Origin of the sequence: Limosilactobacillus mucosae, from assembly GCF_013423865.1 — a bacterium.
Taxonomy (GTDB): domain Bacteria; phylum Bacillota; class Bacilli; order Lactobacillales; family Lactobacillaceae; genus Limosilactobacillus; species Limosilactobacillus mucosae.
The window spans coordinates 57,672-115,342 of the sequence record NZ_CP058954.1 but is presented as its reverse complement, the minus strand read 5'-3'; the positions used below and the strand labels follow the sequence as shown (position 1 = coordinate 115,342).

Sequence of the window (57,671 nt, the reverse complement as noted above, 5' to 3'; positions counted from 1 at the left end):
TTTTAAGACCTTGTTGCGGTACTTTGTGCCCCAAATAATATGATAGTTTAAATTATAGACGGAAGTTCGCCCATATGTAAGTCGATTAGTATCTTTCATATCAACCATTATAACACATTTATATGTCTCCATATGCCCTAAAGGGCGAAAAAAATAGGCAATTCATCACGTCCTTAAAAGAATGTGTTTCCTTGCCATTTCTCAAAAAGCGCCATTTTCAAATCGAACCAGGCAATCACGCAACTATTTGGCTAACCAGTGACGGATTAAATTGACCGAATTGACTAAAAGATGGCAAATTAACTGGTGCGGACATTCTGACAGCCACCAATGGAATACTATCGGCAGTCCAAATAGCAGGCAATCACCAATGAGATCTTACCCGCAGCCGAGCAGTCACCGATGCATTGCTCATAGCACTCGCTTTGCCCAAAACTGAAATTCGAACACGTCAATTTGGCAAAACCATTATGATGCACCACAACGACTCAATGATCAAACCGCAATGAAATTTAAAAAGCGCCATTTTCAGCCAGCGCGGACAATTCCGACGCAAGGCAGCCCATGATGATCATGCCAGGCTCAGAACCCAGCCATCATGTTTTTGAAAATGACGCTTCAATTATTTGCAATTGTTTTAAATTACCAAAGAAATCAGCCATACCGCGGCCAGCCCGCCGATTACCGAAACGGCCATGGAACGCGTAAAATAGGCAACGATCATTACGATAACAGCTGCCAGAATTTGACTGACATGACTAAATGGCACAAAGGCGTAGGTCTTGCTCATAAAAATCGACTTAACGACCAATGCCGTAAACAGACTGACCGGCACGTACTTCATCCATTCGTTAAACCACAGCGGAATCTTCCGGTTGGTAAAGAAACGCATTGGAAAGTAGCGCGGGATGAATGCCGCAATGGCCGCGATCACGATGACGATCAAATGATAGGTCAGGTTGTGATGACTGGGCACCAACGACAGCACCGGCATACCAGTTAATAAATCACTCATGTCTATTTATCTCCACTCGATTTCTTGCTCTCCTGCTTGACCGCTGCCGAATCACTGGCTGCTTCATCGGTTTTGGCATCATTTTGCAGTTTTTCTTTCAACTCGGCTTTCAGCTCGGCCTCAACCTCAGCTTCCCGATCCTTTTCCTGCCGGTCGCTGATCGTATCACGCGATAAAGCCGGTCGGAAAAGTTTGCGCATGATCCAGGCATTGTCGGGATGATCAGAACGTTGGCGAACCGTATTTTCGATCATAAAACCGATAAACGAGGCAATCAAAGTAGCAATGATGATTCCCAGCGTACTCTTGGTCAGACTCAAGAAGATGACTGCCAGCACCGCTGAAACCAGACTGATCAACAGTGACAAGTGATTGCGCACCTGCATCACGATCATGTACAAGAACAGCGCCGTCAAGGCAAAGTCAACGATTTCCAGATCGATGTGCACGGCACTGCCGATCAGGCCGCCGACCATATTGCCCCCCGCCCATGATAAAAGCGAATAGTGCTCTACCAACAAGGCATCTTTAGGCGTCCAGTTTTTGTCGGTCGCAAATTTCAGATAGTTGACGGCATAGTTTTCGTCGTTCATTGAAACGGAAAACAGCCAAACGAAGCGCTGCGACTCATTTTGCATATACTTGGAAAGACTGGATCCCAGCAATGCATAGCGCAGTTCCAAGAAAAACAGCGTCATAAAAATTGAGGAGATGGGTGCATCAAGCATCAACAGCGAAGCCAAGATGAATTGAGCCCCGCCGGAGAAAACCATCACCGAAACAAGAAACGTCAGCAGGAAGTTCATCCCCGCGGCGTGTAACAAAATCCCACAGGCAACGCCAATTGGCACGTAACTCAGGCAAAGCGGCATCGAAACGCCCAAGACCTGCAGCCATCTGGCACCTTCTGGATTGATTTGCTGTGCTTTAGCCAAAAAGTATATCCCCCAGCATTTAAATGTTTTTCATCTTTTATCTCGTATTCCTTTGAACACGATGCAATTCCAGTCTAACATATTTAAATTTTAAAGAATACCAGAATAGCCCGATTTAGTTCGGTTTTTGCTGAGCGTTAAGCAAAACTGATTTTCCGACTGCCTAAATCATTGCCCGAACGTCAACTCAACGATTCAACTGCTACGCTTTGATAGATATAATTACTCAGCTGGCTGTGCTTTGGCTGCGTCTCCATTGACTGCTGCTTCAGATGGCGCGGTTTGACTGGCTGGCAGCACCACGGTAAAGGCAGTTTCCTTTTCATCAGAAGCTACCGAGACCTGACCATGATGCCGATCCACGACGCCCTTGACGATTGCCAGACCCAGCCCAGTCCCGCCAGTCTCCTTGGAACGCGATGACTCAACGCGATAGAAACGGTCAAAGACGTGCTTGAGCGACTTTTGCGGAATCGGTTCCCCATTATTGGCGACTTTGACGATAATCATTTCCTGGTAGCGCGAGGCCGAAAGCTTGATCCAGGTTGCTCCATGACCATACTTCAAGGCATTTGACACCAGATTGCTGAAAACCCGGCCCAGTTTTTCCGGATCGGCTTCAATCATCAGCGGTTTGGAATCAACATGCGTGGAAATCTCAATTCCTTTTTTCTCGGCTTCTAGCTCAAAACTGGCGCTGACCTGTTCCAACAGCGGATCCAGATCAACCTTCATTAAGTTAAGCGGGGCGCCATGCTGCTGCACCTTGGTAAATTCAAACAGATCATCGACCATGCCTTTCATCTGCACGGCTTTTTCATAGGCAATGTGGGTATATTGCAAGATGTCCTGCTCGTTATGATACTGTTTGTTTTCGATTAACCCCAGATAGCCGATAATGCTGGTCAGCGGCGTGCGCAGGTCATGGCTGACGTTGGTGATCAGTTCATCTTTAGACTTTTCCACCTGCCGCTCATCATCCATTGACTGAACGACGCTATCGACCAGCGTATTGACACTGGTGATGACGTCTTGCAATGAACCGTTGAGCTTAAATGGAATGCGGTGATCCAAATGTCCCTGCGCGATGTAATGCAGTTCTCTGATAATGTGATCCTGCTGGTATTGCCGGTAGCGCCGCATCAATCGCCACCAGAGGACCCAGACATCGATCACCAGCATGATGCCGGTCACGATACGCTGGTAGCTCCAAATGCGAATCTCCATCGGGCCAAACGCCAAGGACTGCTTAATGATGAAAATCCCGCTGTTGACGCCAGGATTATGCCGCACGATCCATTGCAGAATCACGACGATGGCCAGATTGATCATGGCCAGCAAGATCACCGTTGAGACGCCCTCGAAAAACAGCGAGCTCTTTTCACGCGTAGTTAATTTCAAACTTTACCCCCCTAACCGCCCACGGAAATGCCGCGAGCCTGCCGATCAAACATGATAAAAGGCCCAATGCCCATTCATCTGAGCGCCGGACCTCATCTATCAAATCAAAACTAGTGGCTTTCAACCTTGTAGCCAACGCCCCATACCGTTTCGATGACCTTTTCGCCACCGGTAGCGGCTTCGATCTTATCGCGCAGGTGGCTGACGTGAACCATGACCGTCTTAGCCGAAACCACGGATTCCTGCTGCCAAACCCGTTCAAAAATATCATCCGCACTGAAAACACGGTTGGGATGGCTAGCCAGCAGGTACAAAATCCCAAATTCCAGCGCCGTCAGCTGAATCGTATCACCCTTGAGCGTCTTGACCTCGTGCGAATCTTTGTTGATCACCAACGGGCCAACGTTCAAGACATCTGGCTCATCATTGGTCAGATCGCCTTTACTCCGCCGCAGCAGGGATTTGACACGGGCCATGACCTCCAGCGGATTGAACGGCTTGGTGACATAATCGTCAGCCCCCGTAATCAAGCCTTGAATCTTGTCCATGTCCGTTGTCTTGGCCGAAACCACCAAAATTGGAATGGATGAATCCTTGCGCACCTGCTTGATAACTTCCATCCCGTCCATTTCTGGCATCATGATGTCTAGGATTACCAAGCCAATGTCCGGATTGGTGTTTAACTTGGTCAGGGCTTCTTTGCCGTTGTAGGCCGTGATTGGCTCATAGCCTTCATTGCGGACATAGATTTCTAATAATTGAACGATGTCTTTATCGTCATCAACAATCAAAATTTTCATAAGCCGTACTCCTCATTTTTTCGTAATTTAACTTCTTTCATTATAACGATCCTAAAAGAAAAAAGCTCGCATCAGGCGCGGGCTTTAGAAATGTTTAAATTACAGTCGTTCCAGCGCGTGATACTTCAAAATATCATCATCGCTCAACAAGGTGTTTTGCCCTTTTGCATGTGCGATGCTCCAAGGGGTTCCCGGCCGATGCGTCAGATTGTCTGCCTCGTGGTTCCAGGCATCGTGTTGCTGATAGTATTGACCGTATTTTTGCGCCGTTTCGTTAACGATGTCAATAATTCGTTGAGCATCATCAAGCGCGACGACCTTTGGCATGAAGTCATAGTTATCAGCCAACTTATCGGTATATTTGTTGTCACGGTAAACCGGGTACTATACCCTGTCAAGGTAACACTTAAAAAAATAAAAAATTAGTCTATACGGCCTCATTGCGGAAGTCCTCCGCGGTGAGGTTGTTTCGTTTGCTGGAAATCTCGACTGTGTTGAAGTATTCAACACCCTGCTTAACCAAATCTTTCAGTTCTGCCAAAGTTTGCAGATGTGAATGATGCGCCATCCATATGTACTTAAAATCGCCCCAATAGTGCTCAATTACTGCGTTATCAGCCGGAGTGCCAGGCGCAGAGAGACTGTGCTTACTATTATTGCTGGTTAAATAGTTATAGGTATAGGCAGCGCCACGATCGGTATGAATCATTGGTGCGAAGGTCCCAGCTTGCTTAGCGGCGCGTTTAAAGGCTTCAATTGCGGCTTCTGCCGTCTCAGTTGGTGAAATATGATAACTGAGCGCATAACGACCAAAGCACCCCATACACCATAGCAAATATCTAAATATTATTTGCACGTTTAAGGCTAATAGAGAAGACCGCATCATTTTTTAAATAGTTATAAGGTAATTTTAATTGTCAATGGTTAAACTCAGTTAAATAATCTCCTATACTTATAAGCTATACCTACTCTGTAAATAGTCATAAATAGTTCAGTCAAAGTTCTTACTAACAAAAGGTAGCTAAAAGTGAAATTATGACTAAATATCAACAAAGCTATACCTACTACTTGTAATATGCCAGTTGCGACTGTTGTAGATGTAACTTCCTTTGCTTTATTAATTGCACCTAAAAGGGGCCATCCAAAAAGAATACTAAAGAAACTAATGATTATTAAAGGAACTGCTTCTCTAAGATACTTTGCAACCACTGTATACTTATTTCCAGCTATGATGGCTATTATCAACTTTGATTCCCCAAAAAGGATAGCAGACCCTATAAGAAGAATAGGTACAAAAAAGCAGATAATTTTTAGGAATAGTTTTATATTCTTCTCTTTAATCATACGCGGATATATACCGTTAGAGATAGGATTATACATGGACTGTATTGCACCCACTATTGACATCAGAATTCCCCAATAAGCAACATCGGACGCCGACAAATAAATACCAACAAAGAAGGTATTGAGGGCTCCAAAAGTTGTGCTAGCCGCATCAGACAAGAAGTAGACAAAAGAATTTTTTATAGCCTTTACTACATTTAAGAAACCATCAAATTTTATTCTGTAGCCCATGTCTTTCACTTCTTTATTAACCCAAATAACAGCAAAAATTGTACCAATAATATCAAGAATAGGTATCAAATCTAAATCATTTTCGTTTTTAATAAAAACAAAGGTTAGTAAGGTTGATATTCCCTTCATAATTAGAAAACGTATTGTAACTATTTGCATTTGCTCAAGGCCACGAAAAAGATAATCGTATAAAAAAATAGAAAGGAAAGGTGTTAAAAATGACAACAACACAAAACGGGGATGCCTATTCAAAATAGGAATCCTCGCTATCATTACAAGTAGGACAACAAAAGCTATAAAGCTCAAAAATAATTTTGAAATGGTTACCGTTCCTAAAACTTTATTAATTGTGTCTTTTTTTCCTCTTGATAATACAATATCCCTCGTCCCAGATAACAGGAATCCAAACTCAATAATCAACGTAGTATAAACCATTATCGACTTAACATAGCTTACAACTCCATAACCATCTACTGATAATACTCGTGTTAAATAAGGTAAAGTTAAAAGCGGTAGCAATAATTGCGAAAAATTCATTAAATATAACATGAAAATGTTTACTACTACCGTTTTTTTCTTATTCAAACTGGTTTCACCTCTTAACCGTCTACCAAAAATATATTCTACTAAAGATCTCAATCAAAAAACAAAATTACCTTAATGCTTTCGGGTATTTAAGATAAATGTAAGATATTAATAAAATCGTTGTAAAAATCTTCTAATTTCCAACCACTCTCATACGATTTAATAGTATATGTACCATTCAAAAAGCTAGAAATACACCTTACTAAATTATCCACAACTCTCTTTTTATGGTCGATTACTATATTCTCCCTTTTTACATATTCTGGGATACCACCAGAATTTGTGGTAATCAGAGGTCTTCCTGCCGTAATTGTCTCAATTACTGTTAAAGGTGCAGCATCTGGGCCTGTAGAAGGAAGTACAACTAAATCAGCTAAAGTATAGACAACAGGCATCTCTGAATAATTAATAAATCCCGTAAATTTCACACTGTTTTTCAATGATTCAACAAGATTAAATAGTTCCATTTCAAAATCAGATTTAATATCACTCTTATAGTAGGCACCACCAACAATAAGTAGAATTGCATCCTTTGGATTAATTTTCTTCCATGCTAATAGCAATTCTTTGATACCTTTATCTTTATATAATCTGCCACTAAATAATACAATTTTTTTGTCACCTAAGCCGTATTTTTGCCTATAAGTCCTAAGCTGTTTATCATTAAGAGTAATATGAAACTTCTTTTCGTCCACTTTGTTTTTAAGCACCACCATATGACTCTGTTTTTGAATATCATCTGGTAAAGTAGACAGAACATACGAACTAACTCCAATTATTGCAGCTGAGTTAACTAAAATATTCTCGCATCCATAAAAACTAGGGGTTATGTTATGAATATGATAATAATACCGTCCTTTATATTTTTCATTATTATGAAAAAGCCTCATACAATACAATAGTGACCCATGGTTTTCTAGAACAACCCTATCGTAATTAACCCTTCTTAAATTCTGGGCAACCTTATATATAAAAAAGATTCTTTGTAAAATATATCTATAAGAGGTAATTTTCTTCTTTTTAAAGAATTTCTTTACAAAAAAATAAATTAATTTATCAGTAGCTTTGATAATTGCGGGAATCTTAATAAAGACATAATTAGAATTTTTTGTTTGTTTTGCAGCTTCATATGCCGCCTTATCAAATATCGAAAAAAAGGTAAACTTAACATTTAATGATCCTTCATTGCATTTCCTTAGTGATTCCACCAAATTTTCTACAGCCCCACCCTTAACTGGTGGAAAAGGAAGAGCTCCGGGAATAACAAATGCTATCTCATGTATTTTAGACATTATGAACTCCTTTTATATAAAAGTAAGAAAGGTACAATGATTTGGCTATGATAGACTTAACAAAATAATGAATACTACCACTTTTTAATGGCTTACAATAACTTAAAATCTTCTTCATTGTTTCCGATTTAAAATGAGTTCTATAGAATCGTAAGTCTCTTTTTTTGTTCAAAATATTTATTTCTACACCAATTGCTGAATCTGTTGCAATCCTTGATTTAACTGAAGTGCTCATATAATTTGTATTCTCTGAGAAATCATTTAATGCTGCTAACATTTTAAGAACTACTATCTCTTTATCTGGATACCACTTCCATTTAGTAGAAGTATCACTATATATGTAATACAAATATAAAGCCTTATTTAAGGTTTCAATTGTTTTAACACATGGAATATATTTGCAATTAAACAATATATCTTCAACAGATGAAACATCATCAAATCTTAGATTAAAATCAGTAATTATGCTTCTCTTATAAAGTTTATTACATGCACTATTAATTGTATTGTCTTTAAAAATAGACACTAAACTTTTCACATTGTCTTCTTTATGGTAAATTTTATCTTCACTATTAATAATGACACTTCTTTTACTACCATTAATCTTCATTAATCCAAATATATACAGATCCGTTTGAGTAACAGCTATCTTATCAAGTAGAGATGGTATTTCATCTCCGCTTAATTCATCATCTGCATCAATAAACCATATATATTGACCTGTTGCATGAGCAATACCACAATTTCTACTTGGTCCGAGTCCGTGTCCCTCAAGATTAAAAACACTTATCTTACTATATTCGTTTGCTATTTTAATACTATTATCTGTTGAATGGTCATCGATACAGATTATTTCGACAGGTTGGTTTTCTACAAATTTATAGAAAGAATCTATACATTTTTTTAACGTTAATGCATTATTATGCATAGCAATTATAATTGATAACAATGGTTGATCCATCTTTATCTCCTTCACACTTTTAATTTAATTAAAATCAAATACCCAACTGGACATATATTAGACTAGCTCTCAAATTATCAACAAGTATAAGAACTGAAAGTGCAAATATTAAAGTAAACAGTAATATTTGAATAAGTCTTGTTTCTCTCGAAAGAGTGTACTTTGAATCTTTCCAATTTGATATTTGACAAAAATACGGAATAGAAGCAAATAAAAGCACAGTCGTATATCTCCCAAACGCCAAGGGATTAAACAATGAACCCAAAGTAAAACAAATAATAAGAAGCACAAATTCATTGTATTTTTTATCTGTATCAGTCCATAGATTTGAACAAATAAATACCAGCATTATAATAAAAAACAATAATAATGATCTAATAAATTCAATCTGAGAAAACGAACTCTGATCTTGATACTGATTACTCTTTATAAAAATAGAAGAGAAGAAAGGAATAAAAACTAGATTGGAAATGATATATACAATAAAATCCTGAGCGAATTTAGTAAATAATAGCGCTACGTCTAACATTCTCATTATCGGTTTTCTATCGACAAAAAGATTGGTTAAAATAAATAGAAGCACAGGTATAGCAATTAATGGGTGAATCAACATCAATAAAAGATAAATCCCCCAAAAAGCAAAATTTCTTTTTTTACAAACGAGTTTTAACCATACACAGTAACTAAATACTGATGCAACTATATATGTTCTAAACCCAGACACTACTCTCATAAAAGGTAATAAAGCAAAAAAAAGAAAGCCTGTCATTACAAGCGTTTTTCGGGAATTTATGTACTTCTCTGATACACCCCCCATTAACCTAATTGAACAATAAATTACAATAAATGCTACGAACGCTAACAAAAACTTATTAGGTACATATGAAAAAACAAACATTAATAATAACGTGCCTGGAATTCCACCGTATGTTGATTGCTCGCTTATTTCAATACCACTGTTTCCACCTATAGGATAGGAATACATATAATTTAAAGTATTCTTTATACCTGATAATTCTCGATACGTTCTAAATGTATTTAAGTCATTAAAATATCTGACAAAATCTAGATTATTTCCCATGATAGTTGGAGTAATAAAAAAAGCAAAAATAGCAAAAAAGCAAGCAATTATTAGGCTTTTATACTTAGACTTTATATTATCTAGGCTCAAAATAATTAGAGATACGGTCGAAATACAAAGATAGGCTACAGCAAACATTCTCTATCTCCTAATTTAATAATGTTTTATATTGTCTATGGATGTTATTCAGATTTTTACTTAAAGTAAAATCTCTTAAATAGATTTTTTGGCTTTTTTTACCCATTCTAATTATTTCTTTTTTGTTATCTATAAAGTATTTTAATGCTCTTACCAACTCTTTTTCATTATTTACTAGAAAGCCATTCTTTTTATTGAAAACCAGCTCTTTATTCCCACCAACATTACTAGCTATTATTGGCATTCCCACACTCATTGATTCGATAATGCTAATTGGGAGTCCTTCATAATGAGTTGATAGTACAAAAACATCATTTTTTTTAAGATATGTATTTACATTTCTCTTAAATCCCAAAAATTGAATAGAATTTCCTAATCCCATTTTCTGTACTAGAGCTTTACATTTTTCTAAATTAGGACCACTACCTACAAAAGTAAGTCTAAATTTATCTTCAGAGGATAATAAACCACAAGCTTTTATTAAACCTATTTGATCCTTTTGATTTGAAAATCTAGCTACCATTATAAATTTCGTAATTTTAGATATATTGTTAGTACTAAAAGAAGCACAGTCTTTATTAAGTGGAGCACCATTATGTACTACAACTACTTTATTTTTGTTCGGATTAAGTACTTTTTCTCTATAAGCTATTTGTTTATCGTAATTAGATACACAAATATACAAATCTGCTAAAGGCGCTACTATTTTTTCAATATATTTAAACACTTTTTTACGAAATCTAGAGGAAATTCCATCCGTAAAAGACCAACCATGAACAGTAAAAATCACCTTACAATCAAGTCCAATTGCTGCTAATCTTCCAAGTATACCAGCCTTAGATGAATGCAAATGGATAATATCAGGATTGATTTTTTTTATAAGTTTTCTTAATACTAAAACAGACCTAATATCATTTAATGGGCTTATTTTCCTTTTAACGGAATCAATCACCCTAGTAGAAACATTTGGAATTGTTTCAATACGATTCAGTAATTCTCCCTTTGATCCAGTAACAAACGTAACGCTATTACCTAATTTTTCTTCATACTTGCATAACTCAAAAACATGCTCAGAAGCTCCCCCCCAGTTTGAAGTCGTAATAAAATATAATATTTTCATACTATCTTGCCCCACTTCCAGTAATAATAATTTTAAATGTTTCAAAGGCAATTTTAAAATCAAATTTTAATGAGTAGTGTTTGATATAATAGTTATCCAATTTACATTTCTCGTTTGGTTTTAAATCGTAACCGCCATGAATTTGCGCATACCCAGTTAGGCCCGGGATAGTCCTTAAACGTTTAGGAAAATTAGGCCATTGCTTTGAAAATCTCTCTGTTAGCGAAAATCGTTCAGGACGCGGACCAACAAGACTCATATCACCTTTAATAATGCTCCAAAATTGCGGCAACTCATCAACTCGTGTTTTGCGCATAAACTTACCAACCTTCGTTACCCGTGGATCATTTTTCTTTGCCCAAACAGCACCAGTCTTCTTCTCTGCGTCATTTTTCATTGAATGCAACTTAGTAATTATAATTGGTTTCCCCATGTAGCCAACTCGTTCTTGCTTAAAGAAAATGGGGTCTTTTGAGGTCAGTTTAATCAGAATTGCAAAAATAAGAATAACCGGTAAACTAATAATGCCAAAAAGAGTACCAAAAAGGATATCACAAATTCTTTTTCCCACAAGATTTGACTTTGGAATCGGCTCACCGATATTCCCCATAAAATCATAATCTGCTTCTTTACCTGTATTATTTGTCACTGATGCTTCCATTAATACTCTCCCTAAATATATTAAATTGTTAGATTGTAGGCCCAGTATTGCTTTAATCCTTCTCGCAATGTCCATTTCGGTTTAAAGCCAATACCCTTTAGTTTACTTATATCTGCTTTTGATTTTGTAACGTCGCCGCTTCTTGTTTCTTTAAATTCAATTTTTAATCTTTTACCACTAATATCCTCATAACTATGGATAACATCAATTAGCGGTGTTTCGCCACCATCCGCAATGTTATAGACCGTTGGCTCATTAGTATCTGTTGCAATCTTAATCAGTGCGCTAACTACATAACTACATCATCAACATAAACAAAGTCGCGAGTTTGTGAGCCATCACCATATAGTGTAAACATTTTATCGTTCCTCAAACATTTTGTAATGATTGACAAAACACCCGAATATGGAGAATCAGGATTTTGCCGTGGCCCATATACATTAAAGAAGCGAACAGCAACTGTTGGTAATCCATATAATCTACCATAATCAATCGTAAATCTCTCGGAAGCGTATTTATCAACTGCGTAAGGAGTTAACGGTTGAACGTGTGACGTTTCTTTTTTAGGAAAATCAGGTAAATTACCATAAACGGCTGCTGAAGATGTAAAAAGGAATCGCTTTATTCTTGTTTCCGTGATGAAAGAATGACATACTGCTCTCTCCTTCCTAGACTCGCCGTTCGGCCTGATTGTTACTATTTCGGTTGCGAATAGCCTTGAACTGATGCTCCATATGGAAGTGATCAATATGGCCAAGGTTAGTCAAGCCTAATTCACTAGTCATAAATTCATCGTCGTTGATCGTGGTATCCATCATTTCCTTAATGATTAGATAAATTGCACTAAGGAGCAAGCCGAGGACAGCACCACCTAGCGCAAACAGCTTAACATTCGGGAATGATGGAGTTTCAGGAACAGCAGCGTGGGAGGCAATCGTTACGTTATTAACTGACATAATCTTCTTGATATTACCCTTAAATACTCGGGCAATCGCATTGGCAGCAGCGGCTGATTTCTGTGGATCATTCGTTGTTACCGCTACTGAGGAGACCTGTGAGTTCTGTTGGTTAGTAATTTTAATGCTATTCTGTAAGTCTTGGGGTGTGTCAATAATTTTGTGTAAAAAGGGATCTTCCTCTGCGTATGATGAAGCCTGGTTTTTAAAACATTGAGTCAAGCGTGTCCTTACAGCTGGTAAATCCAGTGCGGGTTCGGCGTATTCTGGACACGTTCTGATCGTTGTAGGTCGCTACCTGCGTCATGACGAAGCGATCCAGGGCATCTTCATTGGGGAACTGCTCTTTCTTGTCGATCTGACGCTTGAGCTGCTTGTTAGAAGACTCAATTACGTTCGTGGTGTAGATCGTGGAGCGGATTGCCTCAGGAAAGTCGTAGAACGTAAAGAGCCCGCTTAACTCAGCCAGCTGCTCAACCCGCTTATAACGCTTCTTCCAGTGCTCGATGAAGTCGTTGAGCTTTTGACGGGCCGCGGGGAGATCCTTAGCCTTGCGAATCTCTTTAAACTCACCAACGACATCACAGCGGTCTGCCTTGCGAACGTAGCCGTAAAGATTGCGCTCAAGATGAACCCAGCACCGCTGAAACTTGGCCTGAGGGTAGTTTCGCTCAATGGCGCCTTGGAGTCCGACCATACCATCGGCGATAAACAGCTGAATGTCGGTGATTCCCCGCTGGCGCAGTCCGCTAAGCAACTCCGACCAGACGACCCCGTTTTCCGTTGGGGCAATACAGTAGTCCAGCACCTCTTTGGTCCCATCACTGCGAATACCGATCGCGATATTGACTGCCTCTCGCTCAACGGTATCGCGGCGCAGCGGAATGTAGGTCGCGTCCAGGAAGACACAGACATACTGCGACTGCTTGAACTTCCGGTTGTGGAACTCTTCGACCAGGCTCGCTGTCTGTTTGGTAATGTTGGACACCGTCGCTGGCGAATAGTACTGGCCATACATCTTCTCGATCAGTTCGGCGATTTCCCGCGTCGTAATGCCTTTGGAATACATCATGATGATCGTTTCTTCAAGCGTTGAGGTATGGCGGGCGTAGGGCTCAAACAGGGCATTCTTAAACAGCCCCAGCCGATCGCGTGGCGTTTTGACGGTGAGGTTGCCCAGCGTTGAGTCAAAGGCCCGGTTATAGTAGCCATTGCGATAGTTTCGCTGCCCATCCTGACCAGTCCGTTCGTAAGGCTCATAGCCCAGTACGGCCGTCATCTCATTTTGCAGGAACTGATTGACGGCTTTAAAGCAGAATCGTCATCTGCCAGTAGCGCGGTAGTGATATTTTTGATAGAATCTTCCATGGGGAAAGCCTCCGTATTCTGATTGTTTTAAGCAGTTCAATCATACGGAGAGGGCTTTCCCTTTTTCAATACCTCCTTTAAGTTTACACAAACAATTTTGCACTCCCTTCTCAACAACAATAATTTGATCTGGAACCACTGTCTGTTTAATTACGCTCCTAATCGCTTGATTTAAAAATTCAGGATCTTCTTTAGAATATACTGTTATCAATACCGAGAAAGATGGATATTCCATTATCGTGCTCCTTCACCGGTGAACATAGTCTTGATTGTCTGCAAAGCAATCTTGATATCAAAAAGGAATGAGTAATGCTTAATGTAATAATTATCCAAATGACACTTTTCTTCTGGTGAGATATCATAACCACCATTCACTTGCGCATAACCAGTAATTCCTGGGATAATACGTAAACGCTGCGGAAATTCCGGCCATTGCTTATAAAACTTTTCAGTAAGTTCTGGTCTTTCTGGTCGTGGCCCAACTAGACTCATATCACCTTTTAAAACGTTCCAAAACTGTGGCATCTCATCAATTCGCGTTTTGCGCATAAAGCGACCAACCGGAGTTACTCTCGGATCGTTCTTTTTAGCCCATACTGCACCTGTTTTTGCTTCGGCATCATTTCTCATTGAGCGTAATTTGATAACCTTAAAATTTTTGCCCATATAGCCAACACGCTCTTGTTTAAAAAATACTGGTCCAGGTGATGTTAATTTGATAATAATTCCAAAAACCAAAATGAAAGGGGCACTGATAGTTAAACCAATTACTCCAAATAAAATATCTAACAAGCGTTTCCAGATTAGTTTACTTCTAGGAATAGGTTCCCCAATATGTTTTAAATATTCATATGTATTATCTCGTGAAGTTTCGGTAATATGTACATTACTATTCGTGCTGTCCATAGTTCTCCGCTCTCTTTTCTTCATAATCCCAATACTCTTTTAGGCCATCTTTTAACGTCCACTTAGGCTTAAACCCTAATGTCTTAATCTTAGTAACGTCTGCCAAAGATTTATCAATATCCCCATTACGTTTTGGCAAGTAGTTAATATTCAGCTTTCTATGAGCTACTTTTTCATATGTATGAATCACATCGTTCAATGATGTTTCACCGCCATCAGCTATGTTATATACCGTGCTGACTGGCGTTTTTTCGGCGACTAATTGCAACGCAGCAACTACATCCCCAACATAAACAAAATCCCGCGTTTGTGAGCCATCTCCATAAAGTGTGAAAGTTTCATTTTTTTGCAGTTTGTCCGTAATTATGGATAAAACACCCGAATATGGCGACTCCGGATTTTGCATTGGTCCATAAACATTAAAGAAACGAACAGCAGCTGTTGGAACCCCGTATAGGTAATTGTAATCAAGAGTAAAGCGCTCGGAGGCATATTTATCAACCGCATAGGGCGTTAATGGCTGTACTGGCATATCTTCTTTTTTTGGCGATGCCTTTAAATTACCATACACGGCTGCCGACGAAGAAAAGACAAACCGTTTAATTTCTAATTTGTTTTCTCTAATAAACTCTAAAGTATCTAAGACAGATTCTTGATTAATCTTGTGAGTTGGTACTGGGCGTTCAACTGAATCAGCTACGCTAGCCACAGCGGCAAGGTAGTAAATATAATCAAAATTACTTTTCAATAGCAGTTCATGCATAAATTCATGATCACAAACATCATGCTCAATAAAAGTAATCTTATCTTGAATGTCAACTAAATTTTCCAGCCGTCCCATTGATAAATCATCAACGATCGTAACCTTATTCCCTTTTTCTACAAGGTCGTGCGCCAGATTTGAACCAATAAACCCTGCTCCACCAGTAATCAATACATTACTCATATTTTTCTCCCACTTTATATGTATTTTTAGTCGAAAAGAGGGGCGAGATCCCCCCCGCCTAATTTTCTTAACTAAAAGAACCAAAAATGCTTCTTTTTAGGCAATGGCTGCCAATCTAAATTAACCTGGTCTCCATTAATTATGTCGCGCGCATTTTGTTCATATGTATCAGCCAGCTCAGCGCCAAATTCACTGCGCAGTTTCTGCAGCGCCTCACTAAGCTCGTATTCGCGATGACTCAAGGCATGCGCGTCAGAGGCAAAGATTGCTCCCTGCCCGGCCTTGATCATGCTGGTCGTAACCTTTTCAATCTTTTTGCCGAACCGGCCCAGGTAGCTGCTGGACGTCAATTGAGTCAGACATCCCTGCTCTAAAAACGGCTGCAGTCTTTCCGGATGTTCCAACAGCTCGGCATTCCGTTCTGGATGGACGATGATCGGCACGATGCCTTGTTGACGCAGTTTAAAGACCATTTCCTTAGCGTACTGCGGCACTTCTTGGCTGGGAAACTCCAGCAGCATGTAGCGCCCACCTTCATCGGCGAACAAAATATCGTCTTTTTGCAAGGCTTCCAGCAGCTCGCCATTGATCCGAACTTCCTGACCTGGAAAAACCGTTAATGGAATCTCGTTTTCATTCAGCGCTTGTTGAAAGTCCGCCGTCAGCTGCAATACATCGGCTTTATGATTGATATAGTGCCCATTCATATGATGCGGCGTCAATAAAGCGTGCGTTACGCCATCATTAACCGCATCCTGGGCCAGTTTTAAAGAAGTCGCGAGGTCAGGTGAACCATCATCCACACCTGGCAACAAGTGACAATGCAGATCGATCAAAACCATCTTGATTCACCCTTCTTGCTGTATGCGACGAGCCTAGTTTTCCGATTCTTTTTCGTAGCCGTAGCCATATCCATAGCCGTAGCCATAACCGTAGCCCGCGTCGTCTTCTGGTACGACGTCATTCATGACATAGCCTAGCAGATGCGCGTGACTCATCTGCAACAGTTCAACGGCCCGCCGTACGCCTGCTTTTTGCGTCATGCCCTGCCGTACGACCAGCACCACGCCATCCATGCTACCCGCAATCGTTTGCGTATCGGTAACTTCCAGCATTGGCGGCACGTCTAATACGACCAGATCGTATTGGGCCTGCACGGCTTCCAAAAGCACCTTCATTCGCTGTGAACTCAGCAGCTCAGCTGGATTAGGGGGTACCGCCCCGCTTGGCAACAAGCTTAAGCCTTCAATGCCGCTTTCCTGGATCAAATCATTTAAGTTGACTTCTGATTGATCACTGCTCAAAACCGTTGACAGGCCCGACTGACCGGTCAGATCAAAAGTTGAACTAAGCGTTGGGCGGCGCATGTCGGCATCAATCAGCAGCACGCTCTTGCCTTCTTGGGCCCAGACAACAGCCAGGTTGGCTGCAACGGTACTTTTCCCTTCACTGATGTTGGCGGAGGTAAAAGCAATCGTTTTTAAGCGTCGATCCACGGCCATGAAGTGAATGTTGGTACGCACGGTCCGAAACTGTTCCGCGGCTACGCTCTTAGGCTTGGCCACCGTGATCAGCTTAACGCCGTTTTTCATCGTATTGTTGTCAACTCGTGACTTGCGTTTGAAGATTCCCATCATAACCCTCCTTTAGACCCGGCGCGTCTGCGTATTTTGCGAACGCCGCTTGATTGAGAAACCGTCATCCAAGTTGATGTGGGTAATCTGACCAAGATTCGTCAAGCCCATTTCATCAACCATGAAGTCGTTGTTACGGACACTGGTATCCATTAGATCGCGCATCAGTACGACCATAAAGCTGATCAACAGCCCCAAAACGGCCCCGGCCAGCGTAAACAGCTTAACGTTAGGCGATGACGGCTTAGTTGGTGTTGCCGCCCGAGCCACGACCGTCACGTTGTTGACATTCATGATCTTTTTGATCCGCTTTTTGAAGACACTGGCAATCGTGTTGGCGGCTGCCGCGGATTTCTTTGGATTATCGGTTTCTACACTGACGGAGAAGACTTGCGAGTTGGTCTGCGTCTTGATCGTGATCGCGTCTGACAGCTGGCTGGTCGTCATGCTGTAGCCTTGACCAGTGTATTCCACCTTAGCTGGCTTGGCCGCGCTGACCAGCCGCTTGGTCCCATCAGCCAGCGTCCTGTACTTGGCTGGCTGGGCCTTGCGAATGACCTTGACAGGGTTGGCCAGTTCTTTTTTGGTTTCTTTTAGAATTACTGGACTGGTAATGATGTCCTTGTAGGTATTGATGACCTGAATGTCGGCCTGCTGGTTGTTGTAGGCCTGACCATTGGCATTGTTTTCATTTTTTTGGTTAACCAATAATTGCGTGGTTGCCGTGTATTTCGGCGTCATAATGAATTTAGAAACGATAAAGCCAGCCAATGCCAGGGCAATCGTCCAGGTAATCAAAAACTTCAGATGTTTACGGCACAGATTAAACAGGCGACGTAAATCGATCGTGTTGTTACTGCTGTTTTCCAATGTTTTCCTCCTTCAATCAGTCACGCTGACGTGTTTAAGCTGCAAGGCATCGCGAATCTCATCAGATACGCGCTGCATCTCGCTGGTTGGCACGACTTCAAATGACTCGCCGCCTTCACTGTCGCCATGGCCCTGCGCATGATCAGAAACCACTTTGCTATTAGCCTTGCGATACTTCATGGCTAAAGTCGTCATGTCGCTGAACGTCAGATTGGTCTTAGACTGATCAGCTATCGAATTCAAGAATTTTTGGTTGAGAACTGACTTATATGAAGCAGCTTCCTTCATTAAAGCGGTAATGACCAGGCGCTGCCGTTCTTGTCGGCCATAATCGCCCTGTGGATCATCGTAGCGCATCCGACTGAAGGCCAGGGCTTGGGCACCATCCATGTGATACGTCTTGCCCTTTTTAAAGCTGTAGCCTTCATAGTCAAACGTCAATGGCGAAGTCACACTGACGCCGCCCACTTGATTAATGGCTTTTTCCAACCCGCCCATGTTGATCATTACATAGTAGTCAATTGGTACGTTAAAGTATTTTTGCACGGTATTGATGGTTTCTTTAACCCCACCATATGTATAGGCCGCATTGATCTTGGCCGGTGAATATTCAGCGTAGCCGGGCAGATTAACTTTCATGTCCCGCGGCAGACTGACAATCGTGGTCGTCTTTTTTTGCGGATTGAGCGTCATCATCATGATCGTATCCGTCCGCCCTTTGTAGTCACGGCCCAGCGCCCCCGTATCAGTCCCCAAAAGCAGGATATTGATTGGCTTGCCCTGTTTGATGACCTTGTCAGCATTCCGATATGTCTTGGCGCCCGATTCGCTGTACATATTATTGGTAGCAACATGGACGTTTCGCCAGGCAACCCCCACGAAAATCAAGGCGAGAATCACTAAAAGTCCAATGAATGACCACAAAATCTTCAAACCTAATCGTTTCCGACGATGGTGATGATGATGGTGGTGATGGTGCACCGGTTGATTTTGATTCGATTCTTCGTTCATATTTACATAGTCCCATTTTTAAAAATTTTTACATCTACATACCTTAAAATTATCTATGCATAAGCCCCAAAAATCAAGGCGTCAAGCCCCGCACGTCTTGTCGCACTAGGGTTTAACGCCTCAATTGTTAAAAGATTAATTTATTGATTTATATACAAAGTTACGTAATATTACGTTTGTTAACGCTGCATATTTATATTTTATAAATAATTTAATGAAATAAAATTCGTCAATAAAAAATTTTATTATTTATTGCCCGATGCCGCGCACGGTCAAATCTTTATCAATGGTCTGGTCGCCATTATGAGCGGTAACGTGGTATTTGCCCGGCTTTTTAAAGTTATAGGTTTGATCGGCCCCCTGCGCGTTGCCGTTCAAAGTCGTCACGACGTTGTTATTGCTGTCTTTGATCTCAAACTGCGTGTTGGCTGGTGCCTTAAAGCTGACGGTCGCATCACCGGTCTTGTTTAAGGAAACGTCAGTCGGAAAATCAACCTGCAGCTGACTGCTGGAGGAAGAACTCGCTGATGATGAGCTGGCTGCCTGCGAGCTGCTGGCGGAAGCGGCCGCGGCTGACTCTGAGCTTGACTGTGCCTTGCTGACCTTAGTGGCATGTTCATTGGCAGGATGGTGTTCAGCCGGTTCACTGGTTTTATCTCCCGGCGCGGTAAATGTTCCCACCAGACCGATCACAAACAAAATGATCAAGCCCCAGTTCATGATTACCTGTCCTTTGCCGATTTTTGCCTGGGCATTCTTTTTGAGCCGCTGTGTCTGATAGATCCAGACGCCGACAAAACAAACGGCTGCTAAAATCATCAACAAAATGAACAGTTTCTTCATTATATAACTCATCCTTTTTCGAAGTTTGGCTAACTGTTATCTTAACACATTTAGCCAACCAGCCAATCAAACAATCATCAAATGACGTTTCAGAACGCAAAAAAGCGCTGCTTAAAATCAAGCAACGCTTTTGAATTAAAGCTCAGCTATTATTTGTAGTTAGGAGCAGCCTTGGTAATTTGAACGTCGTGTGGGTGTGATTCACGCAGACCAGCGTTCGTGATCTGAACGAATTGCGCGTTGTCGATCAAGGTTGGAATATCCTTGGCGCCAACGTAGCCCATCCCGGAGCGCAGACCGCCGACCATTTGGAAAATCACGTCAGCAACGTCGCCCTTGTATTCAACCCGGGCTTCGATACCTTCTGGAACCAGCTTGTTGGCTTCGTTGACCCCACCTTGGAAGTAACGGTCAGAAGAACCATGCGATTGAGCCATGGCTGCCACGGAACCCATCCCACGGTAGCCCTTGTACTTCTTGCCGTTTTCTTCAAAGACTTCGCCAGGGGCTTCCGTCGTACCGGCAAACATGCTGCCCAGCATTACGGCGTTCCCACCAGCAGCCAGAGCCTTAACAATGTCGCCAGAGTACTTGATCCCACCATCAGCAATGATGGCCTTGCCGTATTCGTGAGCCACGGAAGCAGCATCGTAAATTGCCGTAATCTGAGGGACACCAACACCGGCAACCACCCGCGTCGTACAAATTGAGCCAGGGCCGATGCCGACTTTAACCACGTCAACGCCAGCGTCAAACAGCGCCTTGGTACCTTCACCAGTGGCTACGTTACCAGCAATCAGCGTAACTTCTGGGAAATGTTCGCGAATTTCGGCAATCTTGCGCAGAACACCAGCTGAGTGACCGTGAGCCGTGTCGATTACGATGGCGTCAACACCGGCCTTCAGCAGAGCTTCAGCACGTTGGAAAGTGTCGGACGTAACCCCAACAGCAGCCGCAACCAGCAGATGACCGTTTTCGTCAACGGCAGCGCGGTTGAAGTTTGAGTTGGCAGGCAGTTCAACGCCTTTAACCGTGGCTACTTCGCCGGCTTGAGCATCGATGGACATGTTCTTGTGAACGACCCCCATCCCGCCTTGCAAGGCCATCGCAATTGCCATTGAGCTTTCAGTAACGGTATCCATCCCGGCACTGATAAATGGCACGTTCAGTTTAATATTCTTTGCCAGCTGCGTACTCAAATCGACTTCATTTGGCAAGACATGACTTTCCGCTGGAATCAGCAGCACATCATCAAACGTTAAGCCTTTCTTGGCAAACTTAGTATCCCAATTCGACATCAATCTGCACTTCCTTCTTTAAATATTAGCTACTACCTTACTAGGTTTTTGGTGATTGGTCAACGAATAATCGTGATTCTAACATAATTCTAATAATATTTTTCAGATTGTTCGGTTTTAACCCCTTTTAACCACCATTTTAGGACTAAATACCAAATTTGTCGGCGATAGATTCTGACAATTTATAAAAAAGCACCGCGTTTCACGTGGAACCGCGATGCTGATTTTTATTGCCGCTGCTGACGGCGTGGCGAAAAGGCGCTGGTAATGTGGTAGCGTCCCCGCAGCCAGATGTCGAGCGCAAAAGCTGCCACCCCTAAAATCAGGTAGAACCATTGATTCAGACGTGGGTTGACGCTGTTTGGCATCATGGCCGTCAGAATGTAGATCAAAATCCACATTACCAGACCACTGACCACCGTAACGATGCGGGCCCATAATGGTCGTTTGACATATTTGCCCGTTTCTTCGTTTTTAACTGGCAGCATATACTTGGCGATCCAGCCAAATAAAATCCCACCAGTAATAGCTACGATGATGATTGAGGTGATCCCCATATTACCGTTATGGGAAACCTTCATTGCTTGTGGAGAGATCCAGTCCATCAGCCCAAACATAAAGGTAAAGATGGCAAAGAACATGATCCCGTTATCCAGTGCCATCAATTTTAATGAGCTCTGCGTCTTGGATTGTTCAGTTGGCTCAGGATGCAGCAGAGCGTGGGCCCGCTGCGTTGGCGTACCAAACAGGCCGCGCGCCGTTTGACCAGTCTTTTGGCCTTCCTGCAGCGCTTTGAGCGTTTCTTCAAGCATGGCTGGCTTTTTGGATGGGTCAGCGCCCTGTGCGTCCAGCTGCTTGTTTAATTGGAACATGAATTCTTCGTTTTTGCGCGTCAGTCCCTGCTTGCCAAAAGCCCGCGTCGTTTCTTGACGCTGGTCTTTGGCGTATTCTTTTTGTCGCTGGCCGGCAGCGGCATTGCGTGGTTGTTGTTCTTTTGATTCAGCCAAGATGTTCTTCCTCTCTATTTAATTGATTTAATGCTTAGACGTTGAAGCGGAACTCAACGATGTCGCCGTCCTGCATTACGTATTCCTTACCTTCCAGCCGCAGCTTGCCGGCTTCCTTGACTGCCTGGGCACTGCCCAATTCGTCAAGATCCGCGAAGCTCATGACCTCAGCCCGAATAAAGCCGCGTTCAAAGTCAGAGTGGATGATGCCGGCTGCCTGTGGTGCCTTCGTGCCTTTCTTAAAGGTCCAGGCCCGCGTTTCTGGTCCGCCCGCCGTGAAGAAGGTTTCCAGTCCCAGCAGTTTGTAGGCTGCCCGAATCAGCCGGTTCAGGCCGGGTTCTTCAACGCCTTCCATTTCCAAAAAGTCGGCCTTTTCTTCTTCATCCATTTCGGCAATCTGTTCTTCAGCCGCTGCCGCTACGCCAATGACCTCGCCATCGCCCTTAACGTGTTCTTTGATGGCATCCATGTACTTGTTGGCATCTGGATCGGCCATGTCTTCTTCAGCGATGTTGGCAACGTACAGGACCGGCTTGCTCGTCAGCAGAAATAGACCCTTGACGATTTTTTGCTCTTGGTCGTTGAATTCGATGGAACGCACGCTTTGACCATTTTCCAAAACCGGCTTGATCTTGTTTAAAACTTCCAGTTCTGCCAGGGCTTCCTTGTCACGACCCTTAGCTGCCCGTTGAACCTTAGCCAGCCGCTTGTTAACGGCATCCAGATCGGCCATTACCAGTTCCAGGTTGATCGTGTCGATGTCTTCGATGGGGTCAACCTTGCCGGAAACACTGGTGATGTCCGTGTCGTCAAATGCCCGTACGACATGCACGATGGCGTCAGTCTGGCGAATGTTTTCCAAGAATTGGTTCCCCAGACCTTCACCTTTTGAGGCCCCTTTAACGATCCCGGCAATGTCGGTGAACTCAAACGTGGTTGGCACGATCTTTTTGGCGGGAATCAGTTCTTGAATTCGTTCCAGACGCTTGTCTGGCACTTCCACCATCCCCACGTTGGGTTCAATCGTGGCAAATGGGTAGTTGGCCATTTCGGCACCAGCCTTGGTAATAGCGTTAAACAGCGTGGACTTGCCGACGTTTGGCAGCCCAACGATACCTGCAGTTAAAGACATGAAATAATTGCTCCTTTTTAATTAATCTGCTTCGTTTTCGGCGTGTTCCAGCACCTTTTTGAGATGCTTTTCAAAGTTTTGCCGCGACATCATCACAATATGACCGCAGCCCGTGCACTGCAGCTTGACGTCGATCCCGGTTCGGATGATCTGCCAGCGGTTGGTGCCGCATGGGTGCTGCTTTTTCATCTGCACAATGTCGTTTAGTTCATAGGTTTTCATCGCAAACGCTCCTCTCTAATCGAACTTGACTCCCAAAAGATCCAAAATCCGCGTCAGGTCATCATCCGAGGTATATGGAATCTCGACTTTGCCGCCCCGTTTGCCTGCCGTCATCACGACCTTGGTGCCAAACCGGCTCTGCAGCTGTTCTTCGGCTTCACGAACATAGGCTGGCTTTTTGGCAGTCGCCTTTTTCTTCGTGGGCTTGGCAGACTTGACGGCTTGATTTTGTTCAGCCACCAGCTGTTCAAGCTGCCGCACGGTCAGATTTTCCTTAACCGCGCGCTGAGCCAGCTTAACGAGCGCTCGTTCATCCTTTAGCCCCAATAGCGTACGGGCCTGTCCCATTGACAAGCGGTGGTCCTCCAGCATGTCCTTGACCGGCTGTGGCAGGCCCAGTAGCCGCAGATAGTTGGCAATGTAAGGCCGGCTCTTGCCCAATTTTTCAGCAACCTGGGCCTGAGTCAGCTGCAGGCGGTCCATCAGTGATTGATAGGCTTGTGCTTCTTCCAGCGGCGTCAGATCCTCACGCTGCAGGTTTTCTAAGACGGCAACCTCCATCATCTGCGAGTCGCTCATCGTCCGTACGATCGCGGGAATCGTTGTTTTGCCAGCCAGCTTGGAAGCCCGGAAGCGTCGTTCGCCAGCAATGATCTCATAACGATTCAGATCTGGATCCGGCTGCCGCAGAATGATTGGCTGAAAGACGCCTGATTCTTTGATCGAAGCTGCTAATTCCTGCAGGGCCGCTTCGTCAAAAGTACGCCGCGGCTGGTATGGATTGGGCCGGATCGCCGTTAGTTCAATTTCTTCTACGCTTTGCTCGTGGTCTTGTTTGGCATCATTATCGCCAAACAGCGCCGCGAGACTAAAGCCACGTTTTTTTGCCATGTTTCGCCAGTCCTTCCTTTAGTGCTTCGGAATGCGAATGGTAATTTCATATGAATCGGCCGTGTCTTTTTCACTGACCTTGGCTGCCACGCCGCTGTCCTTGACCATCTTAATGGAGTGCTTGATCGTGTTGACGGCAATCCGTGGGTCACTGACCTTGATTGATTTGGGCTGCTTTTTCTTAGCCCGTTTCTTTTTGGCCGGCGTTTTCGCGGCTGCTGAATCAGTCGTGACATCAGTTTCCGTTGTTTCGCCAGCTGCCTGGGCCACGTTCTCACTAGCAGCATCTTGTTGGACAGCTTGTTGCGCGGCCTTTTCCGCACTGGTTGGCTTGCCCAGCATCTGTGCCACGGCATCTTCAGTCTGGCGAACGTTCCAATGCTGGTTGACGATCTCCATTAAAAGCGTGCGCTGCTGATCCTCATCCAGACTCAGCAGGGCCCGGCCGTGACGCTCGGTAATCCGGCCATCCAAAATTGCGTTTTGAACGGGCTTGATCAGTTTCAAGAGCCGCAGCTTATTGGCAACGAACGACTGACTCTTGCCCATCCCCTTAGCCAGCGTTGCCTGGGTCAGATGGTTGAACTCCATCAATTGCTTGTAGGCCTGCGCTTCTTCAACCGGACTCAGCTGGGCGCGCTGCAGATTTTCGATCAGCGCTAATGAAGCTGATTCCGCGTCAGTCATCTTTTCAACGATTGCCGGAATCTTTTCCCATTGCAGCAGCTTAACGGCTCTAAACCGCCGCTCACCAGCAATGATCTCGTATTCGCCTGGTCGAAATTCCCGCACGACGATTGGCTGCAGCAGACCATGCTCGCTGATCGTCTGGGCCAGCTCTTGAATCTCGGTTTGGTCAAAAACCTTCCGGGGCTGGTATTGGTTGGGCACGATGGCGGCAACCGGAATCTCAACGACTTGATTTTTGGTTTCGCTGGCGGTTCCCTGGTGCTTGCCAAGGCCAAACAGTGAAAATGCCATGTCTCAATCCTCTTTTCTACTCAATTGGCTGCTTGTTGGGCAATCCTGGCCGCCGGGGGTATTTTTTCGGCGTCGCGGCAACTTTTTCAATTACGATCAGATTACGCTCCTCATCCGTACCAGGTAAGGTCAGCTTGGTGGTGTGCTCAACCTGGCCGCCCAGTACCTTGACCGCCTTACCGCCTTTTTGCAGCTCGTCTTTAGCGGCACTGGCCTTATAAGCGATGAATTCGCCGCCGACCTTGACCGCTGGCAGACAAAGCTCGCTTAAAACCGCCAGTCGAGCCACTGCCCGCGCCGTGACAACGTCAAAACTTTCGCGGTAGGGACTCTTTTTGGCACTGAAGGTCTCAGCGCGATCATGAATCAGATTGACATCGGTTAGGCCCAACTTGGCAACCAGATCGGCCAAAAACTTGATCCGCTTGTTCAGTGAATCCACGATCGTAATCTTGAGTTGTGGAAAGGCAATCTTCAGCGGCAGCGAAGGGAAACCAGCGCCCGCGCCAATATCGCAAAGCGTCAAGGCTTCAGTCTGCAGACGAGGTTCGGCCAGCGCTCCCGTCAACGAGTCATAAAAATGCTTGAGATAAACTTCTTTTTGATCCGTAATGGCCGTCAGATTAACGTGTTCGTTGGTGGCCACCAGATCTTCATAATAAATCGCAAATTGGGTCATCTGAGAATCAGTCAGTTCAATACCGTGATCCTGCAGTGCCCGTCGAAATTCTTCCGGTGTCATAAATCCTCCTTTGTGAAACAGGAAGATGTTTCACATACTCCATTACTTTACCCCAAAAAGGCCGTTGTTTCAAGCAATCCAACGATTTACAGCGGATTTTTAGATGCCGTCGCGCCAGCTCGATAAACCCGCTGGCAGCCCGTGTCCAACAACGCTATCGAATCATTTCCAGCTACGCAAAAAGCCGGTTGAAACGCGCTTGGCGAATCAATCGGCTTTTTATCTGAAAACCAGTCAGCCAGCTTCCAGATGATTATTTGGTTTTAGCGCATCTTGCTGACTTCTTCAACAAACCACTTGTTAAAGGCAGCCGCGTCGATGTCAACACATACCTTGGCGTTAGTCTTGCCATCGTGGTAGGCACCGCGAATATCGCCGACCATGGCACCAATTGCTGGACCATCAGTTTGAATGTCGATCCAGACATCCTTGGTCGTAAATGCTTCAGGGTGCAGCAGGTAGAAGATCGTGTTGACGTCGTGCATTGGGTGACCGCCAGTTTCAGCACTGACGTCGTTGTAGTGGCTGATCAGACCATAAAGCATCTTACCAGTCTCATTCATGTCCTTGATGGCGTTCAGGCTGTCCTGCGTCAGCAAGGCCTTGAGCGTAACGTCCAGACCAACCGTTACGATTGGCACACCAGACTTGTACATGATTTCAGCCGCGTGAGGATCAGTGAAGACGTTGAATTCAGCAACACTGGTCATGTTACCACCAGTCAGGGAACCACCCATGGCAACGATTTGTTTGATGTGGCTCTTAACTTCTGGGAATTCCTTGAACAGCAGGGCAATGTTGGTGTAGGAGCCAGTTGGTACCAGCGTGATTTCGTCTTCAGCCATGATGGCATCGCGCAGAGCTTGAACGGCACTCTTTTCAATTGGCGTACCGTAGTCATTGCCAAAGTCGTAGCCTTCCATCCCAGAAGCACCGTGGATCCGAGCTGCGTCTTCAAATGGCTTGATCAAAGGTTCCTTGGCGCCTTCTGCAACCGGAATCTCGTCACGCTTACCAAAGAAGTTAACGATCTTCAGTGCGTTGGCCGTCGTCTTGTCAACCGAAACGTTACCAGCAACCGCCGTGATCAGCTTCAAGTCGATTTCAGGGTTGTTGATTGCCATCGTCAAAGCAGCTGCGTCATCAATACCAGGATCAGTGTCCATAATAATCTTAGTCGTCATCATGAATTCCTCCTTAAAATTACAATCAAGCGTCAGTAAGCGCTTTTACTTTGCTGGGAAACAAAAGGGCCAACCGGAATGGACGGCCAGCCCCTTTTGACTGGCAAAACGCATTAAGCGCATGCAGTCGTAGATCTTACCAAACGAACAGACCAACAAAGGCTGCAGACAGCAGTGATACCAAGATACCAGACAGCAGCAGGTAGCCAATGTTTTGAGCAATGTAGTCGTTGGTTTCCTTGTCGGCGATACCCTTGAAACAACCAATGATCATACCAAGCGTACCGAAGTTGGCAAAGGAAGTAACGAACGTGGTCAGAACGGCTTGCAGGTGGTGTGGGTAAGAAGCAATCTTGCCCGTAACTTCACCCATAACAACGAATTCGTTCGTAACCAGCTTCATACCCATGTCTTGTGACAGCATCCATGCTTGGTGAACAGGCAGACCCAGCAGCCAAGCAAATGGGAACATGATCACACCCAGGATGCTTTCCAGAGACAGTTGCTTCCAGAACAGAGCCAGGATGGCATCGATCAGAGCAGCCAGGGCAACGAAGGCAACAACGTTAGCAACAATGATCAGGATCAGCTTACCGGCACCCAGGATGGAGTCGCCCAGGAAGCTGAAGAATGGTTCCTTCTTACCGTTCTCAGAACTACCAACTTTTTCAATCGTGTCTTCTGCTTCAGTAACCGTAACTGGGTTCAGCAGGCTGGTAGCAATCAGTGAGTTAACGATGTTGATTGGAACGGCAGTCAGGATAAATTGACCAGGCATCATTTGGATGTAGGCACCCAGGATTGAAGCCGTAACACAGCTCATGGACATCATGGCGATGGTCAGGTTACGAGCCTTGGTCAGCTTACGGATTTGCATCCCGGAAACGGCCAGAACTTCCGTGTTACCCAGGAACATCATTTCAACGGCAAAGAACGATTCGAACTTTGGTTGACCCGTGATGAATGACAGACCTTTACCGATCCACTTGATGATCCATGGCAAGAAGCCGATGTAAGTCAGGATGTCGAACAGTGGAACGATCATCAGGATTGGCATCAATGCAGAACAAATGAAGTTCAGGTTCTTAACATTGTACCAACCACCCAGGGCAAAGACCGTACCCTTAGCAGAAATGTTGACGATCCAAGCAAAACCGTCGGCAGCGGCCTTAACGCCGGCACGACCAGCAGCTGAACCAGTCAGGAACCAGGCCAGGACCAGGTTCAATACAATCATGATAGCAATTGCTTTCCAGTTGATCGCTTTTTTGTCCTTAGAGAACAGAAAACCGATACCCAAGAAGACAAGCAACCCAAGAATGTTAATTGCAAGATACATGGATATAACACCTTTCTTAAAAACTGAATCTAACTTTTTCTCAATCGCAATTTCTCAGTATCTCAGAATAGCGGAATAATTGCAGTCGAACTGAGAAAATCTTGCGTGCCATAATAATATACCCATCTTTTGTAAAACTGTAAACCGCATACATTTATCGACTTTGTGAAACCATGAAACCGTTACCAGTATTGTTCGGAAGTAAATCGTTTTAAATCAAGGCAGAACTTTAAAAAATGTTAAAGAAGTGTGATTTAAATTTCACAAACTTTTTTCTGATTTCTTCAGTAAAACGTTTAAAGCTTCATATGTTTTTTTATAGACCATTTGATAATACAAAATAAAAGCGAGACTGTAACCACTTACAATTGAGTAGTAGTCAGCCCCGCTGCCCCTGCCAAGGATCTTTAGTATACCACGCTGAAATCGCTTTGACTTTTAAAACAGAGCTAATTAGTGAAAAATACAATCGTTTAAAACTGAACAAAGTTGTTAATCAGTCGTATTGATGCAAAGCTATCGAGAGTCGTTTCAACCCTTCTTTTAACGTAGCTTGCGGGGCACAATACCCCAATCTGACGTGACCTGGCGTATCAAATGCATCCCCTGGCACCAGCAAGACGCCCTGGTCAGCCAGCAGCTGCTCGCAGAATTGATGAATGTCAACCGGCACATCCAGCTTGGGGAACGAGGTCGAAACGGCTTGCGGCATGACCACACTGGCTCGCTCCTCATTGGCAATCCACTCTTGATAGATTTGCAGATTGCTCATGACCAGCTTTCGATTGCGCGCCAGAACCTGTTGTTTATGACGCAGGACATAGGTAGCCATTAGATCATTAAAGACCCCGCCGCAGATCATCGTATAGTCGCGATACTTGCGGAAGCGCTCGGTCAGTTCGGCATTGGCAGCCGTCCAGCCAATCCGAATGCCGGGAACCGAATAAGTCTTGGAAAGCGAGTTGGTAGCAATCCCCTTGTCATACAGATCCACGATTGAAACGAATTTTTCTGGCTGATCTAATGGCAGATAGACCTCATCAACCAAGATATAGGCGCCAACCTGAGCTGCCAGGTCAACCACCTGCTGTAGAAATTCCTGGTCTAAGACGGTGCCGGTCGGATTGTTGGCGTTATTGAGACAGATCAGCTTGGTATCAGGACGCATCAGCCGCTTTAGCTCTTCAATGTCGGGATACCAGTTGGCGGCTTCATGAATCTGCCAATAGTCAACCGTGGCCCCCAACGATTTTGGAATGTCATAGAGCTGTTGATAGGAAGGATATTCAGCAATTACGTGGTCGCCAGGGTTCACCAAACTATAGAGCGCCAAGAGATTTGCTCCCGTCGCGCCATTGGTCTGCAGGATGTTGTGCGGATCCACGTGGCGATAGAGCTTGGCAACTTCGGTCTTAAAGCTGGGGGAGCCTTCAATCCAGCCGTAGTTCATCTTTTGGGCATTGAGCATCTCGTAAAACTCCGCGCCATGATGACCATCCAGATTCATCAGCTCATCCATCGTCAATGAAGCGATCGTACTTTGTGAAATATCATAGCGGGCGCTTTTTTCCCACTTGTTCAACCAGGCTTCCACGCCAAATGGAGCAATCTTAACCATAAATTTTCCCCCTATTCGATCGGAATCGTACCGTTTAATATCAAAACCAACGAAACAACAGCCAAAATACTGATCAAGCCCATCGCCAGCCATTCGTTTTTGGCAAGTCTCAGCTTTCGCGTGCGCCGAGCCTGCCAATAAATCAGAAAGCCCGGCAGCAGACTCAGCGATAAAATCATCACCTGCCGCCAGCCAGCCAAAGCCATCGATAACAGCTCAAAAATCGTCAGCAGCATGCCAATTACTAATTGACCATAAGCACGCTGCTGCCAGCCGTCTTTAATCTGCGCCAGTCCAACAAAGAAATAGACGATCAGTCCCGCGGCCGTCCCCAGCGTATAGGCAAACCGATAAGCATAGGTCGTAAACAGCAGCGAGCACAGAAACAGGCACTGAACGATCGCCGTTACCCAAAGCGCGGTCGTCGGGGCATGATGCGAATTGAGCCTGCCAAACGAACGCGGCAGCACTCGGTCTTTAGTCATCATCAAAAACGCCTCCGCTGGCAGCATCGTCCACGAAAGCCAGGCCACCAGCACCGAAACGATCAATCCCAAACTGATCAAAGCCGCGCCCCAGGGTCCAACCAGCCGGCTTAGAATCGTCCCCATCGCCGGTTGTGCTGCCCCAGCCAACTGTGCGCGCGTCATTACGCCATAAGGAAGCAGCGAGATCAGCAGATAGACGACCAGCAGAATCAGCCAGCCGCCAAATGAAGCCACGACGGCATCCCGCTGACGCTTAGCTCGGTGCGCCATAACCGAGGCACTTTCCACGCCCATAAACAGCCACATCATCACCATAATCGAGTTTTTGACCTGATCGGCAACTGCCAGGATGGGACGGGAAGACTGCGCAGCCGCGCCCCAAAAGTTGTTGACAAACGTCGACCAATGAAACGCCAATGCCGTTACGATGGTGAAGATCAGCAATGGCACCAGTTTAGCAAGCGTACCGATTAAATTGAGCAGCGCGGTAGCCTCAACACCATAGCTGACGATCACGGTAAAACCAATCGTCAAAAGTATTGCCAGTAAAATCGACGGTAGGTTCTGACCACCTTGAAAAACTGGCCAAAACGTTCCCAGCGCGCTCATCGCAATCGTGGCAAAGGCGAGGTTGCCCAGCCATGAAGCCAGCCAGTATGCCCAGCCGGAAATAAACTCGCCCAGCGTCCCAAACGAAAGCCCCGCGTACGCAAAAATTCCAGCGTCCTGCTTGGGGTAGCGCAGCAAGAGATGATTCAGCGCGACAATCAGGCACCACACGCCCAGGCCGACGATCAGCCAGCCCAGGATTGCCGGTCCCGGTGCCGCCGCGTTGGCCAGATCGCTATTGACGCCAAAGATTCCCGAGCCAATCGTCGCGCCCACGATCAAAGCCGTCAGTTCATACTTGCCGATTTTGTTTGAATCAGCCATCACACTCCTCCTTTCACGCAGCCTTTCTGGATCAGCCACCACTGCTCTATCTTCACGCAGCTGCTCTGGATCAGTAATCGCGGCTCTATCTTTGTACTACTGTTCCATGGCTTTTGAGCCGCTTTTGGCATCACGCCTCATGAAAATGACCTGTTGCTGTTGCTGTTGCTGTTGCTGTTGCTGTTGCTGTTGCTGTTGCTGTCAGTTTACCGGCTTTGGCAGCGGATTTCAAACGCTTTCTCCAGCGCAATTGATCGACTTTGCTGTCACTTCTGATGCTGTTATGGCTTTAATGAAACAGCGAGATTGGTACTGCTCGATTGGCTGGACACCTGCCATGCCCCAGACTCTAGCGATATCCCACGATCAATCCGCACTGGTCTTAATGCCACACTAAAACGTGCAAAATAAAAGACCCGGTGAATATTCACCAGGCCTTGGGGGAAGAAGCGCTTGCCGTTGCCATACTTAATATCAAAACTCGATTATTTACCTTGCTTACTTAATCTGGTCTCTTTATGCCAAGAGATCTATGCAACTTCAATTGTCGACGTTCTCAAATAAGGTTGTACATTAGATACGGCCACTAATTTAGTTAGTTAACAAGCTTTCTTCAGGAAATTCAATTTATTGTGTGATGTGGGGTGTGTTATGCTGCCATCGCCCAGATTAAAGGCGATTGCCGGATACTTTTACATTTGCAACGGATGAGGTTTCTTCCATGCTTTTATTATAAATTCCCCACATTTAAAAGTCAACTCAAACCGCGTCACCAAGCCAATGGAAGCGCTACCTTAATTATACGATTATCCAATTTTTTTCGTCTAAATCAAATGATCTAAACAGGCTTTTTGATTTGGTATAAAATCTTTTTAATCTTGGGCCCGCTTGCGCTTGTCAACAATGGTATAGCCGACAAACAGTGCAATAAACCAGACAAAACTGATCAGCAATGGCAAACGAGTTGACTTGACAAAGAACAGAATTACCAGAATTGCAATAAAGAAGATAATCGTCAGCCAGCTGGTAAATGGGAAGCCGGGCATGTTGAAGGCAGCCACGCCTTTGGGATGCTTTTTACGGTAAACGATGTGGCACCACAAGATGATCAGCCAGACAAAGACAAAGTTGATCGTTGAGACCCCGGAAACAATGTTAAAGATTCCGGCTGGCATGATGTAGTTCAAGATAACGACGATAAACAGAATCAATGACGAGAAGCGCAGGGCATTGTTCGGCACGGCCTGATTGCTCAGCTTGGCAAACTTTTGCGGTGCGTTGTGACCCGTTGCCAGTGCGTACAGTGAACGACTGGTACTGAAAATCGAGCTGTTGGTTGCTGACATGGCGGCCGTCAAGACCACGAAGTTCAAAATTGCAGCGGCCCCCGGAATCCCCACGGCTTGGAACAGCTGAACAAATGGGCTGGAAGTCGTCTTGATCATGTTCCATGGGTAAACCGACATCATGGCAATCATTGAACCGATGTAAAAGAGTCCGATCCGAACTGGCAGCGAATTGATGGCCTTAGGAATGTCATTATTGGGATCCTTGGTTTCACCAGCCGTCAGACCAACCATTTCAATTCCGACAAAGGCAAAGACAACCATTTGGAAACTCATCAAAAAGCCCAGGACGCCTTTCGGGAAGAAGCCGCCGTGCGACCACAGATTGCTAAATGAGGCTGGGTCAGAACCCTTGACTGGGAAGTGAACGAAGACCATCACCAAACCAATTACGATCAGTGCCAGAATTGCGACCACCTTGATCATCGCAAACCAGCTCTCCATTTCACCGAACAGCCCCACGTTGATCATGTTGACCAGCATCAATAAGACGATGATGACCAGCGGACCGATCCATTGCGGCAGATTAGGGAACCAGTAGCGCAGGTAGATCCCAGTTGCGGTCAGATCGGCCATTGCCAGACTCAGCCAGCAAGACCAGTAAGTCCAGCCGGCCACGAATTCCATGCGGTCGCCCAGGTATTCCTTGACCGAATCAATGAACGAGTGCTTGGTAGTATCAGCTAAAATCAGTTCACCCAAGGCCCGCATCATAAAGAAGCAGAAGATCCCCACGATCAGGTAAGATAAAATGATCGAAGGACCCGCAGCGTGAATGGCCGTCCCCGAACCTAAGAACAGCCCGGTCCCGATTGCCCCACCAATGGCAATCATCGTGATATGACGGCTTTTCAGCGCCCGTGATAGTTTTTGTTCTTGTTGTTCATCCATACTTTTTCTCCTGTAAAACTCTCAATGACAAACATTCCTGTACAGGAGGGCGGCAACACTGACGCAAATAAAACGTCCCTGACACCAACTTGTGTCAGGGACGTTTTTCAACGCGGTTCCACCCATCTTGCAGACATCTTATATGCCCGCCGCTCTAGCAGTCGATAGAGGAACCACCCTTCATTTCAACGTTGATGCCATAAGATCGATCCCGTGCTTGCAGCTGGGCAGCGGGTCTCTGTAAATCGACCAATAATTAAAAGTTACTAATCATTATAACGATTTTATAACGTTTGTCAAACATTAAATCCAGAAATATCGAACGAACCCCTAAACGTTTAAGACTTTGTTAAGGAAATTCTGGGTATCTGGGTGCTGTGGATGCTCAAAGATCTGTTCTGGCGTACCATCTTCTCGGATCTTACCGTCATGGAAGAATACCACGCGATCAGCCACCCGCTTGGCAAAGCCCATTTCGTGGGTAACGACGATCATGGTCATCCCTTCTTTGGCCAGGTCCTGCATAACGCCCAGCACGTCACCAACCATTTCCGGGTCAAGGGCACTGGTTGGTTCATCAAACAGCATTACGTCCGGCTTCATGGCCAGAGCACGGGCAATTGCCACCCGCTGTTTTTGTCCACCAGAAAGCGTCCGTGGATTGACGTTGGCTTTTTCCTTTAAGCCTACGATATCCAGATAGTGCAGCGCGGCTTCTTGCGCTTCTTCCTTGCTCATCTTCTTCAGTTCCACGGGTGCCAGCGTGATGTTGTCAATTACCGACATGTTGGGGAACAGGTTGAAGTGTTGGAACACCATCCCAATGTTTTGACGCACCAGGTTGATGTCAGTCTTCGGGTCGGCAATGTCGTAGCCGTCAATGTAGATATGACCGCTGTTTGGCACTTCCAAGCGGTTCAGGCAGCGCAGAAACGTACTCTTACCCGAACCAGAAGGCCCAATCATGCAGACAACCTCACTTGGCTTAACGGCAAGATCGATCCCTTTTAAGACCTCATTTTCGCCATAGCTCTTGTGAAGGTCCTTGACTTGTACCTTGTATTGCTTGTCCATGCTATGCCTCCATTCTCTTTTGAACGTAATTCGACAGCCAAGTCAGTAGCGTAATGATGATCATGTACATTACGGCGATGATCAGCCACATCTTGAACCCTTCCATATTCCGGGCAATGATGACGGTCCCGGTCTGCGTCAGTTCCATGACCCCAATTGCCGAAAGAATCGAGGTATCCTTCAGCGTAATGATCAATTGGTTAACCAAAGATGGCACCATGATCTTCAACCCTTGTGGCGCGATAACCTTAACCAATGCCTTGGAGTATGGCAGACCAAGACTGCGGGCAGCTTCCCACTGACCAACGTCAACGGCCTCAAAGCCACCACGTACGATTGCACCGACATAGGCCCCTTCATCAAGCATCAAGGTCAAGACCCCAGCCGTAAACAGCGGAATCTTTTGACCAGTCAGGTTTGGCAGCCCAATGTAGATGAAGAATGCCAAAACCATCATTGGAATCCCACGGAAAATGTAGATGATCGTGCTGGAAAGACCCTTCCAGAACTTGCCTTCCGCGATGCCCATGACACCCAGTACCAGACCGAATGCCAACGCGCACAGCGAACCGATAATCGTCAGTTCAATCGTTTCCCAAAGACCAGTCAAGAGGGCCTTGCGGTTGTTCTTGATCAAGCCAAAGATCGTCCGGTCCTTGCTGCTTTCAGTCTTCGTACCGCTGCCCTTGGTGTACTTGTCGATCAGCTTTTGCATCCGACCAGTCTTTTGCATCCACTTGATCCCATCGTTGATCTTGGCCTGCAGCTCTTTGTTTTGGCCCTTCTTAAAGCCGATTGCAATTGGCGTGGCATTGATCTGTTTAGTAACGATCTTCAGTGGCATGCCATTACGGATCCCGTATTGCAGAACCGGACCGTCATCAAACGTAGCCGCCCCGTTGCCGCTCTTAACATCGTTCCACATCGCGTTGGAAGTCGTAAAGTACTTGATCTTAAAGCCGTACTTGTCCTTGATGGATTCAGCATATAAGGCCCCAGCAGCCCCAGACTTAACATCAACCGTCTTGCCTTTTAATTGGCTCATCTTGGTGATCTTGCTGTTTTTGCCGACCGCCATCACGATCCCGTCTTTATAGTAGGAAGTTGAAAAGTCGATTTTGGCCTTTCGTTCGTCGGTAACACTCATCCCACCCATGCCGGCATCGATCTGACCGGAATCCAGAGCCTGCAGAATGGCGTTAAAGCTCATGATTTTGTATCGATACTTGAAATGCTCGTGCTTAGCAATCATCCGAATCATTTCAGGCTCAATGCCGGGATTCTTACCGGTATAGGTCCCTTGTTTGTTTTGAATTTCAAAGGGAGCAAAGGTGTCGACAACCCCGATCGTGTAGGTCTGTTCGGCATGCGCCACCTGCTTATTGACAAATAATCCAGCGAACGTGGTCATCAGCATTACCGCGCAGCTGATGATTGTGCGTTGCCACCATGACTTCTTCAAATTCCTCACTCCTTTTTACTTATTTTTTAACCGTTTATTAATATTCGCGTACTGAATACTTTATCACCTTTTTAATGTAAAAAGAAATATAATCTTCACAAAACCATGAACAATTAATATTATTAGGCCACTAAAATTAATTAAATAAGGTAAATCTTCTAGAAAACTTAATTAATTAAATCTAGAATTCGCCTAACCAAATTTTTGGCAACTATTAACTTTTAATTTTGAAACCGCTATCGATTTAACATTCTTAAGCGACTTGACTTTTCGCACAAATTTATGTTTAAATACCCCTAATTAAGACGCGCAGGAACTCAGTAGGCAGCGACTCCCTGTTCAAAGAAAACCGGCACAGCTGAAAACCGGCACACAGTCGTTTGGCGAATTACAATCCTGCAGCAACGTCGCTGAACTGAAGTCAATGAGGTGCGTCATGCACGAAGATGGGTGGTACCACGAGCAATTCGTCCCAGAGCCGTTAAGCGGTTCTGGGATGTTTTTCGTTCCTCATGACATTTTTTGGAGGTATTTAAATGAATATTATTGACGAACTGACCTGGCGCGGTGCCGTTAATCAGGTAACTGACGAAGAGGGCCTGCGCGAACTGACGGAAAACGAAAAAATCGGCCTCTACTGCGGGACCGACCCAACCGGCGACAGCCTGCACATTGGCCATCTAATTCCGTTTATGATGCTGAAGCGATTCCAGCTGGCCGGCCATCATCCCGTTATCATCATCGGGGGCGGGACCGGTGCAATTGGGGATCCATCCGGGCGCAAAACCGAACGGACCCTGCAGACGGAATCACAGCTGGAGCACAACGTTAAGGCCCTGACCAACCAGATGATCAAGCTGTTCGGGACGGAAAACTTTACCATCGTCAACAACTATGACTGGCTGTCCAAACTGAGCATGATCGACTTCCTGCGCGACTACGGCAAGCTGTTCAGCGTGAACACGATGCTGAATAAGGAAGTCGTAGCCAGCCGTTTGGAAACCGGGATCTCCTACACCGAGTTTACCTACCAGATCCTGCAGTCCATCGACTTCCTGCATCTCTACCGGCATAATGACGTTCACCTGCAGATCGGCGGGGCTGATCAATGGGGCAACATTACTTCCGGGATTGATCTGATTCATAAGATTGAAGGTCCCAACGCCAAAGCTTTTGGTCTGACGATTCCGCTGATGCTTAAAGCAGACGGCACCAAGTTCGGCAAGACAGCGGGTGGCGCAGTCTGGCTGGATCCGGAAAAGACGACGCCATACGAGTTCTACCAATTCTGGATCAACCAGGATGACCGCGACGTCGTTAAATACCTGAAGTACTTCACTTTCCTGAGCAAGGAAGAAATCGACGCGCTGGCTGAAAAAGTCAAGACCGAGCCATGGAAGCGCGCGGCCCAAAAGGCGCTGGCACGCGAGGTTACCAAGTTCGTGCACGGTGAAAAGGCCGTTGAAGAAGCCGAACGCATCACGGCAGCCCTGTTCTCCGGCGACGTTGCTCAACTGTCTGCCAGTGAGATCGAACAAGGCTTTAAGAACATGCCATCCGTTGAGGTTGCCAACCAAAAGCAGAACATTATTCTGTGGCTGGTTGACGACACCAAGATCGAGCCTTCCCGTCGTCAAGCCCGCGAAGACGTCAAGAACGGCGCCATCCGCATCAACGGCGAACAAATCACGGACGAGAATGCCGAAATCGATCCAAGCACGCATTTTGACGGCAAGTTCGTAATCGTGCGCAAGGGTAAGAAGCGCTACTGGCTGGCACGGGTAAAGAAGTAGTTGACCCAGGCAGCTGGTTTCGCGTTATAATATAGCTATCATGCACGGTGCAATAGTAGTCAGGCCAATGACAGAGAGATTCCAAATGCTGAGAGGGATCGCGGCTAAGCGAAATGGAGCGGTGCCGACAACTGAATCAAAAGCATTTAAGTGAGGGGCTTTCCCCTAAATTAGGTGGCACCGCGGCAAAGATCGTCCTATTCTCGTTTGGAGAGGGCGGTCTTTTTTAGGTGCTGAAAGGAGTTTTTCTTATGAAGTTTGATCCTAGCAAAAAAGTCGTTTTAAGCGGCGACCGGCCAACTGGTAAGCTGCACATTGGCCATTACGTTGGTTCATTAAAAGAACGTGTGAAGATGCAAAACAGCGGCAACTATAATATGTTTATCATGATTGCCGATCAACAGGCTTTGACCGACAATGCTCGTGATCCCGAAAAGATCCACAACAGTCTGATTCAAGTTGCATTAGACTATCTGGCAGTCGGTTTGGACCCAGCCAAGTCAACGATATACATCCAGTCCCAGATTCCCGCTTTATCCGAGCTTAATATGTATTACTTGAATCTGGTTACGTTATCGCGACTGGAACGCAATCCAACCGTTAAGGCCGAGATTCAGCAAAAAAACTTTGACCGTTCGATTCCTGCCGGCTTTTTAACCTACCCTGTCAGTCAAGCAGCTGATATCACGGCATTTAAGTGTGAGCTGGTACCAGTTGGCGATGACCAAGAGCCAATGATGGAACAGGCACGGGAAATTGTCCGTTCATTTAATAATATCTATGGCGACGTTTTGGTTGAGCCAAAAGGAATTTTCCCACCAAAAGGACAAGGTCGAATTCCTGGTCTGGACGGCAACGCCAAGATGAGCAAGTCGCTGGGCAACGCTATCTATTTGAGCGATGATGAAAAGACGCTGCAAAAGAAAGTCATGTCCATGTACACCGACCCAACTCACATTCACGTTGAAGATCCTGGTCATATTGAAGGCAACGTGGTCTTTACCTACCTAGACATCTTCGACCCTGATAAAGAGCACGTGCAGGAATTGAAGGATCAATACCAAGCTGGCGGTCTGGGCGACGTTAAGATCAAGCGCTACCTGTTTGAAGTCTTGAACAACGAGCTTAAGCCGATTCGGGAACGCCGCGAAGAATTTGCTAAGGACATTCCAGCCGTTTACGATATGCTCAAGCAAGGCTGTGCCGATGCTAATGAGGTTGCCAACCAAACCCTGGCGGAAGTACGGCATGCCATGGGGCTGGATTACTTTGCCTAACTGAATCAAAAAAGCTTTGCACAACTCGCGCAAAGCTTTTTTGAGTCTCTAATGACCCAAGGAAAGCAGCGTCATAAACGGCTGTTTGATCAGCCCCATCAAAACGTCGATTCCCAAAACGGCAATGACGATAATCACGGCTGCCAGGATCTTTTCAGCATGACTGAAAACTATTTGGCCATGCTGACGACGCGCGTACAGATACATTGGCATCCCCACCAGATAGACGATGAATTCAGCCACCGTGTACTTTAAGCCTGCCGAAACGCCCATCAGCAGCGTGTAAACAAAGGCCAACCCCGCAATAATCATCCCCCGCTTTGGATGATGCTTGCCGCTGTATTCATGATGCATAGCGATCTTAAACAAGTAGGCCTCAGCAACCAGATAAGGCGGAATCGTCGTCGCCGCGCTGATTAAAAGCAGCTTTTCATAGGCCTGACCGTCAAAATGCGCCATCAGAATAATGGCCTGAATTGTTACCGTGGCAATCAAAATGGCAAACACTGGCTGATCGTTGGCGTTGGTCTTGGCAAATGCCCGCGGAAAAGTACCATCCTGTTCGGCGGCATGCTGCGGCAGCTCACAGATCATTTCCAGCCAAGAGATCCAGCTGGCCAGCACCGTCAAGATCAAGGTCAGACTGATGATGTTGCGGCCCCAGACGTTGTGCCAGATACTGGTCAGGATCGCGGCCGTAGAAGGCGAGGCCAGCCGCATCAACTGACCATATGAGAAGACTCCCAGCGAAAGCAGACTGATCAAAATATCGATCGTAATGCAGATCAGAAACCCGACCAGCGTAGCCATTCTAACCTGGCTGCGCTTCTTGGCACGGCCCGCCATGACCGCTGCTCCCTCAATCCCGCTGAACATCCATAGCGTAACCATCATCGTGGCCAGCGTCTGCTGAGATACACTGCCCAGATTCAGATTGTGCACGGATGGCATCACCACGTTGGCCTGCATATCAGTCGTGAATTTCTGCCAGCTGAAGTTCCCCATTAAAGATACGATTAAGACGGTAATCACAACCATCAGCAGCGTCATCGCGATTTTCTGCATGCGATTGGAAGACTTGGTGCCTTTTAAGGTCAGCCCCGTCATTCCCCAAGTCAAAAGCGAGGCCCCGATCATTGACGGCCAGTTGTTGCCACCCGCAAACGTACCAGGGAAAAAGTAGTTGAGCGTGTTCATGACCAGCACCGCAAACGCCGCATTGGTCGCACAGTTGGAGACAAAATATCCCCACGCGGTCAAAAAGCCAACAAATGGTCCAAAACCTTTCACGCCATAATCATACATGCCGGCCGTCAAATCTGGCTTCACGGCACTTAGGATCATAAAGACCTCGGCAATCAGCCACATGCCGATCCCCGTCGTAATCCAGGCCAGAATCTGCGCCGTTGCCCCCGCAACCGTCGCCATGTTTTTAGGCAGATCAAAAATCGCCGAACCAATCATGGCACTGACACAGATCGCGACCAGCCCGGCAAAGCTTAATTGATTATCCCGTACCTTTGGATTCGTCATTGCAATCGCCTTCCCTTCTAAATATCCACTCCTTTTCCGAAAACGATTTCATTTCTACTTATATTATAGTCGTCGACAGCTGTTGCCGGGATCGTCAATTTTCGATAGCTGTCATTATCTATGCCAAAATAAGGCAAACACAAAAAAATGCCTTGCCGTACCTAAGCACGACAAGACATTTTTACTTGATTACCTTGACTGAGCGTCTGGAAACCATGATCGCATACAGCCAGGTCACCAGCATCATGACAAAGACCGAAACAAACAAGAAGTTATAGCCGGCCTGGTCAACAACCCAACCGCCATACACTGGTCCCAGCGCCCGGCCAATCGACATGGCAACATTGGGCATTCCTTGATACTTACCGGTTTCCTCAGCGACAGTCAAGACATCGATATAGGCTGGCACGGAAGGAATCCCGACCATTTCCCCAATCGTCAGGATCACAAAGTCAACGACAAACATCGCAAAACTGTGTACCCAGATCAGTAGCGGAAATGAAATGGCAAAAATCGCAATCCCGATAATAATCTGCCGCTTAACCGAAAGATAGTCGGCCAGTCTGGTAACCAGGGGCTGGCCCAAAACGATGACGGCCCCATTGATCGTCCACAGCAGACTGTAGGCAAAGAATGGAATATGCATATCGGTAATGTGCACCGACATGACGCTTTCCCATAAGGCATAGCTGAGGTAGACCGTTACCAGGCACAGACAGTAGGCATAGACGATGTGGACGTTGTGACGCGGGCTCTTAACCGCCACGGCCTGCTGGCTTTTAACCGTTGCCTTAGGCCGTACGTCAACGTTAAAGTGCAGTACCGTAATCAAAAGGTAGGCACCATAACAGACGCTGGCTACGATAAAGACAATCTCGATTCCCAGGTCCAACAGCGTCCCGACCAATAGCGTCCCGACTACGACCCCCACGTTAAGCGCCATGTACAGCATGTTATAGACATAGCGAGCAGTGTGTCCCGTGACGGCCGAGCCATAGGAATTGATCACGGTCAGTCCCGAGCCGTCCGCAAAGCAGATCACTGCCAGCAGAATCGGAAACATCGGCCAGCCATGAAAGAAAATCATCAAGATATTTCCCAAAGTGGCGACCGTTACGGTGATCACCGCGGCCGCGTAAGGCTTCCAGTTGTCAAACAGCCAGCCGCCCAGGTAGTTGCCAAACATCATCCCCATGGAACTGAAAAAGATTACCAAGCCCGCGACCGTCATCGACTTGTTCAAGTACTCATGCACATAGATCGTTGTCAACGGCCAAAGCATCGCGGCGCCGGCATTATTAAGCAGACTCGCCATGAACAGCCACTTGAGCTTGATTGATTGGCGTGGCATAAATATGCATCCTTTCTAAAGCACTAATAAAGCCCCTTTTCCGTGCAGCAAGCCGACACGGCAAGGGGCTTTATTTTTTCCGTGTCTGGCTTGGTTGAAACTTTCTTTGTCTCTAGTTTACCAGACATTCTCAGCAGACTCCAAACGCGACCGCTGATTGGATTTTACTTGTGCAGGTAGTTGAATGGCACCGCGTTTTCTGGCGTGATCTTGGTGATGCCATGCATGTAAGGTACCAGTGCTTCTGGAATCGTTACCGTACCGTCTTCGTTTTGGTAGTTTTCCAAAATTGCGGCTACCGTCCGGCCAACTGCCAAACCAGAACCGTTCAGCGTGTGGACCAGCTGCAGCTTGCCGTTTTCGTCACGGTAGGTAATGTGCATCCGGCGAGCTTGGAAATCAGTACAGTTCGAGCAGCTGGAGATTTCACGATACTTGTCTTGAGCTGGCATCCAAACTTCAATATCATGCGTTTCTGCTGAAGTAAAGCTCATATCCCCAGTCGACAGCGTAATGACATGGTATGGCAGGCCAAGCTTTTGCAGAATGTTTTCAGCATTCTTAGTCATCTTTTCCAGTTCGTCAAATGAGGTTTCTGGCTTAACGTACTTAACCATTTCAACCTTATTAAACTGGTGCATCCGGATCAGACCACGCGTGTCCCGACCAGCCGAACCAGCTTCAGAACGGAACGATGGCGACAGCGCCGTTACGTATACTGGCAGCTTATCGGTTGGGATCTCTTCACCAGAGAAGTAGTTGGTCAAAGGCACTTCCGCCGTTGGAATCAGCGTCATGTCCTCGCCATTGACCTGGTAGACGCCTTCCTTAAACTTAGGGAACTGACCAGTACCGTACATGGATTGAGCCTTGACGATGTATGGCGGCAGAACTTCCGTGTAGCCTTCCTTCATGTGTTCATCCAGCATGAAGTTGTAAACGGCCCGTTCCAGTTGAGCACCCAAGCCGACATAGTAGACGAACCGCGCGCCGGAAACCTTAGCTGCCCGGTCGAAGTCCAGAATCCCGAGATTTTCGCCCAGGTCCCAGTGGTGCTTAGGCTCAAAGGCAAACTTAGTCGGCTCGCCCACCTTGTATTCTTCACGGTTGCTGTCTTCATCAGGACCAACCGGCACGCCATCACGCGGTACGTTTGGCAGGTGCGCCAGCTTGTCGTTTAAGATTGCGTCGTTTTCTTCGACCTCAACGTCCAGCTTCTTGATGTCTTCACCAACCTGACGCATTTCGGCAATCGCGTCATCGGCTGATTCATGGTTGCGCTTGGCCTCACCGATCTTCTTGGAGGCCGCGTTACGCTTAGCCTTCAGCGTTTCGGTCTGCTGCAGCAGTTCACGCCGCTTTTCATCCAGGGCCAATACTTCGTCAATGTCTTTTGGATCAACGTTGCGCGTTGCCAGCTTCTGCTTAAAGAATTCAGGGTCTTTACGAATCTTCTTGATATCGAGCATCTAAAATTCCTCCTAAGTATATAAAAAGAGCCACTTCATCCATATTTTGGGACGAAATGGCTCTGGTTCCGCGGTACCACCCAAGTTCGACAAAGATTTGTCACGCTCTGCATGGATAACGGCCATGAACCCGTGCGGCATTACCCGCCCACATTTAACGACACCGGAGTTTCGATCGCTGCCTTGCACCACCCGACAGCTCTCTTGAGATCTACTTTAAAATGTCTTCGTGTTTTATATCATCGCTATCTTATTACATCCTGCCTGATTTGGCAATCTTTTCGGCTAATTTATTGCAAAGTCGTGCTGATAGCTGACGTGACTGTGGCCCTTATCGGAACTGATCTTGAGCTGATCGGGAATCCGTTCTTCCAATTCGGTCACGTGACTGATGATCCCGACCATACGCGAATTGCCTTCCAAAGTCTGCAGCGCCTGCAATGCATTATCCAGCGCGGCTTGATCCAGCGAGCCGAAGCCTTCATCGACAAACAGAGCATCAATTTGAATTCCCCCGGCCTGCTGCTGAATGATCTCACCAAGCGACAGCGCCAGGGCCAGCGAGGCAGCAAAAGTCTCTCCTCCAGACAGGGTATGCACGCTGCGATCCTTGCCGGCATCACGATCTCTAACGCTGACTTCCAATCCGCTCCATTTATTGTTTGAGCCGGTACTTTCTTCCAAAAAGAACTCATAGCGATCAGCGGTTAATTGTCTGAGCCGTGGATTGGCGTTGTTCAAGACCTCTTTGAAGTAGTGTCTGAGCACATATCTTTCCAAAGTCAGCCGCATTGAATTCTTGCCATTCATGGTATTGACCAGATCACTGAGCCGATCCAGTTTGGCCTGCTGTTTGCCTTGTTCCTGCTGGATCTCATCAACCTGCTGAACCGTTTTTTGCTGCTGTTGGAGCTGTTCTTTCAAGCGCCCTAATTCCCGCTGCTTTTCATCGCGCATGGTCGTAGCTGCCTGCAGAGCTTTTTGCGTCTCCGCCAGCTGCGGCCGGGGCCGTTCGTTGATGGCTGCCAGCAGGTGCTGACGCCGGTCAAGATTGATCTTGACCGCTTGTTGATATTCATTGACGGTCTGCTGCAGCGATTCCAGCTGATCCAGTTGGGCAAAGTCTTCTGCATAGCGTGACCACTGGGCATTGGGATCATGATCTTTTAATGCTTGCTGCAGTGTCTTAGCCAATTGCTGGTGATGGTGCTGCTGCTGCGTCAGGTTTTCTTGATCATGACTGATCGTTGCAGCTATTGCGGCGGCGCGCTGCTGTTGATGCTGCAGTTCGGTTTGGTTCTGATCCTTTTTTTGCTGATAATCCTGCAGCTGAATTTGCCAATCATGCAGTTGTTTTTTGGCTGTCAGCAAATCAGCGTATGCTGACGGCAGCTGCTTTACTTTAGCCGTCAGCTCATCATTGAGTCCTGCCAGCTGGGCCGTCAGCAGCTGCTGATCATGATCCAGTTTCTGTTGCTGGGCCGTCAATTCATCCAATGTCTGCTGCTGTTTTTGCTGTTCTTGTTGCGCCTGCTTTAATTCTTCAATAGCTGCCTGAGTCTTTTTAAGCCGTTGGGCGGTCTCATTCATACGCTCCTGCAGTTTGGCGGCCAGCTGGGCAAGATCGGTCGCCGGCAGCTGACTGTCATGTCTTAATTTCGTCAGCTCAGTCGTGTATTCATCTTTTAAGTTATCCAACTGCTGGGTCAGATTGACCGTTTTTTCCTGAGCCTTGACTTTTTGGGCCTGCGCATCGTCTAAAGCCTGGCGCGCCTGTTTTAAAGCCACACCGGCAACTTGAATCTCATCAAGCGAGATCTTAGCGGCTAGGTTGCCTGGCTGGGGATGATCAATTGAGCCGCAGACCGGACAAGGCTGACCCGGAACCAGATGAGTCGCCAGTTCAGCAATCTGAAGAGCCGCGTGCTTTTGATCAGCTTCTTGAAAGGCGGTCTGCGCGGCCTGATAATGCTGTACAGCCAGTTCTTCCTCGTGTTGGGCCTGCTGCAGGCTGGCTTGCTGATCAGTTATCGTCTGGTACTTACTCTGCAGATCCTGCAGTCGCTTGAGTAATGCCTGTCCGGTGCTGCGTTCCTCAAGCATTTTTTCAATCAACTGCCGATCGGTTTGCTGTTGCAGACTTTGAATCTGCTGTGCCGTTTTCTCCAGTAAAACCGTCTGCTGCTGGCAGACGGTTTGAACCTGCTGCTGGCTTTTTTGGAGTTTAGCCAGTTTTTGCTGCTCAGTTTGAATGCGTTCTTTAAGTTCGGCCGTTTCTTGATACCGGGGCAGCAGGCTTGCCAAAGCGATTTTTTGCTGATTGATCGAATCAATGGCTGGCTGCTGCTGGTTCAGCTCTTGAGCACGATGCTGCAATTGCTGCAGTTTTTGATCAAGTTCCGTAGCTGCCGTCTGCTGTTGCTGCAGATCGTTTTGCAAATCTTGGATAGCCGCCTGGGCATGCTGCCAGGCAACGTAATCAGTTTGCTGATGGCGAACCCACTGCAGCTCGTCAATCAGCTGCTGCTTAGCTTGGATTGCTGATTGCTGCTGATCCAACTGTTGTTGAACGGTTTGGTTTTGGGCCAGCTCATCATAGGCGGTCTGCAGATTTTGTTCCACGTGAAACTGTTCATCGAGTTTTTTAGCCTTTGCCTGGGCAGCCACAGCAGCCTCGACTTGCTGAGTCAGCTGCTGTTCATGCTGTTTTAACAGCGTCGCGGCGGCTTGTAGCCATTGAACGGGATCGGTTTGGTCAGCCAGCTCTTCAATGCTGGCCATCAAATGTTCCATTTGCTTTTGACTGTCATGGCTGGCATCCTGTGCTGCCGTCAGCTGATCCTTGAGTTGCTGGGTCCAGTCCGCGTATAGCTGCGTACCAAACAGCTCCGCCAGCAATTCATTTTTATTGTTGCTGTCCGACTCCAGAAACTCACGAAACTTACCCTGTGGCAGCAAAACGATCTGGCGAAACTGATCAGCGTTGATGCCGATTAGATCTTCAATAAATTGATTGGCGTCGGTAACTTTGGTGATTTCTTCTTTTTGACCGTTTTTTTCATAAAACAGGTCTACTTTTTGACTCTTGTGCCGATCCTGTTTCGGCTCCCGAATGATCTGATAGGTCTTGCCTTGATGCTCAAACCAAAATGAGACCCGTGTCAGATCCTTTTCCTTGGCAAAATCAGAGCGCAGTTTTTCAGCCGTCCGCCCATTGCGATTATTATCAGTCGTTGTACCAAACAGACTAAAGCACATCGCGTCAAAAATCGTGGTCTTGCCGCTGCCCGTCTTGCCACTGATCAAAAACAGCGGCACTTCGTCAAATTGAGCAAAATCAACGGTCTCATTGACATATGAGCCAAAATACTCCATTTTCAGTTTTAAAGGCTTCAATTTTCTTCCTCCTCAACCTTGGTCAAAGCTGCCGATGCCCACTGCCGCTGCTGATCATCCAGCTGCTGATCAGGATGCACCTTTTCATAAAATTCATCCAACAGCGTCAGCGGATCATGACTGGCCATCGTCATGGTCGCGATGCTGGCGTCGTCCTGCTGGTTGGGGCGCTTGATCTCAACAATCTTAGGATAACGAGCCCGCAGCCGATTCATCAGGTCGCTGATCAGCTTGGTATCGGTCAGGCGGATGGCAACATAGTCTTGGGTTTGATCGTATTGAGCTGCGATTTTCCCTTGCGTCAGTTCATCAAATGAGCCTTCTAAAATGATCAGATCATGCTTAGGCTGCAAGGGGGCCCAAGTGAGCTTGAATGGATTCGTATCGACAATCCAGACCCCTTTTTGCAGATTGGCCTCTGAAACCGAAAACTTAAGTGGCGAGCCGCTGTAGCGCATGCGTTCTTCATTTAACGCCCGCGGATTATGCAGGTGCCCCAGTGCCACGTAGTCGAAGTCTTTTAACAGCGTGGTCGGCACGGCATCCAATCCCCCAACCTCAACTTGGATCTCAGAATCGGTATGCGTACTGCCCGCCGCGAAAAAGTGCGCCACCAAGACGTGCTTTTTATCAGGATCGAAAAGCTGCTTCATTTGATTAACAATTAAAGTCATCGCCTGGCTGATTGTCTTAACGTCTTGTTCGAAATAATTGCGGACTGCCTGCAGGTTAAAGAATGGCAGCAGGAAAAACTGCGTATCCATAATCGTAACTGGTTCAAACGCACTGGCCAGCGTGGTATGCAGATAAAAATCGGTCGTCTCAAACCATTCACTGCCCGTCGCCAGGCGCGCGGCCGAATCATGGTTGCCGCTGATCGCCAATAGCGGCAGATGGTCATTTAGATTCAGCTGCTTGAGCATTCCATTCAGCTGCTCAACCGCCTGCTCGCTGGCTAAGCCCCGATCATACAGATCACCTGCAATAACAACGGCATCGACTTGATAGTCTTTCGCCAGCCGTTCAATCTGATCAAACGCCGCGGTCTGATCTTCAGCAAGCGAAAAATCATGCAGTTTCTTACCGATATGCCAATCGGCCGTATGTAAAAATCTCATGAGACCTTCCTTTCTATCGAACAAGCATTCGCGTTGGTGACATTATAGCACAGATCGCGTGAAAGTTTCAGCGTGGCAAAATTCAAACTTTCTTCGTATTTTATTAATATTTTATTTAGATTCACCCCTGGTTAAGACTCACTCAAATACTGATATATCAACGTTTGATTGGGAAAAGTAGTTTTATTTCAAGATTTTAAACATGTTTTTCTTAAGCAAGGCTTAATATTTAATTTCCTTGACTTGGTATATAGTAAGGTAGTACCTTTCCAAATCCGATTTAGGTAAAGGAGTGATTAGTGAATGTTGGCAGCTCTCAAACGCCACCCTGTCGCTGGATTTCTGCTTAAAACGTTCTTTTATTTTATCGTCTTAATGCTGTTGATCTACTTATACGGATACTATGGCGCTGGACAGGCACCGTTTATCTATAACGAATTCTAGCGGAGGAAAAAATGATTTCTAACATTGTTCGCGAGTTTGACCGCGTCGCAAAAGAAAATGCCACGCGCGTCGTCTATGACGAAATGGGTCAGACTCACACGTACCAAGATTTATTGGTTGATTCAAATGCTTTCGCGGCTTGGCTCGACCAAGAAAAAATCGTTCCTAAAGATGGTCCGATCATGTTTTATGGCGACCATCAATTTGAAATGGTGGCCGGTTTTGTCGGCGGCCTAAAAGCAGGTCACGCCTACATTCCCGTTGAAGTCGGCTCAGCTCTGCCCCGTATGCAGTCGATTATTGACGCGGCCAATCCGCGGCTGGTCGTCGCCATCGATGACTTTCCCGTTGAAAAGCTGAACTACGACGGGGCCGTGATTAATAAATATGAATTGGAACAGATCTTTGCCCAAAAGACTTCATACGAGGTTACGCATGAAGTCACCGGCGACCATCCTTTCTACGTGCTGTTTACTTCTGGTACCACCGGCTCGCCAAAAGGAGTTGAGATCAGCCACGACAATATCTGTTCATTTGCCAACTGGATGCTGGGCGACAGTTTTGACATCCCAGCTCACCAGATCTACCTGGGTCAGGTGCCATTCTCGTTTGACGTCTCGCATATGTACTGGCTGACTGGTCTTTTGTCCGGCAGCACGGTGCAGACCCTGCCACTAGCCGTTGTTCAAAACCTGGGTCAGCTGTTTACCACGCTGCCTAAGCTTGACATTACGGTCTTTGTCGGCACGCCTTCATTTGGCGACATGGCGCTGCTCAGTCCTCAGTTCAATCACGAACAGATGCCGAACCTAAAGTACTTTGTCTTCTGTGGCGAAGAGCTGACGACCTCAACCGTCAAGCGACTGTTCAAACGGTTCCCCGATGCGCGCGTCTTTAACACCTATGGCCCAACCGAAGCTGCCGTGGCCGTTACCAGCATGGAAATCACGCCGGCAATGGCCAACAGTCACGAACGGTTGCCAATCGGCTACGACAAGCCTGGCGTAACTACCACGATCTGGAAGGACGGGCAGCCCGTTGATGAGCCAAACGTCCATGGCGAGATCATCATCAGTGGGGACAGCGTGGCTAAGGGCTACATGAATAACCCTGAAAAAACGGTTAAAAACTTCTTTAAATACAACGGCGTCCAGTCATATCGCACTGGTGACGAAGGCTTTATCGATCAAGACGGCATCCGCCACATCATCGGCCGGATGGACTTTCAGATCAAGCTGCATGGCTTCCGGGTTGAGCTGGATGAGGTCCGCAACAGTCTGGAACTGAGCGAATACATCAAGCAGGCCATTGCCGTGCCGAAGTACAACAAGAAGCATCAGGTCAGTCATTTGATCGGCTACGTGATTGCACAGCCCAACGACTTTAAAGATGAGAAGGAACTGACTCAAGCCATTCGTCAAAGTCTGGCTGGCAAGATCATGGACTATATGATGCCAACCCAGTTCGTTTACGTTGACAGCTTCCCGAAGTCCGCAAATGGCAAGATTGCGGTTAAGCAGATGATCGCGGAGGCCAATCAATAATGAGCTGGCTTGAAAGTCTTCCCAACTACACGGCTTATGGCACGCCATCGTACTTTATCTACCTGCTGATTGCCGTCTTGCCAATGGGAATCAGCCTGTACTTTGGCAAGCGGCTGGCTTGGTATGAGGCCATCGTCAGCTTCCTGTTTATCTTCTTTATGTTCGATGGCTCCAGTGCCTCGCAGATGATTTCTCTGATCGGATATGTGGTCTATCAAACGATCCTGGTAATGGGATATTTCCATTATCGGCAAAAAAAGAACTCGGCGGGCGTCTTTTACCTGATGACGCTGCTATCGCTTTTACCGATCATCATCGTCAAGTTCACGCCGGCAATGGTCGGTCATAACTCGCTGCTGGGCTTTTTGGGCATCAGCTACCTGACGTTTCGGGCGGTCGGAACGATTATCGAAACGCGTGATGGCGCCGTTAAAGACCTCAACTGGTGGAAGTTCATCCGCTTTTTGCTGTTTATGCCAACCATCACTTCCGGACCGATTGATCGCTACCGGCGTTTTTCAAAAGACTATCGCAAAGTCCCCAGTCGTGAAAAATACCTTGAAATGGTCGGTAAGGCCGTTAAATATCTTTTCATCGGCTTTTTATACAAGTTCGTGCTGGCCTACCTGTTTGGTCAGGTTTGGCTGCCATTCGTTGAGCACCAGGCATTAATGTACGCACCGCATTTAAGCTGGTGGGTCGTTGCCGTGGCCTACGTCTATGCTGGCGATCTTTACTTCGACTTTGCCGGCTACTCGCTGTTTGCCGTGGCCATCAGTTATTTGATGGGTGTCGAGACGCCAATGAACTTCAACAAGCCGTTCGTTTCCAAAAACATCAAGGAATTCTGGAATCGCTGGCACATGACGCTCTCATTCTGGTTCCGTGACTACATCTTCATGCGGTTCGTCTTTTTGGCCAGCAAGAAGCATTGGTTTAAAAACCGCAACGTCCTGTCATCGGTTGCCTACATGATCAATATGCTGGTCATGGGCTTTTGGCACGGGGTTACCTGGTACTACATTCTCTATGGTTTCCTGCATGGGAGCGCATTGGTCATCAATGACTGGTGGCTGCGTTACAAGCGCAAGCACCTGCATATCAAGACCAATGCCTTTACCAAGGGCGTGGCCATGTTTATTACGTTTAACTTTGTCGTCTTTTCATTCTTGATCTTCTGCGGCTTTTTGAACACGCTGTGGTTTGTCAAACATTAATCTGAGTACTTATTTTTGGAGGTTATATCATGCAAGAACAAATTCAACAACTTTTAGCTGAAGCAACCGGCCGTGACGCCAGCGATTTTGCCGACACGACTGAAGATCTGTTTGCCGATGGTCTGCTGGACTCCATGGCAACCGTTCAGCTGCTGCTGGCTCTGCAGGACGAATTCGACATTCAGGTTCCCGTTTCCGAATTTGACCGCAGCGAATGGAGTACGATCGATAAAATCGCTGATCGGGTAAAGGAACTGGAAAATGAATAACCGTCGCAAACTGTGGTCGATCTTTGGCCCGGTTATCGTAGCCTGTCTATTGGTACTGGGCTTTTTTGCCTTGCCATGGAACAGCTCGCATTCCCAGGCAACCCTGCAGAAAGCCGCTGATTCGCTTAGTCCGCGCGTTTTTAAAAACAGCTCGATTAAAGTGGCGGCCATGCAGGATAAAAAGAAAAACTACATTCCATTCTTCGGCTCCAGTGAGTTGAATCGAATGGACCGCTATCATCCCGCGGTGATGGCTGCTCGCTACCACAACTACACGCCATTCTTATTCGGTTCCCGTGGTACGCAGTCTTTGCCGCAGCTGTTTAACATGACGATGATGGCCTCCGAAATGAAGAATGGCAAAGCCGTCTATATCATTTCGCCACAATGGTTCGTCAAAGAAGGCGTCATGCCATCAGCTTTTAAATACTACAACGGCACTTACGCTAATCTAACCTGGCTGAAGCAGGCCAATCCTGATTCGCCATACGATCGCTACACGGCTAAGCGCTTGGTTAAACTTTTAGGCGCGGAAGGCTCAGTTGCCAACTATGCCAAAAAAATCGCTGACGGCAAGCACCTCAGCTCATGGGATCGTACCCGTATCGACATGGAATCAACGCTGCTCAAGCATGAGGATGAGCTGTTCTCCGGCTGGTTCTTAAAAGACAACTATAATGATCGTATTAAGCCACGCATCAACGAGCTGCCTAAGACTTATAACTACAGCGCCCTGACCAAAGAAGCCATCAGCGACGCCAAGCATTCCAGCAACAACAACCGCTTTGGCATCTTAAATCAGTTCTATGATCGGCGTGTTAAAGGCCATCTTAAGGGCGTTCCTGGCAGTCAAAAGCACTTCAGCTATCTTAAATCACCCGAGTATGCTGATCTGGAAGTCGTCTTGAATCAGCTTAAAAAGACCAATACCAACGTCGTCTTTATGATCACACCGGTTAATGCCAAGTGGGAAAAGATGACTGGTCTTTCCATGCCGATGTACTATCAGACTGCCAACAAGATCAAGTACCAGCTGCGCTCGCAAGGTTTCAACAATATCGTTGATTATTCACATGATGGCGGTAAGCCTGGCTTTATGGAAGATACCATTCATATCGGCTGGGCCGGCTGGGTCAATTTTGATCACCGCATTGCACCGTTCTTGGAGCAAAAACAGCCGCAGCCTCACTACCATATGAATAAGGCCTTTTTGTCACAGAAATGGCAAAATCTTGATCCCACGACGGCCAACTTAAATCAGTTCACCAAGGATCACCTCAATAAATAGCAAAATAAAAAGAGTTCGCAGCTAGCTGCGAGCTCTTTTTTGCATCTTATCAGGATTTTAGTTTTCAGAAGCACCCGTCATGGCATCAGCATCCGTTTCTTCTGGATCATCAGCCGCTTCAGATGCACCCGTGCTGGCATCCGCTTCGGCCTGTTCAGCACGTTGAGCAGCCGCCGACATTACTGGAGCAGCTGGTTCGCTAGGTGCAGCCGGTTCCTCATCGGTATCTTCAGAAGCCCCCGTCGTCGCATCCATGGCTGGAGCAGGTTCTTCAACTGGTGCCGGGGCAGCGTGGCCATGCGAGGCGCTGGAGGTTGCATCAGCATTCCAGGCACCATTTTCAGCCAGGTTCAAGATGTCATCAACCGAACCCGTAAATTCAATCGTCCCCAGGTAGTGACCATCAACATCCCGCAGCGCATAGTAGCGAATCAAGACACGGTGACCGTTCATCATCAATGGGCGGGCAACCACGTCTTTGGTGCCGTTCTTAAAGCTGTCGATAATGGCCTTAACTGCAGGAACAGCCTTTGGTGGGTGGCATTCACTGTAGGTTTCGCCAAGCTGGTTGACGTTACGAACGTGTTCACGGTTAGGCTTGTCTGAGTAGTAGGCAAAGCGGTCGTCAGCATCGATCAGGTCAATTTCAAATGGAATCGTGTTGAAGATGGCTTGGACTTCTCGCAGCGACAGGCGGCCGGTCGGGAAGCTGACATAGGCATCTTCAATCATAGGACGTTTTACAGACATGAGTTGTTCACCTCGAGAAGCATTTTTGAAAAGTTCCGCATATTCAACAAAATTGGTAAAGCATTTTTCCAGATTATCAACGCAGGCCTGGTCAGTCAGACGGCCATCCTTGCTAAAGACCTTGGCAGCATTACCGATCAGCACCTCGTTGCCAGACAGCAGGTTGGCATTGCAGTCAGGACTCAAAAGCATCTTGCGCATCTGCTGCTGAGCTCGTGCGGAAGCCTGGCGACCATAGGATACCCCCACGATCATTGCTGGCTTGCCATGCAGGACCTTGGATTGATATGACAACCATTCAACAGCACTCTTCATTGCGGCTGGAACGGCATGGTCATATTCGGGAGTAGAAAAGATTACCCCATCAGCAGCGTTGATCTGCTGCTTAAGTTTCCAGACCGACGTCGTTTCCTCAAAAGGCACGTCCTTGCTAAAAGCCGGCAGATCCTTGATTTCGGCAATCTCAATCTCTGCCATGCGCCAGAAGTGTTTCTTCATAAACTGCAAAAGAACGCGGTTGTAGGAAAAGTCGGCGTTCGTACCGACGATTGCAACAAATTTCATTACTTGGCAGCCTCCTTTTCCGCTTTGGCCAATGCTTCTTCTTCCAGCTTAACTTCTTGATCATTGGCGATCGCAAAGCATTCAAAGTCGCGCAGACACTTGTCTAAGAACTTGATCGTACCAGGATCGGTAATATCGCCGTTTTCATCAAACAGATTCTGGGCAAAACTCATAAAGAAGTCTTCTTTTTGAAAGACGCGCGCGTTGACCCCCGGCGAGATCATAACGTCACGCAGGTCAACCTGAGCCCGTGAAGAGCCTTGCGCGTCAGTAGAAGCCCCAACCAGCAGCACCGGCTTGTTGGTAAATGGATGCAGCTGATAGGAAAGCCATTCAATGATGCTCTTTAAAGAAGAAGGTACTGAGTGATCAGTTTCAGGACAGGCAATCACTACGGCATCGGCAGCATCGATCGCGTCTGACATGGCCTGGATGGCAGCCGGCGTTTCTTTGGCGCTTTCGTTGAACAGTGGAATCTTGCGCACGTCAACGACCGTCATATCATGTTCATAGGCTTTGCTGATGTATTCAAGCAGCATGCGATTGTACGAATGGTTGGCATTAGAGCCAGGAATCCCAACAATCTTCAAATTCATTCACTCCTTATTAATGATAATACTCTCCATACTTGGCATTATTGCACTAGCCTATTTTAATATAAATTTTTGGGAAATTGTATAGCTTCGCACAAATTTTGTGAAAATAATTTCAAATTGTGAAGTGGAATAACTTGTAATCAATATAAAAGCTGTTATCTCAACATTTAGATAACAGCTTAGTTTGTTCAATAATGATTTAATTACTTTTTACCAACTGTCTGGTAAACCTAATTACGAAACATGTTGACCTTTTGATCAGTTTTCTTCACCAGCTGCTGCCAGACTGTGTTCTCGATACCAGTGCACCATCAAGCCCAGTGCCAATCCAACCAGTGCCGGAACCAGCCATGACAGACCATAGGCAGCCAGTGGCAAGGAAGCTCGCCAGCCAGCCACCAGCTTACCAAACGCGCTGGCACTGACCACGCTTGGGAAGGAAACTACCATATCCCCTAATGCCGGCACGACGGTAAGCAAGACAACAAAGAAGTAAACCGCACTATCCCGCTTAAACAAAGGCGAGGCAACCGACAGCAGGATCAGGACCATGGCCAATGGATACAGAAACATCAGCATTGGCGTTGACCAGGCAATGATCTGTTCCAAGCCAAAATTGGCAACCAAAAATGAGGCCAAAGTCGTCAAGAACAGCCAGGCATGATAGCTCAACTGTGGGAAATGCTTGTGAAAGTCCTGCGCAAAGGCTGCCACCAGACCAACCGCCGTCGTTAAGCAGGTGACCGTGATCAAAACAGCTAAGACAGCTTGTCCCAGTCGGCCAGCATAGGCATTAACCAGCTGCGTAAATGCCACCCCACCATCAGCTGAAACCTTGAACCGGCCTAGAGTCATCGCGCCAACCACGATCAGCAGCACATAGATCAAAGCAACGGCACTCATTGCCAGGACGCCTGATTTGGCAACCACTTTGGCAACGTCGCTATCCCGCTTCTGCCCCAGCTGACGAACCGCTGTCACGACCGTAACCCCAAAAGCCAGACCAGCCAAGGCATCCATCGTATTGTAGCCCTGCAAAAAGCCATTGACGAACGCGCCATGCACATAAGCTGTCGTTGCCTGCGTTTGGAATGGATTGGCAAACGGATTAACGAACGCAACGGCAAAAACGACAAACAACAGGACTAAAAAGACTGGATTCAAAACCTTACCGACGTTGGTCAAGATGTCATTTTCACGATAGGCAAATGCAAAGGCCAAAGCAAAGAAGACCAATGAGAACAAGAACAGGGCCAGCGTCTGATCAGCCTTGGGAACAAACGGTGCGACCCCAACCGTGTAGGAAACCGTAGCCGTCCGTGGCGTCCCAAACAGCGGTCCGATCGTAAAGTGAATCAAGACCATAAATACCAAAGCAAAACCAACTCCTAATGGCCGACCGATGTCAAAAACCCCTTCAGCCCGCGTTACCGCAACGGCCAGGACCGACAGCAGCGGCAAGGCGACCCCGGTTACTAAAAAGCCGACTGCCGCACCGACCCAGTGACTGCCGGCCAGCTGACCCAGATGCAAGGGAAAGATCAGGTTGCCGGCCCCAAAGAAGAGACCAAACAGCAATGATGCCACGACCAGATACTGCTTGGCCGTTAGTTTTTTCGATGTGAGTTGTTCCATTTTTTTGCCCCCGAAATGAATTAAAATTAGAAATCACTCATGTCGAATACTGGCTGCGCCGAAAATAAAAAGTCCCTTGACCGAAAATTCGGCCAAGGGACGCAATCGCGTGGTACCACCCTGATTCACCATGCCATCGCTGACACGGTCTTTTACGTACGGCCCCCATTTAAGCTGGAGCGATACGCGTGCACGGTAATGGGTGCGACCATCCATCCTTACTTGGTTTAAGGATGAAAACTAGAAAGTGATTTTCGCCTAAGACTTTAACCGATCCCCTCACACCTAGCAGGACTCGCTGACGGTGGCCAAAGACTACTCTTCTTTCTTCATTGCATTCGATATGATTAACTTTTAACAATATACTAATGCAACGTTAATTTTTAGTCAATGCATTTTTAATAAAAATCACAAATAATTTTTGGCCATTCTACCAATGTGCTAAAATAAGACCACTGGAACGCAACAGAACGGAGAAAAACAATGGAAAAAAATCACACCCGCTTCAATCATCGTCGGCCACAAAAAAGCCCACGCCCACAGCCCCAAGTCGAAGTCAACCTTGGCGATCGCTTCCCGCTGACCATTCGCAAACTGGGGATCGAAGGCCAGGGAATCGGCTACTTTAAACACAAGGTCTGCTTTGTCCCTGGTGCCCTGCCAGATGAAGTCGTAGTAGCTGAGGTTACTGCCATCCATCCCCGTTACCTGGAAGCCAAGA

52 protein-coding genes and 2 pseudogenes (2 of these 54 cut by a window edge) are annotated in these 57,671 nt (G+C 46.5%); 8 read left to right on the top strand and 46 right to left on the bottom strand.

Features of this window, described 5'->3' with window-relative positions:
- From tnpA to H0G69_RS00305, 38 genes and pseudogenes are all read right to left on the bottom strand, one after another.
- Positions 1-99: the beginning of an IS200/IS605 family transposase gene (gene tnpA, locus H0G69_RS00490; protein ID WP_180304927.1), read on the bottom strand. 330 nt of this gene lie to the left of the window's left edge; the window shows 99 of its 429 coding nt (coding positions 1-99); it begins with the start codon at positions 97-99; its stop codon lies beyond the left edge, outside the window.
- Positions 100-637: 538 nt separating this feature from the next.
- On the bottom strand, positions 638-1,015 hold the full coding sequence (locus tag H0G69_RS00485) for an AzlD domain-containing protein (RefSeq protein WP_180304926.1): 378 nt from the start codon (positions 1,013-1,015) through the stop codon (positions 638-640).
- Positions 1,016-1,017: 2 nt separating this feature from the next.
- Positions 1,018-1,950, bottom strand: coding sequence for an AzlC family ABC transporter permease (locus tag H0G69_RS00480; protein WP_180304925.1), 933 nt, complete (start codon positions 1,948-1,950; stop codon positions 1,018-1,020).
- 222 nt (positions 1,951-2,172) lie between these two features.
- Positions 2,173-3,351 carry a sensor histidine kinase gene (locus tag H0G69_RS00475; RefSeq protein WP_180304924.1) on the bottom strand — a complete coding sequence of 393 codons (1,179 nt, stop codon included), beginning with the start codon at positions 3,349-3,351 and terminating at the stop codon, positions 2,173-2,175.
- 110 nt (positions 3,352-3,461) lie between these two features.
- Positions 3,462-4,151 carry a response regulator transcription factor CroR gene (gene croR / locus H0G69_RS00470; RefSeq protein WP_180304923.1) on the bottom strand — a complete coding sequence of 230 codons (690 nt, stop codon included), beginning with the start codon at positions 4,149-4,151 and terminating at the stop codon, positions 3,462-3,464.
- Between the two features lie 99 nt (positions 4,152-4,250).
- Complete coding sequence (locus H0G69_RS00465; RefSeq protein ID WP_180304922.1) at positions 4,251-4,499, bottom strand: hypothetical protein; 249 nt, start codon at positions 4,497-4,499, stop codon at positions 4,251-4,253.
- Positions 4,500-4,578: 79 nt separating this feature from the next.
- Entirely contained in the window at positions 4,579-5,034 is a 456-nt protein-coding gene (locus tag H0G69_RS00460; protein WP_338124771.1) for a DDE-type integrase/transposase/recombinase, read from the bottom strand.
- Between the two features lie 47 nt (positions 5,035-5,081).
- Positions 5,082-6,311, bottom strand: a complete 1,230-nt coding sequence (locus H0G69_RS00455) for an oligosaccharide flippase family protein (protein ID WP_180304921.1) — start codon at positions 6,309-6,311, stop codon at positions 5,082-5,084.
- An 89-nt stretch (positions 6,312-6,400) separates the two neighbouring features.
- Positions 6,401-7,603: a glycosyltransferase family 4 protein gene (locus H0G69_RS00450; RefSeq protein WP_180304920.1), complete on the bottom strand. Its 1,203-nt coding sequence runs from the start codon at positions 7,601-7,603 to the stop codon at positions 6,401-6,403.
- On the bottom strand, positions 7,596-8,564 hold the full coding sequence (locus H0G69_RS00445; RefSeq protein ID WP_180304919.1) for a glycosyltransferase family 2 protein: 969 nt from the start codon (positions 8,562-8,564) through the stop codon (positions 7,596-7,598). Before H0G69_RS00445 ends, H0G69_RS00450 begins: the two co-directional genes overlap by 8 nt.
- Positions 8,565-8,598: 34 nt before the next feature.
- The gene (locus tag H0G69_RS00440) at positions 8,599-9,783 is read right to left on the bottom strand and encodes a hypothetical protein (protein ID WP_180304918.1); all 1,185 of its coding nucleotides are present in this window, start codon (positions 9,781-9,783) and stop codon (positions 8,599-8,601) included.
- A gap of 10 nt (positions 9,784-9,793) precedes the next feature.
- Positions 9,794-10,903 carry a glycosyltransferase family 4 protein gene (locus H0G69_RS00435; RefSeq protein ID WP_180304917.1) on the bottom strand — a complete coding sequence of 370 codons (1,110 nt, stop codon included), beginning with the start codon at positions 10,901-10,903 and terminating at the stop codon, positions 9,794-9,796.
- 1 nt (position 10,904) lies between these two features.
- Complete coding sequence (locus tag H0G69_RS00430) at positions 10,905-11,564, bottom strand: sugar transferase (protein ID WP_180304916.1); 660 nt, start codon at positions 11,562-11,564, stop codon at positions 10,905-10,907.
- A 20-nt stretch (positions 11,565-11,584) separates the two neighbouring features.
- Positions 11,585-12,189: pseudogene (locus tag H0G69_RS00425) on the bottom strand (NAD-dependent epimerase/dehydratase family protein); the annotation flags it as partial.
- A 43-nt stretch (positions 12,190-12,232) separates the two neighbouring features.
- Positions 12,233-12,742: a YveK family protein gene (locus H0G69_RS00420; protein ID WP_180304915.1), complete on the bottom strand. Its 510-nt coding sequence runs from the start codon at positions 12,740-12,742 to the stop codon at positions 12,233-12,235.
- Positions 12,726-13,829 (bottom strand): annotated as a pseudogene (locus H0G69_RS00415) (IS256 family transposase); the annotation flags it as partial. The pseudogene H0G69_RS00415 and the gene H0G69_RS00420, both read right to left, overlap by 17 nt.
- 99 nt (positions 13,830-13,928) lie before the next feature.
- Positions 13,929-14,123, bottom strand: coding sequence for a hypothetical protein (locus H0G69_RS00410; RefSeq protein ID WP_180304914.1), 195 nt, complete (start codon positions 14,121-14,123; stop codon positions 13,929-13,931).
- Entirely contained in the window at positions 14,123-14,794 is a 672-nt protein-coding gene (locus H0G69_RS00405; RefSeq protein ID WP_180304913.1) for a sugar transferase, read from the bottom strand. The genes H0G69_RS00410 and H0G69_RS00405 overlap by 1 nt, the downstream gene beginning before the upstream one ends.
- The gene (locus H0G69_RS00400) at positions 14,778-15,740 is read right to left on the bottom strand and encodes an SDR family NAD(P)-dependent oxidoreductase (RefSeq protein WP_180304912.1); all 963 of its coding nucleotides are present in this window, start codon (positions 15,738-15,740) and stop codon (positions 14,778-14,780) included. The genes H0G69_RS00405 and H0G69_RS00400 overlap by 17 nt, the downstream gene beginning before the upstream one ends.
- 71 nt (positions 15,741-15,811) lie before the next feature.
- Positions 15,812-16,582, bottom strand: coding sequence for a tyrosine-protein phosphatase (locus H0G69_RS00395; RefSeq protein WP_180304911.1), 771 nt, complete (start codon positions 16,580-16,582; stop codon positions 15,812-15,814).
- A gap of 33 nt (positions 16,583-16,615) precedes the next feature.
- The gene (locus tag H0G69_RS00390) at positions 16,616-17,374 is read right to left on the bottom strand and encodes a CpsD/CapB family tyrosine-protein kinase (RefSeq protein ID WP_180304910.1); all 759 of its coding nucleotides are present in this window, start codon (positions 17,372-17,374) and stop codon (positions 16,616-16,618) included.
- 12 nt (positions 17,375-17,386) lie between these two features.
- Positions 17,387-18,244, bottom strand: a complete 858-nt coding sequence (locus H0G69_RS00385; protein WP_180304909.1) for a YveK family protein — start codon at positions 18,242-18,244, stop codon at positions 17,387-17,389.
- Between the two features lie 12 nt (positions 18,245-18,256).
- Complete coding sequence (locus H0G69_RS00380; protein WP_180304908.1) at positions 18,257-19,255, bottom strand: LCP family protein; 999 nt, start codon at positions 19,253-19,255, stop codon at positions 18,257-18,259.
- A 249-nt stretch (positions 19,256-19,504) separates the two neighbouring features.
- Complete coding sequence (locus H0G69_RS00375; protein ID WP_180304907.1) at positions 19,505-20,098, bottom strand: flagellar hook assembly protein FlgD; 594 nt, start codon at positions 20,096-20,098, stop codon at positions 19,505-19,507.
- A gap of 149 nt (positions 20,099-20,247) precedes the next feature.
- Positions 20,248-21,396: an IMP dehydrogenase gene (gene guaB / locus H0G69_RS00370; protein WP_006499311.1), complete on the bottom strand. Its 1,149-nt coding sequence runs from the start codon at positions 21,394-21,396 to the stop codon at positions 20,248-20,250.
- Between the two features lie 227 nt (positions 21,397-21,623).
- On the bottom strand, positions 21,624-22,403 hold the full coding sequence (locus H0G69_RS00365; RefSeq protein ID WP_180304906.1) for a DUF1129 domain-containing protein: 780 nt from the start codon (positions 22,401-22,403) through the stop codon (positions 21,624-21,626).
- Between the two features lie 34 nt (positions 22,404-22,437).
- Complete coding sequence (ychF, locus tag H0G69_RS00360) at positions 22,438-23,535, bottom strand: redox-regulated ATPase YchF (RefSeq protein WP_006499309.1); 1,098 nt, start codon at positions 23,533-23,535, stop codon at positions 22,438-22,440.
- A 21-nt stretch (positions 23,536-23,556) separates the two neighbouring features.
- Positions 23,557-23,757 (bottom strand): DUF951 domain-containing protein, encoded by a 201-nt coding sequence (locus tag H0G69_RS00355; RefSeq protein ID WP_006499308.1) that lies wholly within the window; start codon positions 23,755-23,757, stop codon positions 23,557-23,559.
- Between the two features lie 15 nt (positions 23,758-23,772).
- Positions 23,773-24,648 carry a ParB/RepB/Spo0J family partition protein gene (locus tag H0G69_RS00350; RefSeq protein ID WP_180304905.1) on the bottom strand — a complete coding sequence of 292 codons (876 nt, stop codon included), beginning with the start codon at positions 24,646-24,648 and terminating at the stop codon, positions 23,773-23,775.
- An 18-nt stretch (positions 24,649-24,666) separates the two neighbouring features.
- Positions 24,667-25,629 (bottom strand): nucleoid occlusion protein, encoded by a 963-nt coding sequence (locus H0G69_RS00345; protein ID WP_180304904.1) that lies wholly within the window; start codon positions 25,627-25,629, stop codon positions 24,667-24,669.
- Positions 25,630-25,645: 16 nt separating this feature from the next.
- Positions 25,646-26,371 carry a 16S rRNA (guanine(527)-N(7))-methyltransferase RsmG gene (rsmG, locus tag H0G69_RS00340; protein WP_180304903.1) on the bottom strand — a complete coding sequence of 242 codons (726 nt, stop codon included), beginning with the start codon at positions 26,369-26,371 and terminating at the stop codon, positions 25,646-25,648.
- A gap of 263 nt (positions 26,372-26,634) precedes the next feature.
- Positions 26,635-27,555 carry a ribonucleoside hydrolase RihC gene (rihC, locus tag H0G69_RS00335; RefSeq protein WP_180304902.1) on the bottom strand — a complete coding sequence of 307 codons (921 nt, stop codon included), beginning with the start codon at positions 27,553-27,555 and terminating at the stop codon, positions 26,635-26,637.
- A gap of 136 nt (positions 27,556-27,691) precedes the next feature.
- A complete protein-coding gene (locus tag H0G69_RS00330) occupies positions 27,692-28,894 on the bottom strand; it encodes a NupC/NupG family nucleoside CNT transporter (protein WP_180304901.1) in 1,203 nt (400 codons plus the stop codon).
- A gap of 496 nt (positions 28,895-29,390) precedes the next feature.
- Positions 29,391-30,512, bottom strand: a complete 1,122-nt coding sequence (locus H0G69_RS00325) for an aminotransferase (RefSeq protein WP_180304900.1) — start codon at positions 30,510-30,512, stop codon at positions 29,391-29,393.
- A gap of 11 nt (positions 30,513-30,523) precedes the next feature.
- Positions 30,524-31,933 (bottom strand): basic amino acid/polyamine antiporter, encoded by a 1,410-nt coding sequence (locus H0G69_RS00320; RefSeq protein ID WP_180304899.1) that lies wholly within the window; start codon positions 31,931-31,933, stop codon positions 30,524-30,526.
- Positions 31,934-32,805: 872 nt separating this feature from the next.
- Positions 32,806-34,170, bottom strand: coding sequence for an amino acid permease (locus H0G69_RS00315; RefSeq protein WP_180304898.1), 1,365 nt, complete (start codon positions 34,168-34,170; stop codon positions 32,806-32,808).
- Between the two features lie 330 nt (positions 34,171-34,500).
- The gene (locus H0G69_RS00310) at positions 34,501-35,244 is read right to left on the bottom strand and encodes an amino acid ABC transporter ATP-binding protein (protein ID WP_006499297.1); all 744 of its coding nucleotides are present in this window, start codon (positions 35,242-35,244) and stop codon (positions 34,501-34,503) included.
- 1 nt (position 35,245) lies between these two features.
- A complete protein-coding gene (locus H0G69_RS00305; RefSeq protein ID WP_180305358.1) occupies positions 35,246-36,661 on the bottom strand; it encodes an ABC transporter substrate-binding protein/permease in 1,416 nt (471 codons plus the stop codon).
- Between the two features lie 581 nt (positions 36,662-37,242).
- On the opposite strand from H0G69_RS00305, the gene tyrS reads away from it, so the two are divergent.
- Both tyrS and trpS read left to right on the top strand, forming a co-directional pair.
- On the top strand, positions 37,243-38,499 hold the full coding sequence (tyrS, locus tag H0G69_RS00300; protein ID WP_180304897.1) for a tyrosine--tRNA ligase: 1,257 nt from the start codon (positions 37,243-37,245) through the stop codon (positions 38,497-38,499).
- Between the two features lie 251 nt (positions 38,500-38,750).
- Positions 38,751-39,776, top strand: coding sequence for a tryptophan--tRNA ligase (trpS, locus tag H0G69_RS00295; RefSeq protein WP_056968100.1), 1,026 nt, complete (start codon positions 38,751-38,753; stop codon positions 39,774-39,776).
- A 48-nt stretch (positions 39,777-39,824) separates the two neighbouring features.
- On the opposite strand, the gene hdcC is transcribed toward trpS, so the two are convergent.
- From hdcC to H0G69_RS00270, 5 genes are all read right to left on the bottom strand, one after another.
- Positions 39,825-41,309, bottom strand: a complete 1,485-nt coding sequence (hdcC, locus tag H0G69_RS00290; RefSeq protein WP_180304896.1) for a histidine-histamine antiporter — start codon at positions 41,307-41,309, stop codon at positions 39,825-39,827.
- 181 nt (positions 41,310-41,490) lie between these two features.
- Entirely contained in the window at positions 41,491-42,660 is a 1,170-nt protein-coding gene (locus H0G69_RS00285; RefSeq protein WP_180304895.1) for an MFS transporter, read from the bottom strand.
- A 164-nt stretch (positions 42,661-42,824) separates the two neighbouring features.
- Positions 42,825-44,129: a serine--tRNA ligase gene (serS, locus tag H0G69_RS00280; RefSeq protein ID WP_180304894.1), complete on the bottom strand. Its 1,305-nt coding sequence runs from the start codon at positions 44,127-44,129 to the stop codon at positions 42,825-42,827.
- A gap of 285 nt (positions 44,130-44,414) precedes the next feature.
- On the bottom strand, positions 44,415-47,525 hold the full coding sequence (locus H0G69_RS00275; protein WP_180304893.1) for an AAA family ATPase: 3,111 nt from the start codon (positions 47,523-47,525) through the stop codon (positions 44,415-44,417).
- Positions 47,522-48,643: an exonuclease SbcCD subunit D gene (locus H0G69_RS00270; RefSeq protein ID WP_180304892.1), complete on the bottom strand. Its 1,122-nt coding sequence runs from the start codon at positions 48,641-48,643 to the stop codon at positions 47,522-47,524. Before H0G69_RS00270 ends, H0G69_RS00275 begins: the two co-directional genes overlap by 4 nt.
- Positions 48,644-48,946: 303 nt before the next feature.
- Between H0G69_RS00270 and H0G69_RS00265 the strand changes: the two genes are divergently transcribed.
- Genes H0G69_RS00265 through dltD form a run of 5 tightly spaced genes read left to right on the top strand, consistent with a single transcriptional unit; the run spans position 48,947 to position 53,405 of the window.
- A complete protein-coding gene (locus H0G69_RS00265; RefSeq protein ID WP_006499288.1) occupies positions 48,947-49,087 on the top strand; it encodes a teichoic acid D-Ala incorporation-associated protein DltX in 141 nt (46 codons plus the stop codon).
- An 11-nt stretch (positions 49,088-49,098) separates the two neighbouring features.
- Positions 49,099-50,631: a D-alanine--poly(phosphoribitol) ligase subunit DltA gene (gene dltA, locus H0G69_RS00260; protein WP_180304891.1), complete on the top strand. Its 1,533-nt coding sequence runs from the start codon at positions 49,099-49,101 to the stop codon at positions 50,629-50,631.
- On the top strand, positions 50,631-51,848 hold the full coding sequence (gene dltB / locus H0G69_RS00255) for a D-alanyl-lipoteichoic acid biosynthesis protein DltB (protein ID WP_370760539.1): 1,218 nt from the start codon (positions 50,631-50,633) through the stop codon (positions 51,846-51,848). Before dltA ends, dltB begins: the two co-directional genes overlap by 1 nt.
- A 29-nt stretch (positions 51,849-51,877) precedes the next feature.
- On the top strand, positions 51,878-52,117 hold the full coding sequence (dltC, locus tag H0G69_RS00250; RefSeq protein WP_006499285.1) for a D-alanine--poly(phosphoribitol) ligase subunit DltC: 240 nt from the start codon (positions 51,878-51,880) through the stop codon (positions 52,115-52,117).
- A complete protein-coding gene (dltD, locus tag H0G69_RS00245) occupies positions 52,110-53,405 on the top strand; it encodes a D-alanyl-lipoteichoic acid biosynthesis protein DltD (RefSeq protein ID WP_180304890.1) in 1,296 nt (431 codons plus the stop codon). The genes dltC and dltD overlap by 8 nt, the downstream gene beginning before the upstream one ends.
- A gap of 57 nt (positions 53,406-53,462) precedes the next feature.
- Here the strand turns inward: dltD and H0G69_RS00240 are convergent, their stop codons facing one another.
- The 3 genes from H0G69_RS00240 to brnQ all read right to left on the bottom strand — a co-directional run bounded on the left by H0G69_RS00240 (position 53,463) and on the right by brnQ (position 56,950).
- A complete protein-coding gene (locus H0G69_RS00240; protein WP_180304889.1) occupies positions 53,463-54,719 on the bottom strand; it encodes an NAD(P)H-dependent oxidoreductase in 1,257 nt (418 codons plus the stop codon).
- Positions 54,719-55,315 carry an NADPH-dependent FMN reductase gene (locus H0G69_RS00235; protein ID WP_275691265.1) on the bottom strand — a complete coding sequence of 199 codons (597 nt, stop codon included), beginning with the start codon at positions 55,313-55,315 and terminating at the stop codon, positions 54,719-54,721. The genes H0G69_RS00240 and H0G69_RS00235 overlap by 1 nt, the downstream gene beginning before the upstream one ends.
- A gap of 258 nt (positions 55,316-55,573) precedes the next feature.
- Positions 55,574-56,950 (bottom strand): branched-chain amino acid transport system II carrier protein, encoded by a 1,377-nt coding sequence (brnQ, locus tag H0G69_RS00230; RefSeq protein ID WP_180304888.1) that lies wholly within the window; start codon positions 56,948-56,950, stop codon positions 55,574-55,576.
- 483 nt (positions 56,951-57,433) lie between these two features.
- Between brnQ and rlmD the strand changes: the two genes are divergently transcribed.
- Positions 57,434-57,671, top strand: the 5' end (the start) of a protein-coding gene (gene rlmD, locus H0G69_RS00225) for a 23S rRNA (uracil(1939)-C(5))-methyltransferase RlmD (RefSeq protein ID WP_180304887.1). The gene runs 1,193 nt beyond the window's last position; the window shows 238 of its 1,431 coding nt (coding positions 1-238); its start codon is at positions 57,434-57,436; the stop codon falls past the right edge of the window.

Excerpts from the sequence above, each read along its gene's own strand:
- H0G69_RS00485 (WP_180304926.1), bottom strand. The coding sequence starts at position 1,015 with ATGAGTGATTTATTAACTGGTATGCCGGTGCTGTCGTTGGTGCCCAGT.
- croR (WP_180304923.1), bottom strand. The coding sequence starts at position 4,151 with ATGAAAATTTTGATTGTTGATGACGATAAAGACATCGTTCAATTATTA.
- H0G69_RS00460 (WP_338124771.1), bottom strand. The coding sequence starts at position 5,034 with ATGCGGTCTTCTCTATTAGCCTTAAACGTGCAAATAATATTTAGATAT.
- H0G69_RS00450 (WP_180304920.1), bottom strand. The coding sequence starts at position 7,603 with ATGTCTAAAATACATGAGATAGCATTTGTTATTCCCGGAGCTCTTCCT.
- H0G69_RS00445 (WP_180304919.1), bottom strand. The coding sequence starts at position 8,564 with ATGGATCAACCATTGTTATCAATTATAATTGCTATGCATAATAATGCA.
- H0G69_RS00440 (WP_180304918.1), bottom strand. The coding sequence starts at position 9,783 with ATGTTTGCTGTAGCCTATCTTTGTATTTCGACCGTATCTCTAATTATT.
- H0G69_RS00435 (WP_180304917.1), bottom strand. The coding sequence starts at position 10,903 with ATGAAAATATTATATTTTATTACGACTTCAAACTGGGGGGGAGCTTCT.
- H0G69_RS00430 (WP_180304916.1), bottom strand. The coding sequence starts at position 11,564 with ATGGAAGCATCAGTGACAAATAATACAGGTAAAGAAGCAGATTATGAT.
- H0G69_RS00410 (WP_180304914.1), bottom strand. The coding sequence starts at position 14,123 with ATGGAATATCCATCTTTCTCGGTATTGATAACAGTATATTCTAAAGAA.
- H0G69_RS00405 (WP_180304913.1), bottom strand. The coding sequence starts at position 14,794 with ATGGACAGCACGAATAGTAATGTACATATTACCGAAACTTCACGAGAT.
- H0G69_RS00400 (WP_180304912.1), bottom strand. The coding sequence starts at position 15,740 with ATGAGTAATGTATTGATTACTGGTGGAGCAGGGTTTATTGGTTCAAAT.
- H0G69_RS00395 (WP_180304911.1), bottom strand. The coding sequence starts at position 16,582 with ATGGTTTTGATCGATCTGCATTGTCACTTGTTGCCAGGTGTGGATGAT.
- H0G69_RS00390 (WP_180304910.1), bottom strand. The coding sequence starts at position 17,374 with ATGGGAATCTTCAAACGCAAGTCACGAGTTGACAACAATACGATGAAA.
- H0G69_RS00380 (WP_180304908.1), bottom strand. The coding sequence starts at position 19,255 with ATGAACGAAGAATCGAATCAAAATCAACCGGTGCACCATCACCACCAT.
- H0G69_RS00375 (WP_180304907.1), bottom strand. The coding sequence starts at position 20,098 with ATGAAGAAACTGTTCATTTTGTTGATGATTTTAGCAGCCGTTTGTTTT.
- guaB (WP_006499311.1), bottom strand. The coding sequence starts at position 21,396 with ATGTCGAATTGGGATACTAAGTTTGCCAAGAAAGGCTTAACGTTTGAT.
- ychF (WP_006499309.1), bottom strand. The coding sequence starts at position 23,535 with ATGTCTTTAACTGCAGGTATCGTTGGGCTGCCAAACGTCGGCAAGTCC.
- H0G69_RS00355 (WP_006499308.1), bottom strand. The coding sequence starts at position 23,757 with ATGAAAACCTATGAACTAAACGACATTGTGCAGATGAAAAAGCAGCAC.
- H0G69_RS00350 (WP_180304905.1), bottom strand. The coding sequence starts at position 24,648 with ATGGCAAAAAAACGTGGCTTTAGTCTCGCGGCGCTGTTTGGCGATAAT.
- H0G69_RS00345 (WP_180304904.1), bottom strand. The coding sequence starts at position 25,629 with ATGGCATTTTCACTGTTTGGCCTTGGCAAGCACCAGGGAACCGCCAGC.
- rsmG (WP_180304903.1), bottom strand. The coding sequence starts at position 26,371 with ATGACACCGGAAGAATTTCGACGGGCACTGCAGGATCACGGTATTGAA.
- rihC (WP_180304902.1), bottom strand. The coding sequence starts at position 27,555 with ATGACGACTAAGATTATTATGGACACTGATCCTGGTATTGATGACGCA.
- H0G69_RS00330 (WP_180304901.1), bottom strand. The coding sequence starts at position 28,894 with ATGTATCTTGCAATTAACATTCTTGGGTTGCTTGTCTTCTTGGGTATC.
- H0G69_RS00325 (WP_180304900.1), bottom strand. The coding sequence starts at position 30,512 with ATGGTTAAGATTGCTCCATTTGGCGTGGAAGCCTGGTTGAACAAGTGG.
- H0G69_RS00320 (WP_180304899.1), bottom strand. The coding sequence starts at position 31,933 with ATGGCTGATTCAAACAAAATCGGCAAGTATGAACTGACGGCTTTGATC.
- H0G69_RS00315 (WP_180304898.1), bottom strand. The coding sequence starts at position 34,170 with ATGGATGAACAACAAGAACAAAAACTATCACGGGCGCTGAAAAGCCGT.
- H0G69_RS00310 (WP_006499297.1), bottom strand. The coding sequence starts at position 35,244 with ATGGACAAGCAATACAAGGTACAAGTCAAGGACCTTCACAAGAGCTAT.
- H0G69_RS00305 (WP_180305358.1), bottom strand. The coding sequence starts at position 36,661 with ATGCTGATGACCACGTTCGCTGGATTATTTGTCAATAAGCAGGTGGCG.
- tyrS (WP_180304897.1), top strand. The coding sequence starts at position 37,243 with ATGAATATTATTGACGAACTGACCTGGCGCGGTGCCGTTAATCAGGTA.
- trpS (WP_056968100.1), top strand. The coding sequence starts at position 38,751 with ATGAAGTTTGATCCTAGCAAAAAAGTCGTTTTAAGCGGCGACCGGCCA.
- hdcC (WP_180304896.1), bottom strand. The coding sequence starts at position 41,309 with ATGACGAATCCAAAGGTACGGGATAATCAATTAAGCTTTGCCGGGCTG.
- H0G69_RS00285 (WP_180304895.1), bottom strand. The coding sequence starts at position 42,660 with ATGCCACGCCAATCAATCAAGCTCAAGTGGCTGTTCATGGCGAGTCTG.
- serS (WP_180304894.1), bottom strand. The coding sequence starts at position 44,129 with ATGCTCGATATCAAGAAGATTCGTAAAGACCCTGAATTCTTTAAGCAG.
- H0G69_RS00270 (WP_180304892.1), bottom strand. The coding sequence starts at position 48,643 with ATGAGATTTTTACATACGGCCGATTGGCATATCGGTAAGAAACTGCAT.
- H0G69_RS00265 (WP_006499288.1), top strand. The coding sequence starts at position 48,947 with ATGTTGGCAGCTCTCAAACGCCACCCTGTCGCTGGATTTCTGCTTAAA.
- dltA (WP_180304891.1), top strand. The coding sequence starts at position 49,099 with ATGATTTCTAACATTGTTCGCGAGTTTGACCGCGTCGCAAAAGAAAAT.
- dltB (WP_370760539.1), top strand. The coding sequence starts at position 50,631 with ATGAGCTGGCTTGAAAGTCTTCCCAACTACACGGCTTATGGCACGCCA.
- dltC (WP_006499285.1), top strand. The coding sequence starts at position 51,878 with ATGCAAGAACAAATTCAACAACTTTTAGCTGAAGCAACCGGCCGTGAC.
- dltD (WP_180304890.1), top strand. The coding sequence starts at position 52,110 with ATGAATAACCGTCGCAAACTGTGGTCGATCTTTGGCCCGGTTATCGTA.
- H0G69_RS00240 (WP_180304889.1), bottom strand. The coding sequence starts at position 54,719 with ATGAAATTTGTTGCAATCGTCGGTACGAACGCCGACTTTTCCTACAAC.
- H0G69_RS00235 (WP_275691265.1), bottom strand. The coding sequence starts at position 55,315 with ATGAATTTGAAGATTGTTGGGATTCCTGGCTCTAATGCCAACCATTCG.
- brnQ (WP_180304888.1), bottom strand. The coding sequence starts at position 56,950 with ATGGAACAACTCACATCGAAAAAACTAACGGCCAAGCAGTATCTGGTC.